Genomic DNA, 54,513 nt, shown 5'->3' with positions numbered 1-54,513 from the left:
GGTGCGTCAGGCCGCCTGGAGGTTACCAGCCGAATCCTTGCCGCTGCGCTTGTCGGTCTGGATCTCGTAGGAGACCTTCTGACCTTCAATGAGGTTGCGCATTCCCGCGCGCTCGACGGCGGAGATGTGAACGAACACGTCCTTGCCGCCATCATCGGGCTGAATGAAGCCGTAGCCTTTGGTTTCGTTGAACCACTTAACAGTGCCGGTATTCACGAATAGAACCTCGTATCGTTCGTTGACCAAATACGTGCGTCTGCTGGAGACACCCGTCTCAGGTCCTCTTTCACATCTGACGGAATCAGCAGGTCGTGAGACGCTCGATTGAACTTGCGTCCGGCTTACCGATGCCCGCTGATGCACATGTAGGCGCAATCTGCGGCGGCAACAAGGCGCCCACCCCGAACTTGCCCGCGGCACCGGCGCACGACAAGCTCGGATCGCAGGGCGCGGACCCCGTGTTTTTCATGGCGCGACGTGCATATATGAGTTCGGTTCCAGGCAGTTAGGCGACGCGGTCAGGCGGTTCATGGCGGGCATCTCGGTTTCTCTCGAAGGCGCGAACATCCAGCTCTCATTCCAGAAGGACGACCAGGCGACGGCCGTCGTCATGGACGCGCGGGCCGCTCGCGCGCTCGTGCGTGCGGTGGGACAATTGCTGACCGCCATCGACGAACCCGACGAGGTCGACCTGCCCGACGACCTGAGCGACGAGGACATCGCCATGCTCGAAGTGACCTCTTCGGCCATCGAGGTCGGCACCGACGAGCAGGGTCAGGCCGTGGTGGCCCTGCAGGCGGGCGCGCTTCCGCCCTTCCAGTTGCGCCTGACAGACGAAGAGGCCCGCCACGTGGTGACGAGCCTCTCCGAAATTCTCAGCGCGCCCCGCGACGTTCGCGCGTCGCACGGCGATCACTGATCGAGCCTTCACATCCTGACGCCGGGATCGGTCGGGCCGCCGGGAAGGTAATCGGGCTCCGAGCCCGGACCGGCCGGTTCGCCGATGCCCGGATCGTTCACCGGATAAGGGGTTCGCGGACCCGTCGGCCCGATATCCGGGCCTTCGTCGGGCGGCAGCGGCGGGGGCGGCAGGTCGCCGGGAACTCCGCCCGGAAGCGGCTCGGGGATCGGTAGGCCTGGATTGGCCATGCGGCGTCTCCTTCGCTTGGAGGATGAGGGAATCGGTCTGCCTGACCAACCCGGCCCGTCTGCGGACAGTTCCCATTTTGCACGGTGTCTCGAGCCTTGCGCTGCCACCGGGGCAGCATTGCAGCCTTCCCGATTCCGGAACCGGCGCAGATAGCGAATGGTTCATCCGCCATCTTTTCAAGCAGATGCGGAGATCACTCATGCCCGACGTCAAGCAGTCGAAGGTTCTCATCGTCGCGACCGACGGTTTCGAGGAATCCGAACTCACGGTTCCGCTATACACGCTCAGGAATGCCGGCGCGACCATCGTCGTCGCTGCGCCGCAATCCCGCGAATCGCCGGAATCGATCCGTGGCTGGGACAAGACCGATTGGGGAAAGAACGTCGCCGTCGACAAGGATCTCGAAGACATCGACCCGGCGGATTTCGACGCCCTCGTGCTCCCCGGCGGTCAGATCAACCCGGACAAGCTCCGTCTCGAGCCGAAGGCGCTCGCGCTGATCCGGGCCTTCCTCACCTCCGGCAAGGTGGTCGCCGCCATCTGCCACGCGCCCTGGCTGCTGATCGAGGCCGGCGCGGTGAAGGGGCTGAACTTGACCTCGTTCACCTCGATCAAGACGGACGTCGTCAATGCCGGGGGCCTCTGGCACGACGAGGCGGTGGTGACCGACCAGGGCATCGTCACCAGCCGCAATCCAGGTGATCTCGATGCCTTCTGCGCCAAGATCATCGAGGAGATCGAAGAGGGCAACCACGGCGGCCGGCGTCTCGCCGCCTGATCCCGCCGCTTCGCATCCGTTTCATTGTCCGGCCGTTCGTCCTTCCGGGACGGGCGGCCTTTCCGTGTCGGCGCGTCTCTCGTCATACCCAGCCTTGTCGAGGTCCCGTCTCAGTCTCAGCCTTTCGCTGAACCGTCCTCGCTGGTGACCTCGAGGACGAGGCCGGACGAGAGCGGCCGCCCGTACTCGTCGCGGACATCGACGGTGATGCGGTGGATGCCGGCGGGAATGTCCCCGCCGAGGCGCGCGACCCAGACGTGGCTCGACGGCTCGGCCTTGACCCAGGGCTTCTTCGTCTCGGCATAGCGCAGGAAGAGTTCGGCCACGAACGGGTCGGGGCGCCGGGTGCGCACCATCGCGACGGGCGCGCCGTCGTCGATCCGGTACTGGACGCGGGTGCGCGGGCCGCCGTCGAACACGTTCACGACGAGGTTGGTGGCCGCGAGGCTCTCGCGCGGCACGGGCGAGCGCAGGGTCTGCATCGGCCGGTAATCGCGCAGCACCTCGCCGGCGCCGCCGCGATACTGGCTCTCCAGGACGATCCGCATCGCCTCGTCGGGCTGGCCCTGCGAAGGCCGGTAGCGCGTGGTGTAGCTATGGCCGTCGATGGACAGGACATGGAAGCCGTTCGGCGTCCCGTCGCGGCTGTCGGCGGAGGGAATGCCGGTGCGGGCGGACGGCCCGCTCCACCACGAGCCCGAGACGGCGGTGAGGACATGGTGATGGTGGCGCCCCTCCCGGTCCGCGCGGGGATAATGGTGCTCCGTCGTATGGGTATGTCCGGCGAGGCTGAGCACCGGGCGGTCCTCGAGCAGGTCGAGCAGGCGCTCGCGGTCCATCACGTTCTGGCGCGGATCGTCCGGGGCGAGGTCGGTATAGAGCGGGATATGCATCGCGATGACGACGAGGCGGTCCTTCGGCGTCTGCGCCAGCATGGTGGCGATGAAGCCGAGCTGCCGCTCGCCGATCCGGCCCTCGTAGCGACCGACCCCGTCGCCTGCCCCCGATGCGGCGCCGAGGTAATTCACCGTGTCGAGCATGAGGAACAGCGCCTTGCCGTGGTGGAAGGCGTAGTAGGGCGCGCCGTAGACCCGCTTGAAGGTCTCGCGGCTGTAGCGGGCGTCGGGCGCCTCGAAATTGAGGTCGTGGTTGCCGCCGATATGGAACCACGGGATGCCGATGCGACCCATGATGCGGTTCGAGCGGCCGTAGAACGAGAGATCGTCGAACAGGATGTCGCCCGTGGTCATGCCGAAGGCGGCTTTGGTGCCGAGAACCCGCGTCACCGCTGTGTCGCGGACATGGCCGAGTTCCACCGGGCTTTCCGGCTGCGGATCGGTGAACAGGATCACGTCGAACGCGTCCGGCTCCGGCTCGCGCGTCAGGGCGAAATCGATGGAGGCGGGAAGCGGACCGGTCGGGTCGATGCCGCGATAGCGCAGGCGCAGGTCCGGGGGTGAGCCCTTCGGCTGATGGATGTAGCTGAAACGCGGGATATTGTTCTCGTCCCGAGGCAGGGCATAGCCGGCCGGCTTGACCACGAAGACGATGTCTTCTTCCGCCACATCGAGGCTGTAGCGGCCCTGATCGTCGGTCCGGACCACGTCGCGGCCGTTGGAAACGGCGACCTCCGGCACGCCCTTCCGCGCCCCGGCGACGAGTTCATAGACCATGCCCGTCGCGCGCTCGGCGGCGCCGGTCGTCGTCGTCACCAGGACGAGGGCGGCGGCACCTGCCATGGTCTCACGGCGGGTGAAGGCGGGTCGGTCGGTCATGCGGCAGCCTGTTGCGACGGGTCCGCCCTACCGAACCACGCGGCTTTGACCATCGCGTGACGATCGGACCGTCACATCAAGATGGCACACAAAGCGCCTCAGCGCTTGGCGACAGCCTTCTGGAGCTTCGGCTTCTCCGGGGACGCGCCCGCCATCAATTCGGACAGGCGCTTCTGGTCGAGCCCGCGGGTCACGTCGGCGAGACGATCCTCGGCGGGGGAGTCCAGCTTGCGCGGTGTGATCGAGCCGGTGGATACCGGATCCTTCACCGCCGCCATGGCGGAGGTGGTGAGCGCGGGCTCGCGCTGGACGCGCATGGCCCAATGTGCGGCGGTGGAGAGCGCGGCGATGGCGATGATCGCCTTGATGCCACCGGTGAGAAGGCGTCGCATGCTGGATGAGCCCGAGACTACGCGGAGGGACGCGGCCGGTTCCCCGGCCCTCGTCACTTGTCCGTGAAGTCGGTTAATCCTTCTGCTTCGGCCATCTAAGGGACGATGTCCTGAAATGGCGCGGCCGGGCCGGCCGGCGCCGGGATGAGAGTGGGCCATCAGCCATGGCGACGGTTCCTGTTCCCCGCACGCATGACACCCTTGTCGCGACCCGGCCCACGAAGCCTCACAGGATCGGCGCAGAGAACTGGTCCGCACCGCCCCGTCACGACAAACCCCGCTTCCGCGCCGGCCCGAGCGGGTTCGCGAAACCATCGAACGCATCGGAAGCAGGGATCGCCGATGTAGCCATCGCGGCGTAAGCCGGCAACCGACGTGGCCGGGTCAGGGCGTTTTCGCGGCTGCGGCGAAGGTTCTCAGAGTCCCGATCTCCTCGCCCTCGGCGGCGAGCCGCGCGAAGACGCGCCCGGCGCCCTCGAACATCAGGCGTCCGCCTTCGTCATCCGCGAGGAAACCGGCGATCTCCTCCATCTCGGTGACCCAGCGATAGGCTTTCGGCACCATGTCGGGCATTACGCGGGCGAAGCGCGCCAGCAATTCCGGCTCGTTCTCGGCCAGTTCCGCATGGAGTGCGTCTGCGGCGCCGGCGCGTCCGGCCGTGAGAATCATCACGGCGGCGAGGGCCGTCAGCCCCTTGTTGATGCCGGCATAGGACATCTTGAGCGCCGAGGCGGCGCCGACGCCGCCGTCCAGGGGGCGGATATCGAGCCCCAATTCGCGCAGTGCCACGGCAGGGGTGAGATCGTCGCCGGAAACGTAGAAGCGTGGGCCCTTGCCACCGGGCTTGGGCGGCGGCCCGATGATGGCCGCGTCGATGAAGGGCGTGCCGGTCTGCGCGATCACGGCGGCCACGCCGCGCTTCGTCGCGACGTTGAGGGCGTTGGCATCGACATAGACCGGTTTGCGGGCCGCCGCGGCGAGGATGGGAGCGAGGCGGGTCGCGAGGCCCGTCGCTTCGGCCGGCGGGACGATGGACAGGATGAAGTCGGCCTCGGCGAGGCCCGTCTCGTCCACGCCTTCCATGCTGGCCTGACGGGCGCGAGCCAGGGTGGCGGGGCTGCGCCCGGCGAGATCCGTGACGATTCGGACCCCACGACCGTGAAGCAGGGCGGCGACCGCGCTGCCCATGGCGCCGGGGGCAATGACGGTGACCGTCGCCATGAGCGTCTCCTCCGGACAGATTGGCCCTGCCCGCATCAGACGTGAGCGTTCCGCATCCGGTCAAGGCGCGATGGTTTCAGTGGATGCCCGATGACAATGGAGAGCGAGGCCGACCGATTGACGGGGCGAGGGTGGCCCCCGTCGATGGCCCGGTGCCCGTGCGAGGCACGAGTCAGCGTCGACGGATGGTGGAATGGCTGATCTGATCCCGCGCCGGCGCCTGTTCTACAATCCCGTCCGGATGGGCGACACAATCAGCCCGGACGGCCGGTTCCTGGCATGGCTCGCGCCCGTGGAGGGCGTGCTGAACCTATGGGTGGGGGCCGCCGGGATCCCGGGCACCGAAGCGCCCGTCACGGCGGACCGGGGGCGGGGCATACCGAAGCAGGGCTCGCCCTGCTGCGCGAGCGGTCACCGGTCCATCAGGCCGACCGCATCCGCGCTCCGCTCCTGATCGCCCAGGCCGCCAACGACCCGCGGGTACGGCAGGACGAATCCGACCAGATGGTCGCCGCCCTGGAGGCGAAGGCCGTTCCCGTCACCTACCTGCTGTTCCCCGATGAAGGCCACGGCTTCGTCCGGCCGGACCACCGCCTGGCCTTCTACGCCGCGGCCGAAGCCTTCCTCGCCCGACATCTCGGCGGTCGTGAGGAGGCGCTCGGACCCGACGAAGCGCCGGGGACGAGCATGCGGGTGATGCGCGAGGGATGATGCGCGAGGGGTGATCCCCCACGCATCATCATCGGGAAGGCCGTCGCGGGGGCGACGGCCGATGCATCAGCTCAGCGAGCCGCAGAAGCGCTGGATGCGGGTGCAGGCTTCCTCGAGCGCGGTGTTCGAGGTGGCGTAGGAGATGCGCAGGTTGGGGCCGAGGCCGAAGGCCGAGCCGTGGACGGCGGCGACGCCCTCCGCCTGGAGCAACTCGACCACGAAATCCTCGTCGGTCTCGATGACCTTGCCGGAGGGCGTCTTGCGCCCGATCGTCTCGGCGCAGGACGGATAGACGTAGAACGCGCCTTCCGGGGTCGGGCATTTCAGGCCCTTGGTCTGGTTCAGCATCGAGACCACGAGGTCGCGGCGCTCGTGGAAGGCGGCGCGGAAGCGGGCGAGATGCTCCTGCGTGCCGTCGAGGGCGGCCACCGCCGCCCATTGCGAGATCGAGGAGGCGCCGGAGGTCTGCTGGCCCTGGACGAAATCCATCGCCTTGATCAGGTGCTCGGGGCCGGCGGCGTAGCCGATGCGCCAGCCGGTCATGGCATAGGCCTTGGAGACGCCGTTCATGGTCAGCGTCCGGTCGTAGAGGCCGGGCTCGACCTGGGCCGGCGTCACGAACTCGAAATCGCCGTAGCAAAGGTGCTCGTACATGTCGTCGGTGAGCACCCAGACATGGGGGTGCCGCATCAGCACGTCGGTGATCGCCTTCAGCTCGTGGCGGGCATAGGCCGCGCCGGAGGGGTTCGACGGCGAGTTGAGGATGATCCACTTGGTCTTCGGCGTGATGACACGCTCCAGCTCCTCGGCCTGAAGCTTGAAATCGTGCTCCATGTCGGTCTCGGCGAAGACCGGCGTGCCACCGCACAGCACCACCATCTCCGGGTAGGAGACCCAGTAGGGACGCGGGATCACCACCTCGTCGCCAGGGTTCAGCGTCGCGAGCAGGGCGTTGTAGATGACGTGCTTGCCGCCGGTGCCGACGATGGTCTGCGAGGCCTTGTAGTCGAGGCCGTTCTCGCGCTTGAACTTCTTCACGATCGCCTCGCGCAGGGGCACGATGCCGGAGACCGGGGTGTACTTGGTCTCGCCGCGACGGATCGCGTCGATCGCCGCCTCCTTGATGTGGTCGGGCGTGTCGAAATCGGGCTCGCCCACCGACAGGCTGATCACGTCCATCCCGCCGGCTTTCAGCTCGCGGGCCTTCTGCGTCATCGCGATGGTGGCGGACGGCTTCACCTTGGACAGGGCGTCGGCGAGAAAGCCCATGATGGCATGCTCCGATGGTTCAGACGGGCGCCATGCGCGCCTCTCGAAAAAGCGCGCGGACCCTAGTCCCCGTGGTCCGGGCGATCAAGGCACCCCGGACATGGCGAAGCGGTCATTCCGGGGCGCTGACGCGCAGCTGGAATGACCGCCTGGTGGGGATGAGAACCGGAATACGCGCCGGTCAGATGCCGCCGAAGACCCAGCGGAGCTTCGACAGGAAGCCGCCGCCCGAGCGTGCCGCCCGCGCCGCCTCCGGCTCGTCCTTCACGATGGCGGAGGCCTTCTCCGCATGGATCAGCCCGAGGGCCGCCGTGTCGGTGGTCTCGCGGTCGATGAGGATGAACCCGCCGGTATCGCGGTTGGCGCCATAGGCATCGACGGCCACGGCACGGTCGATGCTCAGGGTGACGTCGGCGATGTCGTTGGCCACGAGCCGGGCGGCCGGCACGGGGTTGCCGGTCTCGGGGTCGATCCGTGTGCCGATATTGGTCACGGTGGCATTCACCGTCACGGTGCCGATCTTGGCGAGCAGGGTCGCGCCGGGCAGCAGCTCGGTCTCGGCCGCCCAGAACAGGCGGGCCTCGAACGTGTCGGTCACGCGCATCGGCGCATCGGCCGTGACGATCACCGAACCGCGCGAGGCGTCGATCTCGTCGCTGAGGACGAGGGTGACGGACTGGCCTTCCACCGCATGCGGCAGGTCGCCATCGGCGGTGTAGATGCGCGCGATGGTGGAGGTCCGGCCCGAGGGCTCGACGATGACCGCGTCGCCCGGAGCGATCCGGCCGCTGGCGATCAGGCCGGAAAAGCCGCGGAAATCCGAATTCGGACGGTTCACCCACTGGACCGGCAGGCGGAAGGGAGCGGCCTGCTCCTCGACCCGCACCGGCACCTCTTCGAGATATTGCAGCAGCGGCGTTCCCGTGTACCAGGGCACCGCCGCGCCGGGCAGTACGACGTTGTCGCCGTTCTTGGCCGAGAGCGGGATCGGGCGGATCTCGGTGAAGCCGAGGGGGGCCGCGAAGGCGTCGAACGCCGCCGTGATCTCCTCGAACTTGTCCTGAGACCAGCCGACGAGGTCCATCTTGTTCACGGCGAGCGCGACGCGCTTGATGCCGAGAAGCGAGACCAGCAGCGCGTGGCGCCGGGTCTGGCGGGTCAGGCCCTGGCGCGCATCGACTAGGATCACGGCGACGTCGGCGGTGGAGGCGCCGGTCGCCATGTTGCGGGTGTATTGCTCGTGGCCGGGCGTGTCGGCGACGATGAACGAGCGCCGGTCGGTGGAGAAGAACCGATAGGCGACGTCGATGGTGATGCCCTGCTCGCGCTCGGCCTGGAGGCCGTCGACGAGGAGCGCGAGATCGATCTCGGCGCCCTGCGTGCCGTGCTTGCGCGAATCGCGCTGAAGCGCGGTCACCTGATCGTCGAAGATCTGCTTGGTGTCGTGCAGCAGCCGGCCGATCAGCGTCGACTTGCCGTCATCGACGGAGCCGCAGGTGATGAAGCGTAGGACTTCCTTGCTCTGATGGGCGGCGAGGAAGCTGTCGTAGCCGAAGGCTTCGGGAGATTGATGGATCGTCATCTTAGAAATACCCCTCCTGCTTCTTCCGCTCCATGGCGCCAGACCCGTCCTTGTCGATCACGCGGCCCTGACGCTCGGAGGTCCGGGCGGCCAGGGTCTCGCCGATGATCTCGGGCAGGGTCGCGGCATCGCTCTCGACGGCCCCCGTCAGCGGATAATCGCCCAGCGTCCTGAAGCGAACGGACAGGGTCTGCGGGGTTTCGCCGGGGTTCAGCGGCAGGCGGTCGTCATCGACCAGGATGTACTGGCCGTCGCGCTCCACCACCGGACGCGGCTTGGCGAAGTAGAGCGGCACGATCGGGATCCGCTCCTGTTCGATGTAGAGCCAGACGTCGAGCTCGGTCCAATTCGAGATCGGGAAGACGCGCAGGGATTCGCCGCGCTTCTTCTTGAGATTGTACAGGTGCCAGGGCTCGGCGCGCTGGCGCTTCGGGTCCCAGCGATGCTGGGCCGTGCGCAGCGAGAAGATGCGCTCCTTGGCGCGCGAGGCCTCCTCGTCGCGGCGGGCGCCGCCGAAGGCCGCGTCGAACTTGTGCTTGTCCAGCGCCTGACGGAGCCCTTGCGTCTTCATCACGTCGGTATGGACTTCCGAACCGTGGCTGATCGGACCGATGCCGCGGGCGAGACCGTCCTGGTTGGTGTGGACGATGAGATCGAGGCCGAGTTCACGGGCGCGCTGATCGCGAAAGGCGATCATTTCCTTGAACTTCCAGGTCGTGTCGATGTGCATCAGGGGGAACGGCAGGCGTCCTGGCGCGAACGCCTTCAGCGCCAGATGCAGCAGCACCGACGAATCCTTGCCGATCGAGTAGAGCATCACCGGGTTCTCGGTCTCGGCGACCGTCTCCCGCATGATGTGGATGGCCTCGGCTTCGAGGCGCTGCAGGTGGGTGAGACGCTCGGGCAGCGTCGCGGCCAAGGCGTGGGCGGCGCTCATCGGGCCATCTCCGGGGTGATGTTGCGGGGGGTCGATTCGAAGGCGGCGGCTTCCTGCCCGGGCTGAACGTTCGCCTCGGGCTGGTGCACGTGAAGGCCGCATTCCTTCTTGGATTCCTGCTCCCACCACCAGCGCCCGGCGCGTTCGGATTCGCCGACTTTGATGGCGCGGGTGCAGGGCGCGCAGCCGATCGACGGAAAGCCGCGGTCGTGCAGGACGTTGTAGGGGATGTAATTGTCGATCACGAACCGGTCGATATCGGCGCGGGTCCAGTCGGCCAGCGGGTTGATCTTGATCAATCCGCGCGTCTCGTCGGCCTCCGCCAGCGGCGTGTCGGCGCGGTTCGCCGATTGCCCGGCCCTCAGGCCGGTGAGCCAGCCGGCGGCATCGTCGAGGGCGCGGCCCAGGGGCTCGACCTTGCGGAAGCCGCAGCAGGCCTGACGCGCGGCGACCGAATGGCGAAAGCCGTTGATGCCCTCGTCGCGTACGAAGGCCTCTTCGGCCAACCGCTCCGGCGCATAGGCCCGGATGCGGATGCCGTAGGAGGCTTCCGTCTCGGCCCAGACGTCGTAGGTCTCGGGAAACAGCCGGCCGGTATCGAGGGTCACGATCTCGGTCCGGCCCTTGGCCATGGTGAGAGCGTGGGTCAGCGCCTGATCCTCGATGCCGAGGCTGGTGGTGAAGACCAGCCGGCCGGGGATGGCGGCTTCGATTGCGCCGATCCGACCCTTTAGATCGAGACCGGCCATCGTGGACGCGAGGTCCCGCGCCGTTCTGTCCAGTGACGTGCTCATGACCGTTTTCGGTGTGCCTGCTTGAAAGATGCCCGCTTGTCTGACACTTGAAATGTTCGCTATAACGAACGCTGTCAAGGCATAGCGGCTATCGCAGCGCGGCATTCCCACGCGGCTTATCCGATGCTTTGAAACGGCGCGGCGACCGGATCGGTTGCCTGTCGAAGGAATATCCTTCTCCATTCGCCGGTCGACGTCGTGCCTTCGCGCACCTCGGCGCCGCCGACCGTAACCGCAAAGCGAGGTCAATGTGGACGCGATCGATCTCAAGATCCTGGCGCTGCTTCAGAACGATGCCACCCTCTCCATCGCCACGATCGGCGAGAAGGTCGGCCTTTCGCAGACGCCCTGCTGGAAGCGCATCCAGCGTCTCGAATCGGATGGCGTGATCGACCGGCGGGTCGCGGTGCTCGATCCGGTGAAGCTGGGGCTCGGCCTCACCGTCTTCGTCTCCATCGAGACCTCGGATCACTCGCGCGATTGGCTCGAACGCTTCGCCTCCACCGTCGCCGCCATGCCGGAAGTGCTGGAATTCTACCGCATGGCCGGGGATGTGGATTACATGTTGCGGGTCGTTGTCGCGGATATGCAGGCCTACGACACGTTCTATAAGCAGCTGATCGCGACCTTGCCCCTGAAGAACGTCACGTCACGCTTCGCCATGGAAAAAGTGAAGTCGACGACGGCACTTCCGCTGCCGTCGGCCCCGACGAACGGTCGTTTCACGCCGACCCTCTCCGTGGTGGCGGGAGAATAAATTTCTGTTTTGCGCTGCAAGGACAGGCAGCTCCTTCTACCGCGACGCCGTTCTGTAAAACGGACATCCCGTTGACAGCCGGCCTCTCAGGACGACATGGCTTACCGATGGCACGACACGCGATCCTTCCCCGTACCGCCCCGTTCGACGACAGCGAACGCGCGAGCCTCGACGCCGTCCTCGGCGCGGCGACGCCGATCCAGCGCGCCTGGCTCGCGGGCTTCCTCGCCGGGCTCGACGCGGCCGGCGGTCAGCCGGCGGCTCAACCCGCCGCTCCGCCGAAGGCATCCGAGCCGCTGACGATCATCTACGCCAGCGAATCCGGCAATTGCGAAGCCCTGGCCGGCAGCGTCGCCAAGCTGGCGAAGAAGAGCGGCTTCAAGCCGAAGGTCGTGGATTTCGCCGATCTCGACATCGCCACCCTGTCCGGTGCCAAGAACGTGATCGCCATCGCCGCCACCTGGGGCGAGGGTGAGCCTCCGGCCCGCGCCACGCGCGCCTATAACGAGCTGATGGGCGACGGGGCTCCCCGGCTCGACGGCGTGACCTTCGGCGTGCTGGCGCTCGGCGACACCTCCTATGTCGAGTTCTGCGCCATCGGGAAGGCGCTCGACGCGCGGTTCGAGGCTCTGGGCGGCAAGCGCGGAGCGGAGCGGGCCGATCTCGACCTCGATTTCGACAAGCCGGCCGCCGACTGGATCAAGAACACCCTCAAGGCGCTCGCACCCGCGCCGAGCGCCGACAACGTCGTCGCCGTCGATTTCGCCGGTCGCGCCACCGCCGAGGACGACGAGGCCGAGCCGAGCCGCGAGCCGGCCGTGGTTGAAGTCGTCGACCACGTGAACCTCAATTCGTCGCTCTCCGACAAGGAAACGATCCACCTCGCGCTCGAATTCGCGGACGGTGCGCCGGCCTACGAGCCAGGCGACTCGCTCGAGATCTATCCCGAGAACGACCCGGCCCTGGTGGAAGAGATCCTCAAGGCCGCGAACCTCACCGGGGACGAGGGCCTGCGCAAGGCACTGCTCTCCGAGCGCGACATCACCACGCTCTCTGCCACCACGGTGGAGCGTTTCGCCAAGGCGACGAGCCATGCCGAGGCCAAGGCGCTCATCGAGAGCGGCGAGGTGAAGGCCTGGATCGAGGGGCGCCACCTCATCGACCTGATCGAGACCTATCCGGCCGCGCTCTCGGCCGAGCATCTTACCACCATCACCCGGCCGCTGCCGCCGCGCGCCTATTCGATCGCTTCCTCGCGCAAGGAGGTGGGCGACGAGGTCCATCTCGTGATCGCCGCTGTCCGCTACGACACCCATGGCCGCTCGCGGTCGGGCGTCGCCTCCGTCCACGTGGCCGACCGGATCAGGAACGGCGCCAAGCTGCGGGTGAAGCTGAAGCCGAACCGGCATTTCCGCCTGCCGCAGGACCCCGCGACCGACATCATCATGGTCGGCCCCGGCACCGGCGTCGCCCCGTTCCGCGCCTTCGTGCAGGAACGCCGCGCCGTCGAGGCCACCGGCCGCTCCTGGCTGTTCTTCGGTGACCGCCACTTCACCCACGACTTCCTCTACCAGCTCGAATGGCAGGAAGCCCTGGAAGACCGGTCGCTGACGAAGATCGACGTCGCCTTCTCCCGCGACCAGCCCGAGAAGATCTACGTCCAGGATCGCATCCGCCACCATGCCGCGGAACTGGTGGAATGGCTCGACGGCGGCGCCAGCTTCTATGTCTGCGGCGACGCGAACAAGATGGCCAAGGACGTCCGCAACGCCGTGGTCCAGGCCTATGCCGAGGTCAAATCGCTGAACGAGGCCGATGCCGAGGCCGCGGTCTCGGCCCTGGAGCGCACCCACCGCTATCAGCAGGACGTCTACTAGCGCGATCGCGGCCCCACCCTCCCCCGCCGAGGCGGGAGGGACGCGCGCCCGGCGCCCCGAACATGAACTGAGAACACCGGAACACCGCCATGGACGACCACACCCCTCCCCGCACCTACGAGACCCCGCCGACGACCCGTCCGATCGACGAGGCCGATGCGGCGCGCGAGGCCGGCCTCGCGCATAACGAGCACATCAAGATCGCGAGCGGGTTCCTGCGCGGCACCCTCGCCGACGGCCTCCTCAAACACGCCACCGGTGCGATCTCCGAGGATGACGGCCAGCTCGTGAAATTCCACGGGATGTACCTGCAGGACGACCGCGACCTGCGCCCCGAGCGGACCAAGAAGAAGCTCGACAAGGCCTACAGCTTCATGATCCGCCTGCGCATCGCCGGCGGCGTGGTGACGCCGAAGCAGTGGCTCGTCCTCGACAACATCGCCACCACCTATGCCAACGGCACCTTGCGGGCGACGACGCGCCAGACCTTCCAGTATCACGGCGTCATCAAGTCGAACCTCAAGCGCACCATGGCCGCCATCGACGGCGCGCTGCTCGACACCATCGCCGCCTGCGGCGACGTCAACCGCAACGTCATGGCCTCGACCAATCCGGCCCAGTCCGGCGCCCACAAGGCCGCCTACGACCTCGGCAAGGAGATCTCGGACAGCCTGCTGCCGAAAACCAATGCCTGGCGCGAGATCTGGCTCGACGGCGAGAAGGTGGTCGGCGGCGAGCCCGAATTCGAACCCGTCTACGGCAAGACCTACCTGCCGCGTAAGTTCAAGATCGTCATCGCGGTGCCGCCCTCGAACGAGGTCGACGTCTTCGCCCACGATCTCGGCTTCATCGCCATCCTCGACAAGAAGGGCAAGGTGACGGGCTGGAACGTCACCGTGGGCGGCGGCATGGGCATGACCCATGGCGAGCCGGACACCTTCCCGCGCACCGCCGACGTGATGCTGTTCTGCAAGCCCGACGAGGCGGTGCAGGTCGCCGAGGCGGTGATGACGGTTCAGCGCGACTGGGGCAACCGCAAGAACCGCAAGAACGCCCGCCTGAAATACACGATCGAGCGCTACGGCCTCGCGGCCTTCCGCGCCGAGGTGGAGAAGCGCGTCGGCAAGCCACTTGCCGATCCGAAGCCCTTCACCTTCACCGGCAACGGCGACCGTTTCGGCTGGACCGAGGGCGATGACGGCCGCCACCACCTGACCCTCTACGTCCCGTCGGGCCGCATCAAGGACGATGTCGGAGACGGACCGAAGCTGCTTGCGGGCCTGCGCCGGATCGCCGAGATCCACGAGGGCGATTTCCGCCTCACCGGCAACCAGAACGTCATCATCGCCAACGTTCCCTCGGAGAAGCGTGCCGAGATCGAGGCCCTGGTCGACGAGTACGGCATGCAGAAGGGCGCCGGTGCGCTGCGCCGCAACTCCATCGCCTGCGTGGCGTTGCCGACCTGCGGATTGGCGCTCGCCGAGAGCGAACGCTACCTGCCGGACCTGATGACGGAGCTCGAGGAGAGCCTCGCCTCGCACGGCCTTTCCGAGGACGAGATCACGATCCGCATGACCGGCTGCCCCAATGGCTGCGCCCGGCCCTTCATCGCGGAGATCGGTTTCGTCGGTCGCGGGCCCGAGCGCTACCACCTTTATCTCGGCGCCGCCTTCGACGGCTCGCGCCTCGGCAAGCTCTACGCCGAAGACGTGAATGCCTCCGAAATCAGGACCATCCTCGATCCGCTGTTCGGTGCCTACGCGCAGGGCAAGACGGCCGGCGAGCGCTTCGGCGACTTCCTGATCCGGGCCGGCTACGTGACGAAGACTATCAACGGCCCGGACTTCCACACCAATATCGGCGCCTTGAAGGGCGCGGCCTGATGTAGTGTCGACACGTGCATTGTGCCCTTCATGGTGCAGTGCACGTGCGATGGCCTGAAGGCCAAGCTTGAGCGTGCCGCGAATATAAGAACGGCACCCCTGAACTCTGGCGTGACTTGGCGGTTGATCCGGACATTCGACCGGAGGCGGCGATGGCCAAGCACGAAATCCTGAATTTCTTCGAACATCGCCGCGACGGCGCGTGGATCTGCGTGAAGCCGTTCACGCTCACGACGAAGCGCTCCAGCGTCGATATCCGCCAAGGCATGCGGTTCGATTACGGCACCCGCATCGGTGGCGTCGATCTCGCCGAATATCTCGAACAGCTCGGGTCGCAGTTCGGCTCCTGAGACAACCGGGACGTTTCCCTAACGGCGCTCAGAGGCGGTAGGCCGTGCGGCAAGCGCCCCAATGCCGGTCGCGCACGCGGATCGGTGCGTCGATTTCCCGAACGATGTATCGCTCCGACCCGACTTCCCTGAGATAGGATTGCACCGTCGAAGGCCGCGTCGAGCGGGCGGCGGTGATTCCGGTGCGATCGACGAAGATGCGCCGGTTGCGCGCGTGGGCGTTGTCCCAGACCGGATCGTCCGGCCGCTGCGCGTGAGCGTATCTGGCGTTGTGCACCATCAGGTACCCGTTCCGATCGGTGGCGAAGCAGACTAGCATCCGGCTGTCCGCCGCCAGTTCCGGCTCCATGATCGGCTGGATCAGCGCTTCGAGCCGCGTCAGCGAACGGGTGAGGAACTGGCGCGGATTGGTGCCGGGGATCGCCGTGTAATCCGTATCGAACAGGGTCGCTTCGTCGCGGCGTTCGGCATCGAGTTCGGCGATGAGCGGCGCGTGTTCGAGGTGGATCGCGGCGAGCTTTCCCTTCAGGCGGGCGTGAACCTCGGCATCGAGATTCCCGAACGACCCGTGCAGGTCCATCGTGCTCGTCCCGACGATCCTCAGCGGCAGCGGACCGACCGTGTCGAGATCGGCGAGCATGGTCGCGCGCGGACGTCTTCGGCAGCCTGGGCGGTCTGGACCGAGAGCGACTTCACCTCGTTCGCAACCACGGCAAAGCCGCGCCCGCCCGCACGGCCTCCATCGTGGCATTGAGCGCCAGAAGGTTGGTCTGCCGCGCCACCACCGAGATCGTATCCACGATGCTGGCGATCTCGTTGCCGGCCTCGGCCAAGGCCGCGATCAGCGCGCGCGCCTCCGTGCCGCGGTCGCCTGCCTGATCGAGATGGCCTCCGGCCTGCCCCATCGCTTCGCCGATCCGCGCGGAGGAGGAGGACAGACCGCCGGTCCGCTCGGCGAGATCAACCGCCGCGGCGAGGTCGGTCACGCGCGTGCGGATTCCGGCGAGACCCGCCTGCATCTGGACGACATCCGACCGCGCCGTCGCGATGGAGGCGCTGAAGCCGTCGATCAAGGACCGGATATCGGCCTCGATCGTATCGAGCACATCGGTTCGACCCGGAGCCGGCGTCATCGACGCTTCGCGTTGACGAATATTCTCGCCGACAGCGGGAATGCTTGCTTCGGGGACATGCTGTGCGCGGCGCCGGAACAACATGAACCTGTTGCCGCCGGGTTCATCTAAAATTGGGTAAAGGCGAAACCAAATCGGGATGCGCCACGTCTCCGTAGGTCTACGTCGGCCGTTCGCGGAAACCATTCCCGTGACATTCATCCCTCGAATGCGACGATCACTTCGCGGAAGGCGGTGAAGTCGCGCCGCCGCGGTTTTGCACCGCCGTCTCTTTTGACGGCCGAGGTTGGGAGACTTAGGGTTCTTTCATGACAATCGACGTCGAGCAGTTGCCATCTCGCCTGGAGGAGCCGGCCCCCACCACGCGGTGCCGGATCCTGGCGACGGCGGAGCAGTTCTTTCGCGATATCGGCTACCAGAAGACCACCGTGGCCGACATCGCCAAGACGCTCAGGATGAGCCCGGCCAATGTCTACCGATTCTTCGAATCGAAGAAGGCGATCAACGAGGCCGTGGTCGAGCGCGTCACCCGCGAGGTCGAAGCCCTCATCGCGGGCATCGCCGTGGCGCCCGGCCTCAGCGCCGACCAGCGCATCGCCGAGATCATCCAAGAGCTTCACCGCGACTGCATCGAGCGCTGCAGTGACAATCCTCGCATCCACGAGATGGTGGAAGCCGCCATGTCGGAGAGCTGGGGCGTCTGCCGGCACCATATCGACCGCATCGGCGCTGCGTTGGAGCGGGTGGTGACGGACGGCGTGCGCAGCGGCGAGTTCCAGGTCGAGGATCCCACCGTGACGGCCGCCTGCCTGCATGTCGCCATCACGCGCTACTGCCACCCCGTCCTGGTGAGCCAGTATCCCAACGCGCCGGCTCCCCCCATCGATGCGATGATCGCCTTCCTGCTCCGCGCCCTCCACGATCCGGCGAAATCGGCCTGAGGCGCCCTCGCCGGGCGGGCCGGCGCAAATGCCGATTCAGCCCATCTCGGCCAGGATGGCCTGCGCCGCGGCGCGGGGATCGGCGCTCTGGGTGATCGGGCGTCCGACGACGATGTGGTCGATCCCCGCCTCCATCGCGGCCGAGGGCGTCAACACCCGCTTCTGGTCCCCGACCGCGTCGCCGGCCGGGCGGATGCCGGGCGTCACGATGAGCCGCGACGGGCCGATCACGCTGCGGACGGAGATCGCCTCGGCGGCGCTGCAGACGATGCCGCCGATCCCGGCCTCCGCCGCTTGCCGCGCGCGCAGGGCCACCAGATCCGGGATCGGCATGGCATAGCCGGCCTCGTCGGCATCGGCCTGATCGTAGGAGGTCAGCACGGTGACGGCGAGGATCGTCGGGCCGTCCGTGCCCCTACCCCGCATGGCGGCGCGCATGGTCTGCGGATAGGCATGGACGGTGAGGAAGGTCACGCCGAGATCGGACAGGGCGCGGACGCCATCCTCGACGGTGTTGCCGATATCGTGCAGCTTCAGGTCGATGAAGACCTTGAGGCCGGCGCCCGCCAGCCGCTGCACAAGCGACAGCCCCCCGGAATAGGCCAGCCGATACCCGATCTTGTAGAACGTCGCCGCGTCGCCGATCCGGTCCACCAACGCCTCGGCCTCCGAGACGCTCGGCAGGTCCAGGGCGACGATGAGGCGGTCTCGCGGATCGATGGCGGCTTGGGACATGACGTGCTCCGGGCAATCCGACAGACGGATCGCCGCCGTGAGGCCCGGTGTCAACGTAAGCCCGGTATCGGGAACGTGAACGTGTGGAGAACCGCAGGAGCTGGAAAAGGGCGGTCGGCGGCGGTACACGCTGTCGCAGTTCCTACACGTTAAACGGGAATGTGCGGCATGACTCCGGTGGACCGCTGCGCTCGCCACATCAGCGAGGCCCTGATTTCCACGACGTCGAGCGTCGTGGATGGCATCGTCGGTGCGCTCGATGCTCTCGAAGCGTCGTATGACACTCTCTCCGAGCGGGTCACGGCGCTCGAAGCGGTCCTTCATATCGTCAAACGCCGCTGCAGGGCGCGGCCCGATATGCCGGACCCACGTTCTGTCATCGCGTCGATCGACCAACGTCAGAACAAGATGCTCCTCGAACAAGCGTGACGTTCCGATGACGTGCCGAGCCGGCGCGGTGTTGTTGGCACGAGAGGGGCACGCGCAGTCCCGGTGATGATGAAGGGTCGGTTCGTTCTCGGACCCACGAACAACCACCTTGCGCGCCGCCTATGGCAGCGCATTTTTCATGATGGCGATGACAGAAGTGTCATTTTGGATCTTTAGGGCTCTCACGCTCTCTCTTGTTTGATTCGGAGCTTGAGATGGCGAACCATTATTGCCTCGATCCATTCGATCCCTACACGCAATCGGAAGTTCTGGTCGTTTTCGACGGCTCGTATCCCGCGCTTCGACTTCTGTCCGTGATCGACAAGGACGAGGCCGACATCCTCGCCGAGTTGGTCGATGAGCAGCGCCGGGATCTGATTCGTGAGATTGGAGCGTTCCACCGTCCGGACCTCGCTGCAGCGTGAGGGCGCCCACCGTAGTCTGCGCCGGCGCCGTGTCGGTTCCGTCGTCCGACCGACGGCCTATGCTCCGTTGACACCTCGCAGCGGGACATCGCAGCCGCGAATGGTCATCCGCGCGTCGCTCGCGTCATCACCCGCGACACCTCGTGCTTGAGCACCGGCAGCAGCTCGGCCTCGAACCACGGGTTGGTTTTGAGCCAGCCGTTGTTGCGCCATGAGGGGTGAGGCAGCGGCAGCACGCGGGGCCGCCGCGGCTCGTCGAGGATGGCGCGCCAGTTCCGCACCATGGCGGTGAGCCCGCCCTCGACCCGGCTGAGATGCCAAGCCTGCGAATACTGGCCGATCACGAGGATCAGCTCCATCTCGGGCAGGCCCGCGAACAACGCCTCGCGCCAGTGCTCCGCGCATTCGCGCCGGGGCGGTTTGTCTCCGCCTTTCGCATCGAGACCCGGAAAACACGCGCCCATGGGGACGATGGCGAGCCGCGTGGCGTCGTAGAAATCCGGCTCGGACAGGCCGAGCCACGATCGCAGCCGCACGCCCGACGGGTCCATGAACGGGATGCCGCTGCGATGGGCCCGGTTGCCCGGCGCCTGGCTGGCGATGCAGAGCCGCGCCGAGGACGAGCCCTGCACGATGGGCTTGGGCTCCTGCGGCAGGGGCGCTCCGTAGAGCGGCGCATCGCGGCAGATGCGGCAGGAGCGCAGGGAGGCGGCGGTGGTCTCGAACGGGATCATGTGGGGGGTGAGCTTGGGATGAAAATCTGACGCTTGGTACACGCCCGGGGCGTCTGCGATGAGTGGAGAACCGGCACCCGAGCGGTGATCGCACGGCGTCAGATCGTCAACTCGCGTTCCAGCAGGTCCGTCGCTCGGTCGAGGACAAGCGGCCAAAGTCCGTCTGCGAGCGTGCAGAACTCGGCGAGGAACAGGAGCGCGCGGACCTCGGCCAGCTTCACGTAGTACGGCAGAACTTGCAGCTCAGCCCGAGACAATGGACGGACACGCCCGTAGCCTGCCAAAAGCGCAGCGACGAGCACCGCCATTTTTGCCGGATCACCACGGAGGAAATGCCAAGCCGCGGTTCCGAGATCGAGCACGTACGCGCCACAGCCGCAATCGTCGAAGTCGAAGAAACCGACCGACCCGTCCTTGACGACGGCATTGGCCAGCCGGGCGTCTCCGTGACAGTTTCCCGACGGCAGATCTTGAGCCGCAGGATCGCCGAGTATCTCCACCCGACATCGATCGACCGCGCACTGCGCAGCCTCGCTGCCGGGGATGCTCATCAACGATGCCGCGGCGCGCGCGCACAGCGCCGCCGGGTCGAGCGGACGCACACCGCCGCCATCGATCCCCGCGAGGGCTGAGTGCAGCTTCGCCAGCGCCGAGCCGAAAAGCGCCACGTCCTCCGTGTCGTCGATGAGTGGCCGACCGTCGAGGGCCTGGAAAAGGCCCGCGATGCGGCCCACACCGTTGAGCTGGACATGTGCGCAATCCTCCCCGTCAACGGTGCGGATCGGTCGCGCTACGGCTATGCCCGGAATCGGCCGGACCTCGCGTAGCAGACGCATCTCGAACGCGATCTCGACAGGGGAACGGCCGATGGGTCGATAGAGGCGCAGGTAGTAGACGTCATCGCCCGCGGCCGTACGGTAGGTCCGGTTCACGCCAGGAACGACCAATTCACAGCCAGCGAATGCGCGCCCATAACATTGGGAGAGGCGGTGTAGGTCGATGTCGCTCACCGGTCCGGTTTACCACGCTCGACTTGGTTCGGGCACCATCGTCTGCTTCCGCTAAGGAGCGATTTCGTTGACGAACTCCGAAATGAGCTGAAGCAGCCCTACGAACGGCGTGGCCCGCAGAAGGTCCTGCTGACGGACATTGCCGGGACGCCGCCTTGGATAACGCTTGGAAGGCTGCCTCCGAGTTTTTCAACGACATCGGTCGAAGGCGGACATCCCGGACGAAAACGGGATCATTAGCCAAGTCCGCCGGAGGGCATGACTCCCTCTCCATCCTATTCCGAGCGCAGCGTCAGCCCGCTTTTCTTCTTGGGTCGGCGCGGCGCGAGTGCCCAAAGTAGTACACCGGAAATAATGCAAATTTCCAACATAAACCCATTGTTATCGCGAGCCATTCCAGAATTGTTGGCTCTTCACGTGTATCGTAATAATCTACATTATGAAGTATCACATCCGATGCGACCGAAATCATGCATCACGTTTATGGAATATCAATTAATATTTATCTGATCTATCCAGATTTAAAGTCTCCTTTTATTCCATAATTGTTTGGACTTTCGGACCGCTATCACAGCTGCATTCAGCCGCCTCGCACCGATCGAATGCCGTAACGAACCGATGGCTGCAGGCTCAAGACCCTGCGCGGCCTGACGCCATACGAGGCGACCTGCCGAGCTTGGGCAGACGATCCAAGCCGCTTCAGATACGATCCGACCCATCTCACTTCGGGACTGAACACCTAACAGCTATAGGCCGAATTTCTACTGGAGGCGCACGTGAGCGAAGGTCGGTTGGTCCTAACGAAATACAGAAGCCGGGCTTCCGGCACTGTTGTTCTCACATCAGTCGACGAAAGTCTTGCGGCAAGGCTTCCCGACCTCCGCCTTCCTACAATGCCAGACGAAGCGCGCGCAGCATTTCGGGCGATTCTCGCATATGAAACGCCTCCCGCAAACGGATCGCTGATCGATTTTTTGCAGCTTGCCGAGAATAGAGGGTATAGTGCGCATCCCTGCGACTGGATTCCCGATTACGACCAGAAACTTGCCGGCCTCCACCCTGAACTCTATCAGCCGTGGGTTGATTGGTTATCTGAAGCGGGATTTACTAAGTTCCATTGCGGAAATCGCATCACGCCGGAGAACTTCACCCGCTTCAGTCCGGGTCAGCGTGGCGCCCCCATCACGGCGCTCATAAAAAGCGGTCGAGCCGACGACTTCTACGACGTCAAGTCGATTGCTGAAGCCCATCCGGCCTCCGTCCGTGCAGTCCTCGCCAGTCGCATCTACGCATGGGGATCATTTGACGGCTGCTATCCCTGGCAGGTTCCACTGCTTGAGTATTTCCTGGCGGACAAGTCGGATAAAGTAAGCGCGATTGCTCGCACTAAGCTAGACAAGATGGGCGCTTTCACTACCGAACTCGCCTACGCGCGTACGCTTGCCGGCCACATCACAGTCGACCCCGAGGTCGTAAGGTGGACCGTGCCGCCAGAGCCGCATACGGTTCCTTTTTACAAGGAGTTTGCCTGCACCAGCTTTGGCGCGGTGGCGGAGGCGCTCGATCTTGCCCCGACCAAGCTGGCGAGCCGCGTTGACCTCGACGGCTTGGGCAAGGATCTCATGGTAGTCGCCGCAACGAGTGGGGATGTCGACGTTCGCACGATCTTGGCTACGCGATGGCTGGATCACGGAACGGGAGGCGAGAGCCTTTCATTGAGTTTGTTCGATAACGTTCCCATGCCGCTATGGGAGCGAGGCTTGCAAGCAATGCTTCGGTCACACTACTGGAACAGCGTTGAAGAATACCTCGGACCTAAGAGCGGCACGCTCGATCATCCGGAGCTGGGCAACTGGCTGGCGTATGAGGACATGACTGCCTCGATAACCAAAGAACTGAAGAATCGTAAGCTTCCGATCAACACCGCCTGTGACCCACTTCGCGTTCTGGGAAAGATCGCGAGCAAGGCCGCGGCGCGCCAGCTGCTTGAGGATGCCGTCGCGTTAGGCATGAAGCCGGATCATCCGCGCCTGACCATGTTGATGTTTAATCTCGCGCTATAGCCAGCGGTTCAGATCAGACATCTACGTTGCAATCGTAGCCGACATTTGGTCCTAGATCCGTCCAATGAGGACCGGGGCGCTTGGCGTATATCCGTGCCCGTTCCACGTCGTGCCCCCGAACCGCCATCACAGCCGCCTTCCCGCGCCTCACGCCGGCCGCCCGCTGCACCGGCCTGCCGGCCGCAGGCGACGATACCTGTGCCCCGATATGATCGGATGACGTTCCGCGCCGCGGTCAGGCTCGAGAGAGCGTGGTGCGGGAACGCGAAGCCGCACCTCGCGCTTGAATCGCAAGAGGGCTCGGCGAGGCCGGGCCGTGACGCGAGCAGAACTCAGCCGGGATTCAGGGAGCAGACCGATATGGCCTTCATCACCGCGCCGGACGGGACCAACCTCTACTGCAAGGATTGGGGCAGCGGCCGGCCAGTCGTATTCCTCCACGGCTGGCCGCTCGACGCCGCTATGTGGGAGTACCAGATGGTGCCCCTGGCCGAGGCGGGCTTCCGCACCGTCGCCTATGATCGCCGTGGTTTCGGACGCTCCGACCAGCCCTGGACGGGCTACGATTACGACACCTTCGCCGACGACCTGAAAGCCGTCCTCGACGGGCTCGACCTCACCGACGTCACCCTGGTCGGGTTCTCCATGGGCGGCGGCGAAGTGGTCCGTTACCTGTCACGGCACGGCGGCGCCCGGATCTCCCAGGCGGTGCTGATCTCGTCGGTGACGCCGATGCTGCTGAAGACCCGGGACCATCCCGACGGCGTCGATGCGGGCGTGTTCGAGGACATGATCGACGGCCTGCGGATGGACCGGCCGGCCTTCCTCGCCGATTTCAACAAGGGCTTCTTCGGCGCCGGAATGTTCACCTCGCCGGCATCGACCGAGATGATCACCTGGGCCGGTCAGGTCGCCATGCTGGCCTCGCCGAAAGCCACGACGGCCTGTATCCGCGCCTTCTCCGAGACCGATTTCCGGCCCGACATGGCCAAGGTTACGGTCCCCTGCCTGATCATCCACGGCGACGCCGACCAGACCGTGCCGATCGACGTCACGGCGAGGATGGCGGCCGCCGCCATCCCGAGCGCGGAGTTCGAAATCTACCAGGGCGCGCCGCACGCGATCCCGCTGACCCATCACGAGCGCCTGACGACCGACCTCATCGACTTCTTGAGGCGTTAGCGCCCCTCGATCGGGAGATATGCCCCTCGATCGGGCCTCAGACGCCCTTCAAACCGCTCAGATCGAGGGGCAGCGAGCGCAGGCGTTGACCGGTCGCGGCGAAGATCGCGTTCGAGATCGCCGGCGCGATGACGGGCACGCCCGGCTCGCCGATGCCGGTCGGCGCCGCGTCGGAGGCCACGATATGGACCTCCACCACCGGCATCTCGCTCATGCGCGTCGGCTCGTAGGCATCGAAATTCTTCTCCTGCACCACGCCGTCCGTCAGCGTGATCCGGTTGCGCAGCACCGAGGAGAGCGCGAAGCCGACGGCCCCTTCGACCTGGGCCCGGATCACGTCCGGGTTGACGGCGATGCCGACATCCACCGCCGCGACGATGCGATTGACCTTCACATGCGCCGCCTCCGCGGTGATGTCGGCCACCATCGCCACGTAGGAACCGAAGGATTCGTGCGCCGAAATCCCGAGTCCCTGGCCCTTGCCGCCGCTGCGCTGATCCCAATTCGCCTTTTCCGCCGCGAGCTTAAGCACACCCGACAGGCGCGGAGCGCCCTTCAGCATGCCGAGCCGATAGGCCAGCGGATCGGCACCCGCGGCATGGGCCAACTCGTCGATGAACACCTCCATCGCCTGCGCCGTATGGGTGTGACCGACAGAGCGCCACCACAGGACCGGCACGCCCTCGCGGGCGTTATGGACCTCGAACCGGTAGGCCGGGATGGCGTAGGGCGTGTCCGACGCCCCCTCGACGGTGGTGGAATCGACACCGTTCTTCACCAGCATCGCCTCGAAAGGTGAGCCGATCATGATCGATTTGCCGACCATCCGGTGCTGCCAACCGGTGATCGCGCCCTTGGCATCGATGCCGGCCCGCAGGGTATGCAGAACCATGGGGCGGTAGAACCCGCCCGCCATGTCGTCCTCGCGGGTCCAGACCAGATGGACCGGCGCCTTGCCGCCGGTCGCCTTCATGATGGAGGCCGCCTCGGCGATGTAGTCGGCGCTCGGGGTGGCGCGACGTCCGAACGACCCGCCCGCCCATTGCGTATGCAGCCTGACCTTGTCGGCCGTCACGCCGAGGGTGGCGGCGGCGACCGCCTGCTCGATCGTCTGGAACTGGAGGCCGGCATAGATATCGTAGGAGCCGTCGGCGGCCCGCTCGATCGTCGCGTTGAGGGGCTCCATGGCGGCATGGGCCAGGTACGGGAAGGTGAATTCGGCCTCGATCACCTTGGCCGCTCCGGCGATCGCGGCAGCGGGATCGCCCTGCTCGGAGGCGACGATTCCCGGTCGCTTCGCCGTCTCGCGATACTCGGCGAGGATCGCGTCCGACGACCGTTTCTCGGCGGCGCTCTCGTCCCAGGTAACGGCCAGGGCATCTCTGCCCTTCATCGCCGACCAGGTATCCTTCGCAATCACGGCGACACCGGTCGGGATCGTCACGACGTCGATTACGCCGGGTACGGCACGAGCGGCCTTATCGTCCACATGCGATACGGTTCCGCCGAAGCGCGGAGCATGCGCGACCACGGCCGTCACCTGCCCCGGCCGACGGATATCCATCGCGTAGATCGCGGTTCCGTTGGTCTTGGCCGCGGAATCGAGGCGCGACACCTTCTTGCCGATGAGGACCCACTGGCTCGGATCCTTCAGCTTCGGCTGCTGCGGCACGGGTATCGCCGCGGCGGCCTCGGCCAGGGCGCCGAACCGCTCCTCGCGCTTCGAGGCCGCGTGACGAACCGTACCGGCGGAGACCGTGATCTCGGAGGCCGGAACCGACCACTTTTCGGCCGCTGCCGACACGAGCATGGCCCGCGCGGCCGCCCCCGCCTTGCGCAGCTGGAACCAGGAATTGGCGACCGCCGTCGAGCCGCCGGTCCCCTGGATCGGCCCCATCAGAAGGTTGTTATAGAGCTTCGCATCGGCGGGCGCGAAGGCCACACGCACCCGAGACCAGTCGGCATCGAGTTCGTCCGCCAGGATGGTGGCGAGACCGGTGGTGTTGCCCTGTCCCATGTCGAGATGCTTGATCATCACCGTGACGGTATCGTCGGCGGCGATGCGGACGAAGGCGTTGGGCTGTGCCGGAGCCGAGGACAGGTCGGGTCCGGCCGCCGCGCGCACTTGCTTGGCGGGATCGAGCGTGAACCCGATCACCAGGGCACCGGCGGCCACGCCGGCTCCCCCGAGAAACGCCCGACGCGAGGGACGGGGAGCGGCAGCCTCGGGATGGGTCTGACGGACCTTCAGCATGGCTTACTCCTCGGGAACGATGGCGCGCAGGGGATCGGACAGGACGGCGCAGGCCTCGGGGGCCGACGGCGAGAGCGCAGGTCAGGCGAGCGAGCGGGCCGCTTCGTGGATCGCTGCGCGAATGCGCTGGTAGGTGCCGCAGCGACAGATGTTGCCGTCCATGGCGCTGTCGATCTCGGCATCGCTGGGCTTCGGAATCGTCGAGAGCAGGCCGATCGCCGACATCATCTGACCTGACTGGCAATAGCCGCACTGAACCACGTCGAGCCCGCGCCACGCGGTCTGAACCGCGTCCGCCACGCGCCCGGAGACGCCCTGGATCGTCGTGATCTTCGCCTCGCCGACATCGCCGATACGCGTCTGGCAGGAGCGGACGGGCTGGCCATCGAGATGGACGGTGCAGGCACCGCACTGCGCGATGCCACAACCGTATTTCGTGCCGGTCTTGTCGAGATGATCGCGCAGAGCCCACAGCAGTGGCGTATCGGGATCGGCATCGACCTCATGGGACATGCCGTCGACGGTCAGTTTCAGCATCACGTCTCTCCGCCTGCAGGATCGACTTGTTCTAAATAATACACACGCCCTGCCAATGTGCGCCGCCACACATCGAACAGGCGACGGTGCGGTGCCGTCCGTCGACGGTCGGACCATGAAAGGCCTGGGATTTAGCGACAAGTCTTACGATCCCGGCAGGCCGTTCTTAACGTATCGGGCGCACTTTCGGCGTCGTCGCAGCTCCGACAGGCCCCGGTCCTTTCGACCCACGGCCTTTCCTCGCATGATCCTCAAGACGGTGATGTCCGACCTGACAGCGGAGATGGTTCAGCGTGGACGTGGTTCCTCGGCCCCGGAATCCGTACGCCGCCGCAAGGTGGCCCGGGATATCCGCTCCGCGCGCGAGCGGCTGACCTCTACCAGCGGTCTGGAACGCGCATTCGATTACGAGTTGATTCGTATCTACGCCGAGTACCGCTCAGGCGCAGGCCTGACCCATGCCGTGCTCGGCTTGCTCATCGCAGGCGCCTCCTCGCTCTGGGTACCGATTCCCGTCGCGATTTCCTGGGCAATCTGCCTCTTGTCCGGCGTCGGCCTATCCATGGGGCTGACCCGGCGCTTTCTCCGGCAATCGCCGGACACCGTCTCGGTCAAGCGTTGGCGCAGCACCTTCATGCTGAGCGAGATCGTCCAGAGCACGTCCTGGGCGCTGATGATCCTCGTGGCCGCTCCCAGTGCCCGAATCTTCGTGCTGTTCGGCCTGGTGATCGTCGCCGCCGTGGCGGCGATGCTGGCGGCAACCCTGCCGGCGGCGGCGGGGGCCGCGCTTCTGCCGCTGATCCTGGCCGCGCTCTCGCTCCTGGCGCTCTCGCAGGACATGGACACGATCATGCTCGTGACCATGGTGGTCGGCTCGCAGATCTTCTTCATGGGTCTCGCCCGCCGCGTCTACGCGTCGACGGTGGGCGCTCTGAAGTCGCAGGCGGAGAAGGACGCCATCTTCATCGAACTCGAGCAGGCGAAGGCCAATTCCGATGAGGCGAGACGACGCGCGGAGGAGGCCAATCTCGCCAAGTCACGCTTCCTCGCGACCATGAGCCACGAACTGCGCACGCCGCTGAACGCCATCCTCGGCTTCTCGGAAGTGATGAAGAACGAGGTCTTCGGCGCCCATATAGCCCCGTCCTACAAGGAATATGCGGGCGACATCCACGATAGCGGGATGCACCTGCTCAACCTGATCAACGAGATCCTCGATCTCTCTCGCATCGAGGCCGGGCGCTACGAGCTGAACGAGGAAGCGATTCAGCTCGCCCATGCGGTCGACGAGTGCAGGCACATGGTCTCGTTGCGCGCGCGCAGCAAAGGCCAAGCCTTCTACGAGTTCATCGACCCCGATCTGCCGCGTCTCTGGGCGGATGAGCGGGCGCTGCGACAGATCGTGCTGAACCTCCTGTCGAACGCGGTGAAATTCACGCCTCCGGGCGGTGACATCACGATCAAGGTCGGTTGGACGGCATCTGGCGGGCAGTATGTGAGCGTCAAGGATAGCGGTCCCGGCATTCCCGAGGACGAACTCGGCACTGTCATGTCCTCGTTCGGTCGCGGCTCCCTGGCGATCAAGACGGCCGAACAGGGTTCGGGCCTCGGTCTTCCCATCGTGAAGGGCCTCGTCGACCTCCACGGCGGCAACTTCCACCTCAAGTCGAAACCGCGCGAGGGCACCGAAGTCGTGGTGATCTTCCCGGCGAGCCGCGTCATGGACACGCTGCCCGCCCTCAACCTTCCCACCGACGCGACCTCGGTCACGTCCGAGCGCGGCGCCCGCAATGCGGCGCGCGCCGCTTGAGCGGCAAACCAGCCGAAATTCTCATCTCGTCCGGCACCCCAGCGGCCCTGCCGAATGGCCGGCGCTCGAAAGCCGCCTAACCGTCGCTGCGTCCCGATACCCCCGCCTGTGCGAATGTCGCCATGTCGCGGTGGCAGGCGAGCGCGCCCTTGAGAAGTCCGATGGCGAGGGCAGCGCCGGACGCTTCGCCGAGCCGCATGCCCAGCGCCAGCAACGGCACCAGACCCAGCCGCTCCAGCACTTCCGCATGGGCACCTTCCGCCGAGACATGGCCCGCGAGGCAATGGTCGAGCATCGACGGGTCGATGGCATGAAGGATCGCAGCGGCCGAAGTGGCGACGTAGCCGTCGATGACGACCGGGATGCGCTGCATCCGGGCCGCCAGGATCGCGCCGGCCATGGCGGCGATCTCCCGGCCCCCGAGGCGCGACAACACATCGAGCGGATCGCCGAGATGACCGGAATGACGGGCCAGTGCCGCCTCGACCGCCTCGACCTTGCGGTTCACACCGGCGGCATCGACGCCTGTGCCCCGGCCGACCCAATGCGCCGCTTCACCGCCATAGAGCGCCGCATAGATCGCCGCCGCGATGGTGGTGTTGCCGATGCCCATTTCGCCGAGGCCGAGACAGTCGGTGCCCGCGGCAATGGCTTCCATGCCGAAGGCCATGGTCGCCACGCATTCCTTCTCCGTGAAGGCCGGCCCTTCGCAGATGTCACCGGTCGGGAGATCGATGGCGAGATCGAAGACCTTGAAGCCGAGGCCGTAGGCGGCGCAGAGCTGATTGATCGCAGCGCCTCCGGCCGCGAAATTGTCGAGCATCTGGCGGTTCACCTCGGCCGGGAAGGCGGATACGCCACGTTTGGTGACGCCGTGACTACCCGCGAAGACGCAGACCAGGGGGCGATCGAGACTGGGTTGGCCCTTGCCCTGCCACGCAGCGAGCCATTCGACGAGGTTTTCCAGGCGGCCCAGCGCTCCGGCGGGCTTCGTCAGCATCGCGTCCCGCTCGCGGACCATGGCGACGGCGTCGCGGTCGGGACCGGGCACGTCGGCGATGAGGCGGCGGATATCGGAGAACGGCGTCTGTTCGGGACCGTCCTGGTTCGGGGATTGTTGAGTCATCGCGCGAAACTTGCCTTGGGTCTCGGCGCATCCGGTATGGCGGCCTGCCTGTGGGGGGAGCTATAACCAACAGCGCGCGGGCGGTGAAGGCGGGTCCTCGATGACGCAAGGGTGGGACTTTGAGCCGGATGATGCGTTTCCCGGCGCGCCATTGGCCTACGATCTCGCGGCATGCCTGAGGTTCTATTCCAGGCTGCCGGTGCCACGCCTTCCCGGCGAGGGCGACCCGCATCGCCTGCCGGATTTCCGCACCCTGCCGCGCATGCTGCCTGTGGCCGGTCTGATCCTCGCCGGTCCCGGCGCGCTCGTCCTGCTGATGGCTTGGGCGCTCGGTCTCGGGCCGTTCCTGGCCGCTACCCTTGCCGTGGCGACCGGAGCACTCGTCACGGGAGCCCTGCACGAGGACGGCCTCGCCGACGTGGCGGATGGGTTCGGCGGAGGCGCGACGGCGGAGCGCCGCATCGAGATCATGCGTGACAGCCGGATCGGCGCCTATGGCGGCGTCGCGCTGGTTCTGTCGCTCGCCCTACGGATCGGCGCGCTCGCGACGCTCCTCGACCGCACGGGTGCGTTGGCCGCAATGGCACTCCTGCTGGCCGCCTCCCTATCGCGCAGCGCCGCGCTGGCGCCGATGGTGTTGCTCGGGCCTGCAAGACCCGGTGGGGCGGGCGCATCCGTCGGGACACCCAATCGACGGACCATCGGGATCGTTGGCCTTCTCGCCCTTTCCCTCATCGTCATCGGCGGGATCAGCGGTTTGCCTGTCCTCGGCATGGTGCTCATGCCGTTCCTCGCGCTGGCGGCATCCCTGGGCCTCACCGCCCTGGCACGCGCCAAGATCGGCGGGCAGACGGGCGATGTCATCGGCGCGTGCCAGCAGGTCGCCGAGATTGCGGGTCTCCTCGGCGTCATCATGGCGATCCCGCGCTGAACCTTGTGCATCGGACCTTGATCGCGACCCGTGCCTGAGGGCATGGAACACGCGATGACCCAGTCTTCCACCACCAAAGCCTCCAGCCCATGCACGAAGGTCTGCATCCTCGATGCGGTGACAGGCTTGTGTGAAGGCTGTGGGCGTACGCGTGATGAAATCGGTCTCTGGGGTTCGTTGCCCGAGCCGAGGCGGCAGGCCATCATGGCGACGCTCGAAGGTCGTCTCGCCGCCGCCTACCCGCTGCGCGGAAGGGTGATCGCGAAGCAATGATGTATGCCGCCCTTGCCATACTCCTTGGCATCGTTGCCTTCCTCGTTCTCTCGGATGGATCGAGTACGGTCGCCGGGCTGGAGAAGGATCAACTGGCACGGCTCGCCTTCAGCGGAACGTTGCTGACGGTCTTCATCGCCGGGTTCTGGCACCGTTTCCGCGAGCAGATGGGTACGAACCTGAAGGCGCTGCTGATCTGGGCCGCCCTGGCTGTCGCCCTCGTGGCAGGCTACGCCTATAAGGACGAGGCTGGAGAGGTCGGCAATCGCCTCGTCGGAACGCTCCGGCCCGGCAGCGCGGTCACGGCAGGCGATGGGACCGTAACCGTCACCCGGCGAGCAGACGGGGACTTCTCCGTTCGGGCAGAAGTGAATGGCCGCACGCAGGTCTTCCAATTCGATACGGGTGCGAGTTCCGTCGTCCTGACTGCGGAGAATGCGGCTGCCATCGGCATCTCGCCAGCGGAAAACGAATTCGCCATCAGGGTCTCGACCGCCAACGGCATCGCGATGGCTGCCCCGATTTATCTCGACAGCATGACCATAGGCACGATCACCGAACGCCGTGTGTCGGCACTGGTGAGCCGGCGCGGAGCGCTGTCTGGCAACCTCCTCGGCATGACGTTCCTCGACCGGCTTGCTTCCTACGAAGTGCGCGGCGACCGACTGGTGCTGCGCCCGGCACGGTAAGAACAGCATTTAATTCCAGCCCGATACCTGCGCAGGGCATGGGCGGAGCGGAAGGAAGATGCCCGTGAAATGGGCGCCCACGGGCTCATCGGCGGCGCCAACGTCCTGATTCCAGGCGATTTCTCTTGCCGCCCTGCGATCGGCTGCCGCCTAATCGGACCTGCTCCAGGACGGGAGCGTAGCCGAACGCATCAAGGCGTGACGCAGATAGGCCCGCACGAAAGCCGGCATCCGCCGTGTATCGACGTCGCCCGGGGCGCGCACCACGACGAAGCCATCCAGCTCCGGCTCGGCCTCCGCGAAACGATGCTTTTCCATCCGGTTCTGCAACACGGCCCCCGGCTCGGGGAAGGTCACTGCATTCAGGAACGCCAGCTGCCCCTCTCCGCGGGCGAGTAGCCAGCGTTCGGATGCATCCGGCGGAAGGGTCAGTCCCGTCTCTTCGGTGAATTCGCGCGCGGCGCTGCCGGCGAGGTCGATCTCTCCGCCTTCTCTCACATCGCCGAGGTCGGGCGTGCCGCAGGGAAAGTAGATTTGGCCGGCATTGGCGGTGTGGCCGCCCATCACGCCCAGAAGCACGGCGCCATCCACACCTCGAGGAACGATGGCGGCGAAGGCGTTGGCGACGGCGGCATCTGGTGAGCCCAGATCCTTGTGAGTGATGAAACTGGCATAGGACGTCTCGAACATTTCCACCGAGCAGGTGGTCGCCTCGATCCGGTAGCCGCTGGCGAGGAGCACTCGCCCATCGAACAATCCCGAACGGGCGGCGCAGCGGCGCCTCCAGTTCTCGGCGATGGTCTCTGCATTGTCTCGCGCCCAGGCCCATTCATAGGTCACCAGGCGCGCCGTCACCGTCTCGATCGGCGTGAGGATGAAACCCTCAGACAAGCAGCGTTCCCTCGCTCATCACCACGGCGGAGCCGCCGATCTCCACGGATTGCAGCGCCCCGGATTCAATCACCATCTGCAGCGCGATCGCACTCGGTCGGCCCATGACCAGTCCCTGACGAATGAAGACATCGTGCTCCCCGTCGCCGAGAGGTTCGAATTCCATCATCACACCCGCGAAGGCCGCAGCGGCGGACCCCGTTGCCGGGTCCTCCGTGATGCCGAGATGAGGCGCGAACATCCGGGCATGAAAACGATGACCAAGCCCTTCGGGGTCTACGGCATAGAGGTAGAGCGCCGCGGGTTCGTCCATGGCGGAGAACGCGGCCATGTCGAGGCGCGCCGCGTCGAGCTTCGCTCGCGCATTCACCGGAATGAAGATGAAGCTCGGTCCGGCCGTATGCCGGCTCGGCACATGACGGCCGAAGCCGATATCCTGAGGCTCGAGCCCGATCACCTTGGCCAGGAGGGTCTTGGCCGGGCCCTCGCCATCGTATCCGGGCAGCACGGGCAGCTTGAAGCGCCCGCGTCCCCGCCCCTCCCCCGCCTCGACGACGCAGGCCACCGTGCCGATGGCTTCTTCGAGACCGAAGGCGATGGCATCGGTGAGACCGGATCTCGCATCGCGCAAGGCCAGGAGGATCGCCACCCCGAGGGTGGGATGACCAGCGAAGGCAAGCTCGCGAGCGGGGGTGAAGATGCGCAGGCGCGCCTTGTGGCGTGCGTCCGTCGGTGGCAGCACGAATACCGTCTCCGACAGGTTGAACTCGCCCGCGATCCTCTGCATCGCCTCGTCGTCGAGCCCTTCGGAATCGAGCACGACGGCCAGCGGGTTGCCCGAGAACGGCGTCTCGGTGAACACGTCGAGGGTGACGAAGCGTCGGCTCATCGGCTGTTCCTTCTCGATGAAAGCTAGACCGGCTGCACCGGAAAGGTCTCGGTCGGCGCCACGAACTCGTCCTGCGCGTCGACGGTGAGTATCTCGCGCGAGCCGGCCTCCGCTGTACGGCGGAGAAGCCCATAAATCGATGCACCGGCCATCCCGAGGGCGAGAGCCGCCGAGCCGGTACGGGCATAGTGGACGAGGAACAGGGCAGCGATGGCATCGCCGGCGCCGTTCACGTTCAGGCTGAGGCGCGGCGTACGAAGGCGCCAGAACTGGCCACCTTCCCCCGCCATCAGATCGATGGAATCGGACGGTGTGTCCTCGGTGACGAGGGAAGTCACCAACACGACGCGTGGGCCCATGGCCTGGATCACGGCCAACGCCGCCTTGGCTTCGCCCAGGGTGCCGGTGGGCAGGCCGGAAAGGAAATTCAGCTCGAACTGGTTCGGGGTCACGATGTCGGCGGCGGGCAACGCCTGGTCACGCATGAATTCGGGGATGCCGGGCCGGACATAGATGCCCCGGTCGGTGTCGCCCATCACAGGGTCGCAGCAATACAGCGCTTTCGGATTAGCAGTGCGCACCGCCGTCACGGCACGCACAATGGCGGTACCGATATCGGCCGAGCCCATATAGCCGGAGAGCACGCCGTCGCATTGTCCGAGCACGCCGCGCTCGGAAATGCCGAGCACGAGATCCTCGATCATCGGACCGTCGAAAACCCGGCCGCGCCAAGCTCCGTAGCCGGTATGGTTGGAGAACTGTACCGTATGGATCGGCCAGACCTCGACGCCGAGCCGCTGCATCGGGAAAACGGCCGAGGCATTGCCCACATGTCCGAAGGCGACGTGCGACTGGATCGAGAGGACTTTCATCGGCAGGTCCAGCCTTGCTTCGACGGGTGCGGGCGCGATGGGCGGCGTGGTAGCCGGTTTTATCCGACAGTGCATCCGCGGCCGGTGCAGGCCCTCCCTGTGACGCGGTTCACGCTTGCCGCAGCAACTCCCTTCCCGCACATCGGGCGCGACAGGTGAGGATTTCCATGGATTTCGAGGCGCTGAAGACCACGACGCTCGCCTTCGTAGAGGCGCACAAGGAATGGGCGCCGTTCATCGTCGGGCTGCTCGCCTTCTGCGAATCGCTCGCTTTCCTGTCGATCCTGGTGCCGGCGACGGTGCTGTTGGTCGCGATCGGTGCGCTGATCGGCGCGAGCGGTATCCCGTTCTGGCCGATCGTCATCGGTGGCGGCATCGGCGCCGGGCTTGGCGACTGGGTAAGCTACGAGATCGGCCGGTACTTCCAGCACGGCGCCAAGACCATCTGGCCGATGAGCCGGTATCCGCAGATGGTGGAGAAAGGCGAGGATTTCTGCCGTCGCTATGGCGCATGGGGCATCGTCATCGGCCGGTTCATCGGCCCTGCCCGCGCGGTGGTACCGCTGATCGCCGGCATCTTCGAGGTGGCCCGCCTGCCATTCCAGTTGGCGAACTGGAGCTCGGCCTTTGTCTGGGCCTTCGTTTGGCTGGCGCCGGGAGCGGGCGTCATCAGCTTCTTCAAGTCTTGACGCGGCATGCGCCGGTTTCCGCCTGAACGCATCGTCTGCCTCACCGAGGAGACCGTCGAAACCCTCTACCTGCTGGGCGAGGAGGACAGGATCGTCGGTGTGTCCGGATACGCCGTGCGCCCTGCCCGCGTGCGCAAGGAAAAGCCCCGGGTGTCGGCCTTCACCAGTGCCGACATGCCGAAAATTCCCGATCTGGAGCCGGATCTCGTCCTCGCCTTCTCCGATATGCAGGCGGAGATCGTCGCCGATCTCGCTCGCGCCGGCATCTCCGTCCACCTGTTCAACCAGCGCGATGTCGCCGGTTGCCTTGCCATGATCCGCACCGTGGGCGCACTCGTCGGCGCGAGCGAGAGGGCCGATTCTCTCGCGCAGGGCTATGCCCATCACCTCGGCGCGGTGGCCCTCAACACGGCAGGACCGCCCCGGCTGAAGGTCTATTTCGAGGAATGGGACGACGCGATGATCTCCGGGATCGGCTGGGTCTCGGAACTCATCGGTTACGCCGGCGGCGACGACGTATTCCCACACCTTGCCCGGCAAGCCGCAGCGAAGGACAGGATCGTCACCTCCGAACAGGTGATCGCGGCACGGCCCGACGTCATCCTGGCCTCATGGTGCGGCAAGCGGGTGAATGTAGCGCGCATCCGTGAGCGACCCGGCTGGGATGCGATCCCTGCTGTGGCTGCGGGGCGCATCCACGAAATCAAATCTCCGCTGATCCTGCAGCCCGGACCGGCAGCACTGACCGACGGTTTCGAGGCGATCTGCAAGGTCCTGGCGGAAGCGCATGCTGCCGCAGGTGACAAGAGCGAGCCGACCTGATTCCCTAAGCCTCTATTCGATTCGACACCGCACCGCCGCGAAGCGAAGCCATGTCCGCAGCCCTCGCCCATATCGTCCTGCCGCCCGACCGCCGGCAATCGGCGACCGCGCTCCACGTCCAACGCGGTGTGCGCCGGCTCTTTGCCGCTCTCGACCATGTGACGATCCCGGAATTCTCGCTCGCCAACGGCAGGCGGGCGGATGTCATCGCCCTCTGCCCGGCAGGTCGCCTCACCATCGTCGAGATCAAGTCCAGCGTCGCGGACTTCCGGGCCGATAAGAAATGGCCGGATTACCGTGATTATTGCGACCGCTTCTACTTCGCCGTACCGGACACCCTACCCGAGGGGCTGATCCCGGAGGAGGCCGGGCTGATCGTCGCCGACGCGTTCAGCGCCGCGATCTTGCGTGAGCCGGCCGACCACCTTCTGAGTGGCGCCCGTCGCAAGGCGGTGACGCTGAAATTCGCTCACAACGCAGCACGACGTCTGCATGCGCTCGCCGATCCGGGAATGGTACGTGAGGGGACGATCTAGGCGCCCAAGGCCCCGGCCGCCAGCGACGTTCATTGCGGGCGCTCGATCCTCCCCTCAAGCTGTAGGAATCGCGCGCTTCAACGGGACGTGACCGGAGAATTTCCGGTCAATTCGCGACGATCAGGAGCTTCGGTTTTCTGACAGGATCCGACTTCCTCATCTCGTCGTCGCATCCGCGAGCAGTTAGGCTTCAGTGCCCGCTGCGCCGTGCCGACACCAAGGCCAAAGCCGCCAGATCCTTATCGCCGTCCCCGTGACTGACGGCGTCGAGGAGATTGTCGCGGAGCACGCTCGCGAAGGGCATCGGCACGCCGACCTGACCAGATGCTGCGAGTGCAAGGCCGATATCCTTCAGACCGAGCCTCAGCCCGAAACCCGGTGGCTCGTAGAGGCCGGCTGCGATGGAGGCGCCATAGCCCTTGTAGACCGGCGAGGCGAAAAGGGTGCTGGTGAGAAGATCGAGGAGGTCGGCGCCGGCCACGCCGTGTCCTTCGGCAAAGGCGGCCGCCTCGCCCATCGCCTCGATCGCCGCCACAAGCATGAAGTTGCCGGCAAGCTTCACGGCGTTGGCCCTATGCGGCTCCGTTCCGAACGACCATGTCTTCGAGCCCATGGCATCGAGGAGCGGCTGCGCCTTCTCGATGATTATCGGATTTCCGGCGACGACGATGTTGAGCGCGCCGTTCTGCGCTACGTCCGGCCGGCCGAAGACGGGAGCGGCGATGTAGGGCACGCCCGCCCGTTCGTGGATCGCGGCGAGTTCCTGCGCGAGCGCGACCGAGATCGTGCTCATGCTGAGATGCAAGCCGGGCCGCGTGGCGGATTCGAGGAGGCCGCCCTCGACGATGACCGAACGCAGTGCCGCATCGTCGGCGAGCATGGTGATCACGGCATCCCCGGAGAAGGCTTCGACTGCGCTCGATACGAGCGTGACGCCGTCGAGTCCGTCTGCCGCCGATGCAGTTCGGTTCCACACCCTCACCTGGTGGCCGGCCCTGACGAGGCTCTGCACCATTCCCCGCCCCATCCGTCCCAACCCGATCACGCCGACATCCATCGTGTCACTCCCTGTTTTCACGGTTCAGTGGCCGTTGAGGAAATCGAGCATCGCTGCGTTGAAACGGTCGGTCGCCTCCATGTGGACGAGGTGGCCGATCCCATCGAACACCACGGCGCGTCCATCCGGCATTCGCGCGGATAAAGCCTTGGCGTGATTGGCATTGTCGCCCATGCTGGCACGAAGGTTTTCGGGTGCGAACGGTTTGCCGGGCGCGTTGTGGTCGTTGCCGCCCATCACGAAAAGGGCTGGCACACGGATCAGCGGAATCTCGTGCACCACCGGTTGCCCCCAAATGACCTGATAGGAATTGACGAAGGCCTGGAGCCAGCGTGGGTACTCGCCCGAGCCTTTCACCCGCTCGCGGATCGAGACGAAGGGCTCGATCGACGAGGACGGAATCGACAGGGCGTAGTTTGTCATCAATTGGCGCCGATACACGTCCGCCGTGACGTCCCCCTCGATCCGGAGCAGCGTCGCGTTCGATACCGGCGGGACGGTGGAGCGATAATCCTCGAGCCCGATCGGCGCCTCAAGAACGAGGCTGTTCACGCGGTCCGGCGCATTACGGGCGAGCCGGACGGCCAACATCCCACCCATGGAATGAGCCACCACATCGACACGCGGCAGGTTGAGCGAGTCGAGCAAAGCCACCGTCTCGGCTGCCATGACATCGAAGCTGAATGGCCCTACCGGTTTCGATGATTTTCCGAAGCCGAGCTGGTCGGGGACGATCACCCGGTATCCCGCATCCGCCAAAGCAGCGATGACCGGCTCCCAATAGCTCGACGGAAAGTTACGGCCATGGAGCAGGAGAACGGTTCGGCCGTTGGCAGAGCCCGTCGGCACCACGTCCATATAGGCGAGGCGCTGGCGTTCGTTGTCCCGAGTGAGGTCGAGGAACCAGACAGGATGAGGGTAGGCGAAGCCTTCGAGCCCTATCCCGATTGGGCTGGTATCATCGGCGCGCGTGACGGCGGGGGAGAACGCGAGCAGGCCTCCGAGCAAGAGTGTCGCCAAGCGCATGAGAAACCCTTCGACTAGGACGCATGGATGGATCAGGTCATCGACGGGTGACATAGGGCACTTGCCGAAGCGAGCAGCGATCGTCCACGGCTCTGTGCGATGACGCACGAGGCAATTCCTCCTGACGGCGGTCAGATCGAGCCGGCCGCCGCGGCGAAACCGATGGACGGCCTGCCGGTCCGCGAACGGATGCTGGCGCTCCTTGCCATCGGGCTCGCCATGACGATGGCGGTGCTCGATGGGGCGATCGTCAATGTCGCCCTGCCGGCTATGGCCAGGGATCTGGGGGTGACCCCGGCCTCGGCGATTTTCGTGGTCAACGGCTTCCAGATCGCGGTGACTGCGTCCCTGCTGCCCCTCGCTTCCCTCGGCGACATCATCGGCTACCGGAAAATCTACCTGGGCGGCCTCGTGCTGTTCACCGCGGCCTCCCTCGCCTGCGCATTGTCGACATCGCTGAACGGGCTCATTGCCGCGCGGATCGCTCAAGGACTCGGAGCCGCGGGCATCATGAGCGTGAACATCGCCCTCGTGCGATTCATCTATCCGCACCGCATGATCGGCCGGGGGGTGGGCAACGTCGCCCTCATCGTTGCGATGGCCTCGGCGACCGGCCCTACCGTGGCCGCCGCGATCCTCTCGGTCGCGACATGGCCATGGCTGTTCCTGGTGAACCTGCCCGTGGGCCTCGTCGCCCTGGCGGTCGCCGCACGGACCCTGCCGGTGACACCGGTGAGCGGAGCGCGCTTCGACGTGCCGAGCGCGATCCTCAACGCGCTTACCTTCGGCCTTCTCATCATCGGGCTCGACGGCATCGGGGAGGCGAGCGGACGTTGGCTGGCCGTGGCCGAAATCGCTGCCGGCCTCACCGTCGGCACGGTTTTCGTCATCTATCAGTCGCGCCTGGCCTCGCCGCTCCTGCCGGTGGACCTCCTGCGCATTCCCGCCTTCGCCCTGTCGATGGCGACATCCATCGCCTCGTTCGGCGCGCAGATGATGGCCTATGTCGCCCTGCCGTTCTATTTTCAGGACGCGCTTCACCTATCCGCTACCGAGACCGGCTTCCTGATGACGCCATGGCCGATCGCCATCGCGATCATGGCGCCGATCTCGGGGCGGCTCGCCGATCGCTATGCGCCCGGAATCCTAGGTGGCATCGGCCTTGCCCTCATGTCCGCCGGTCTCGCTAGCCTGGCATTGCTGCCAGCCGTGCCGACGCTCGTCGATATTGCCTGGAGGCTGACCCTGTGCGGCCTCGGCTTCGGATTATTCCAGTCGCCGAACAACAAGGTCATCGTCACCAGCGCGCCGAGGTCGCGAAGTGGAGGCGCCAGCGGCATGCAATCGACCGCACGGCTGACAGGACAATCTCTCGGAGCAGCCCTCGTCGCCGTGATCTTCGGGCTGACCCATGCCAACGGCACAGCTTTCTCCATCGGCGTCGCTTTGTGGTGCGCCTGCGCCATGGCAGCGACCGGAGCCGTCTCCAGCGTCATGCGGCGCCAGACGGGCGGGTAGACCGCCTCGAAAGGTGCGGCAGGCGGACGTTAGCCCTGCCCCATCCCGGCCGTCGTCTCGTAGGAGCGGCGACCGAGGACGACACTCATGGACATGTATGGGCAGGGCCGAATTGCGCTTGGGGCGGCGCCATCCGCGGCCTCGCCGAAATGGGCCCTGCCCCGCCGTCAACGGCCGCGCATCTGACGGATTCGGAATGCGATCACGCGCGTAAAGCAGCAGACCGGCACGACCGGATTCATCGCTGCGGCGAGCGTGGCAGAGAAAGGAATGTACGGCCTGTGCACCGTTGACAGCTTGATCAACAATACAGGCGTTTTCGACCCGGCATGGTCGAGGCTGGTCGGAAACGTATCGCCTCTATGTCGAGTCAGGCGGCGCTGAACATCCTCATGGAATCGATCCATCGCGGGATGACGGGTCCGCCCAACTCGCCGCCTTGCATGGTTTGGCCGAGCCTGTTTGCGGTAGTGCATTCATTGCGAACAGGGTGTTGTCCGGGCCCACCCTGTGGAACGCGGTTTTGGATTTCCTGGCGCAGAGAGCGAAGGATGCCGGCGAGGTCGATCCCGATGCTCTCGGGCAAGATCTCGTCGCCGAACACCGGCCAACGTCACTCATCCTCGCCTATCGACGATGGCTTGTGCCCACGATCTCGCGGCAAGCGCATCCGGCGGAGGGGCTCTTTGCGTCGGTGGGCGGAGTGATGCGCGACGACGCGCAAGATTCGCTCAAGCCGGACGGCATTATCTCATTGCGCTGTCCGAAAAACTGGCCCGGCGCCATCCGAGCACCGGGCCGGATGGCATTCAGGCCGACTTCAGATGCGCAGCGAGATGCTTGTTCATTTCGAACATCGTGCACTTGTCCTTGCCGAAGACCTTCTTCAGCTTGTCGTCGGCCAGAATCTCGCGTTTGTTTTCGGGATTCTGGAGATTGTGCTTCTTGATGTACTCCCAGACCTTGCTGACCACTTCTCCGCGCGGAAGCGCTGCGGCGCCGACGACGGCTGCGAGCTCCTCGGAGGGCTTCAGCGGCTGCTGGAGAGCGTTGGGCTTGGCGGCGCCTTCGGTCTTCGGGGCAGCGGTCTTCTTGGCGGCTGCCGGTTTGTCGGCGGCCTTCGTGGTGGTCTTGGTTGCCATCAGTTCCTCCGGATTTTGGCTTTGTGGGCCATCACGTCCACGGCCCATGGCCTCGGAGCGCATAGCTGCAACAACTAAGCGGTGCTGAGAGCGTTCCAAGAGGGAAACACGTAGTCCGACCACCCATCCACAGAAGCAAGGAGGATAGCGGGGATGAAGCCACCCCCCGTCACTCGATCATCCGAACTCGCAACAGGGTAGATTCGACCTCCGCCAGCACGCGAGTCTGCCGTCATCGGTGATGCAAACCACTGCGCGATACGATTGCCACGTTTTGGAGGGAATGCGGAAAAGCCTTTTTGTATCAGTATCTTAAAATGACGCCGCCGGCTGCCACGGCACAAATGCGCCGTCGGCAGGTAGATGAAGGCCATGCGATCCAAGTCGTGGGAAACAAACGGGCATTCGTCGATCGAGCACCAAATCAAAAAGGCAGAACCTGCCGCACGGCCGGACCATCAGATTTTTTTCGGCCGTCCTGCCCCTCGGCCGCTGACCGTGGGCGATGGTGAGTGATTCACTCGAACAGCGGCAACGTTCCCTTAAGCGCGATGAGCAACTGTATGGGTATGATCATCGCAGTCGCTGTCCTCTCCATCATCGCTTCAGGCGTGCTCCTTGCTGGTCTTGCTGGCCTCTTGGTGGCCGAAGGCCGGGTCGTGTCCGACATACGCGGCGGCGATCTGATCTGAGCCGAGGCAATTCCGGCTCTCTCCACCGAGAAAGAGAGTCCGTCGCGCATGAGTCATCGACGGGTTGGAATGCCCGTGGCTTGGCGCGACTGACGGCTGACGTTGCCGATTGTCTCTAGAATTTCCCGCCGAGACCGACGCTCCCGCCCGACCCCATCTGCGGTGCAAGACCACCTGAACTCGACCGGCTGGTCGTATCGCCTTCGATATCCTCGCGTCGGATGCGCCGCTCAGCTTCCGCCTGAGCACGCGTCTGGCCGCCGGCCGATTTCGGAAGATCGAGCCGCCGCGTCGGCGACGTCTGCAGGGGAACGCCATCGGGATCCACTTCAGCGGCGCGCGCGCGTGCAGCACCGGGGATCGCGCTGCGCATGGACGGCGGAGGTCCCACCTCGCTCTCGGGCATGACGCCAGCGCTGCCGCCCAAGGCCTGACAGCCGCCCAAGGCCGCAGCAACGAGCGCGACAGCGCTGGCGTTCGACAGAATACGCATCGACTGAATCCTCAAAAGTATCCCACCACGGTTCATGGGGTGGTCCGGCATGATTGGGCGCATCTCTACGATGCACAAAAGGCGAAAACCAGACGATCGCAGTGCTTTCGCCACACCTCTCGCCCCCGCGCGTCGGAAAAATTCAGCGCCGTCGTCCGACCGATCGCCTAGACACCCTCTTCGGTCCACGTCACCATGTCGTCGACGGTCCGGTTCTTGCCAATTCGACTTTTCGCTGGCCGCTCCACCGCCGATCGGCCCTCCTTCATCCACAACTTCGCCTTGGTCCACCCTCATACGCCGTCCATCCCATGGCAGATGGGAACCCGCCGGAACGGCCAAGATTGAGCAAGGGCCGGCGAGATGCTTCTTCGGGGAACGCACGTGTTCAGAACTGTCCGGATGATCGCCGCAGCGTCGATCACCCTTTGGGCCGCAGCTGCTGCAGCCGAGGGTAACACCCCGGTCGATGCACCAGCGAGTGAAGCGACGCCGGTTGCTCCTGCGCCGCCGCCCCAGTCCAGTCCTGTGCCGCAGCCAGCAGCGCCTGTACCGCCTGTCGCGTCTCCCCAGACCGTAGCTCCGGTCCCACCCTCGGCGATCGCTCCCGTGCCAGCGACAGGCACGCCGGCGACTGTCCTCGATACGCAGGATTATGAGGGAGTGCTCGGCAAGGCCGTACGCAGCTCGACCGGCGAAGATATGGGCCGAATCATCGACATAATCCTCGACAAGGATGGACGCCCACGTGCGGCGATCATCGACTTCGGAGGCTTCCTCGGCGTCGGCTCCCGCAAGATCGCCGTCGATTGGCGCTCCATGCGCTTCGCTCCCGATGGAAAGCCGAGCCGGCTCGTCCTTCAATTGAGCCGGAACCAGGTGCGAGTCTCACCGGAATACAAGCCGGGGGACCCCATCGTGGTGCTGGGCCCGGCGAGCCCAAGCGTACCCCCCGACGGCGATCAGGCTGCGGCTCCCGCGCCGGCCCAAATTCCCGCGCCTGCTCAAGTTCCCACAGTGCCACAGCCCGGCTCGAGCTCCGCTGCTTCGCCCGACAAACCGGCTGAAAAAACGCCGGACAAATGACGGCACCCCGCCCGCAGCACCGACGCGTCATCAGGCCCCGTGAATTACCGCGGTCGGAATTCCGGCCGCGTGGGGCTCCGAGGCGCGAGGCATACACCGAGATGCCTGGAGAGGTTCCGACCGACATGCCGGCCGTTTCGGTCAGGAGCCGGCGGGGGCTCGATGCTTTCGCGTTCTTCGTGGCGAACCTTCAGACCGGCTTCGGCCCGTTCCTCGCCGTGTATTTCACGCAGGCGCAATGGACGCAGTCCGATATCGGTTTCGCGCTCACGATCGGTAGCCTCGTCAGCCTGCTCGGTCAGGTACCGGGCGGTGCTTTCGTCGATGCCGTCCGATCTCGGCGTTTCGCGGCCGGACTCTCGGTCGTAGCGATTTCGCTCAGTGCCTTCGCCCTCGCCATGTGGCCGAGCTTCCTCATCGTCCTACTCGCCATGGCGGCGCATTCCGCCGCGAGTTGCATCCTGACGCCGGCCATCGCCGCAATCAGCATAGGCCTCGTCGGCCACAATCGAGCTGGCGAACGGCTCGGGCGCAACGCCAGCTTTTCCGCCCTTGGTAATGCCGTGGCGGCCGCGCTGATGGGTGCCTGCGGCTATTACCTGTCGAACGACGCAGTGTTCTATCTCACCGCGTTCCTGATGGTGCCGACCCTGATCGCGCTCTCGTTCATCCGCCCCGGCGCGACGCCATCACAGGCACGCCGATCCGAGGAAGGGGCTCCCCGTCCGAAGGAGAACGCTCTCAAGGCCATCCTCACCAACCGCGCCCTGCTGTGCTTTGCCGCCTGCATGACCCTGTTCTTCCTCGCCAACGCGGCCATGCTGCCGCTGGTGGGCAGCATGCTCACCCTTCGCGCCAGCGAAACCGCCACGGCTCTCATCGCTGCCTGTATCGTGGTGCCTCAAGTCGTCCTGGCCATTTCCGGTCCCGCTGTCGGACGGGCGGCCGAAAGATGGGGCCGTCGCCCACTTCTGCTCATCGGGTTTGCGGCCTTGCCGATCCGCGGTCTGCTCTTCGCCTATACCGACAGTCCCGAACTCCTCGTCGCGATTCAGGTCTTCGACGGCATCTCGGCGGCCGTGTTCGGCGTCATGGTTCCCCTCGTTGTCTCGGACGTCACCCGGGGTACCGGCCGTTTCAATCTCGCACTCGGTGCCGTCGGGACCGCCATGGGCATCGGTGCCGCTTTGTCGACCTCACTGGCCGGTGTGATGGCCGATCATCTTGGCAGTCACAGCGCTTTCCTCGGGCTCGCGATCGTCGGGCTTGCGGGCTTCGCCTTGCTCGCCCTGATCATGCCCGAGACACGTCCCGTCGAGCCGGTCTGAAGGGGAAAGCGGCACCGAATTCGCTTGCCGATCAACGCCCGTTCAGGTTTTCTCGCTATAATGGCCGAAGCTTGACGGCAGCCTGCAACGCATGGACGAGATTTGCGTTGCGACCTATGTGATCACGGTTTCGTGCAGCCTGCTTGCAGGATTCGTCAGCATCCGACAGATAAGAATGAGCACCGGGATGGTCACCCAGATGGAAGACCTCTGCGTCTACGCCGACAGGCCCTTCGCCTTCGTGAGCCGTTATCTCAAGCGGCGGGCGCTGCCCCATCTGGTGATCCTCTGCGCCGTGCTTGGGGCCGTCGGTTTTTCGGTGAGCACGGATTACGCGCTGAAGGGCGTGGTCGACGCATTGAGCAAGGGCCCGAGCGCAGGCCTGATCTGGGGCGCATTGGCGATCCTCATTGCCTTCATCGCCGCCGACAACATGCTCTGGCGCGTGGCAAGCCTCGTCGGCTCCTTCACTTTCGTCGGTGTGACCGGCGACATCCGTCGCGACCTGTTCCGGCATATGACCGGCCATTCGCCGTCCTTCTTCGCGGATCGGCAGCCAGGCACGCTGGCCTCGCGCATCACGGCGACCTCGAACGCGATCTTCACGGTCGAGAACATGTTCGTCTTCAACGTGATGCCGCCTTGCGTCGCGGCTTTCGGCTCGATCCTGTATATCGGCACCGTCAGCCTCACGATGGCACTCGTCCTGTCCACCATCTTCGGCGCGGTGGTGCTGCTGATGTTCAAGATGGCGGCTGCGGGTAAGCCGCTCCACCACGATTTCGCCGCCAAGGCTGCGAGCGTCGACGGCGAAATGGTGGACCTCGTCGGCAACATGCCTCTCGTCCGTGCTTTCTCGGCGTTCAAGCGTGAGTACAAAAGATTCGACGGCACGATCGGCGTCGAGATGCGCTCTCGCCGATCCTCGCTCCTCTACCTGGAGAAGCTGCGGATCGTTCACGCGATCCTGACGGTCTTCGCCGTGCTTGGGCTGCTCTACTGGGCAATTACCATGTGGGAGGCCGGACAGGCGACGAACGGCCAGGTGGTCCTCGTCTGTACCCTGGGCATCCGCATCCTCGCAGCGACCCGCGACCTCGCTGTCGCTCTGGTGGACGCCACACAACATACGGCCCGCTTGTCCGAGGCCTTGCACACTCTGCTTCAGCCGCACGACCTGATCGACCATCCTGAGGCCATGCCGCTCTCCGGCACGGGCGCTGAGATCAGCTTCGACCACGTTGCCTTCTCCTATCCCGATGGCCGCGCCGTGTTTACGGATTTCAACGTCACGATCGAGCCCGGCCAGCGTATCGGCCTCGTCGGCAAGTCTGGCGGCGGCAAGTCGACCCTGTTCTCGCTTCTCCAGCGCTTCTACGAGGTCCAGGGCGGCAAGATCCTGCTCAACGGCCAGGACATCAACCGTGTTACGCAGGAATCACTGCGCGAGGCCATTACGGTCGTGCCGCAGGATGTCTCGATGTTCCACCGGACATTGCGTGAGAACATCCGCTACGGCCGGCCGGACGCATCTGACGAGGATGTCTGGAAAGCGGCCGCTGCCGCCCACTGCACCGACTTCATCGAAGCGTTGCCGGAAGGTTTTGACACCATCGTGGGTGACCGGGGCGTGAAGCTGTCAGGCGGCCAGCGTCAGCGCATCGCGATCGCTCGCGCCATCCTGAAGGATTCGCCGATACTCCTCCTCGACGAGGCGACGTCGGCCCTCGACGCGGAATCCGAAGAAGCGATCCGCCACGCCCTCGCCAATCTGATGAAGGGCCGCACGGTCATCGCCATCGCGCATCGTCTCTCGACGTTGAAGGATTTCGACCGGATCGTGGTCTTGCAAGGCGGTCGCGTCATCCAGGACGGCTCGCCGGACAAGCTGACCCATCTCGACGGTTTCTACCGGGAGCTGATGAAGAAGGAATCGATGTCCCTCGCCCTCGCTGCCGCTTAAACGGATCAGGCCGTCGGCGATATCTTGGATCGCTTGACTGCCGGGATGATCGCCGCCGCGCGATAGAGCTTGCGGAACGAGAGAGCCTCTTCTGCGAGTCACAGCGGTGTATGGGGGAAGCATTCGGAATAGCTTCCCGTAGCTTCCCTTGAATCTCTCGCGCCGCCTCGGCAAGCTGCCACCCATCCATGGCGCAGGACATTGACCCGTGCGCCGCTCCGAGAATGGTGAGTGCAACTTCAGCGCTGACTTGCCTCGCTACAATCTTGAGAACGACGCAGCAGCTTCGGAGGGCAACGGCGAACGACCAATCGGGTTGGGAATGGCTCCCACGACGTCCGGCAGCTGAAGGCTGATACGCCTCGCTGATCAAGGCGTCCTATGGATCTACTCGACGACCAGCTTGTAGCTTTGCCCCGGACGTATGACGGCGCCCCGTTCCAGTTCGTTGAGCACGAGGAACCTGTCCAGCGGACGATCCGACACGACCATTCGCCGTGCCAACTCGTCTGCCGTATCGGTCGGCCCGGCGGTCACGACCTGGATGTGGAGCGGGCGAAGCGCTCTGACTTCGTCGGGACCGACACCGGACAGGCTCTCAGTCCATCTCCGGAACGCACCATCGGGATCGGTGCTGCCCTTTGCCGCCATGATCATGCGGAAAGTGGTCTCACCGACACGGATGGCCGCAAGGCGGAAGGTCCAGTCCTTGCCCCGCGACTGCGCGGTCACCGCGGAATTGCCGGCGATCATGCGGTTCTCGATCGAACCCGCCTCGATCACGTCGCTCCAAGTGGCGCGCAGCACATCCTCCAGGCTTTGGCCGACATGGCTTTCGACCTGATCGAACAACAGCCTTCGGCTGCCTTCGCCGGTCGCTCCGAGCACCGCATTGCGGGTGTTCTCGATCGTGAACCCCTCCGGCACCTCGAAGGCGATGCCGAGGCCCGGATGAAGGAAACGGCGGCCCTTGACGATCCCGTCTCCGGGATTGTCGCCATAGGCGATCCCATCGATCGCGGCGAGATAGCGGGCACGTTCGTCGACCCCGAGGCCGGGCGCCCCGATGAGCCGCGCGGCACGCGTGACGAGGGTAATGCGTTCGGTGGTGCCGGGATGGGTGGCGAGCATGTCCGGCTCGCCGGCCATGCCGGTCCCGGTCTTCATGTTGGTGGTGCGGTTCAGCGAGTTGAGGAAACGCCCTGCCCCGAACGGATCGTAACCTGCCCGTGCCAGGGTCCGTACACCGATCCCATCGGCTTCGAGTTCCTGATCGCGGGAGAAGCGGGCGAGCGCGAATTTCGATTGGTTCTGCAGCTGTGCGCCGGTGGTCGGATCGTTGAGCACGTCGGCCACCACCTTGCTCACCAACTGCGAGCGCAGGGCGAGTTCGGTCCGCGCCGTGGCATGGCGCAAGGTGACGTGGGCAATCTCGTGAGCCAGCACGGCCGCGATCTCGGACGTGTCGCTGGCGAGCGCCAGGAGGCCCCTCGTCACGTAGAGGCGGCCATTGGGAAGGGCGAATGCATTGATGACGGGGGAATCGAGAAGCGTGACCGCATAAGTCTCCTCGGGCCGGTCGGTCGCCTTGACCAGACGGTCAGTCACCTCGGTCAGCAGGCGAAGCGCCGTGGGCGAGCGATATTCACCGCCGAAAGAGGCAACGAGCTTCGCATGATCGGCATCCGACGCCGTCCGCTCCCGACCGGTGGTTCGTGGAGCCTCGGCAGGAACCTTGATCGCCGCAGGTTGCAGCACTGCGCCGGTCTGGTCGGCACCGCAGCCCGCGAGCAGCAGAAGCATGAGCGATGACGAGAGCAGCCCGCTACGGCCAACCCAGGATCCGCGATGTTGTGTCTGCCCCCCGCTCATGCCGTTCAACGCCGAAGCGCCCGCTCCTCATCCAGAAGTTCGATCATGTCCGCGCTCGCGATGTCGAGGGTGGGACCGCGCCACAACTCGACGACACCACGGACCCGAACGAGCCGCCCCCGCAGCGTTGCCGCACTCAGACCACGTTCGCGCAACTGGCGCCAAGTGCGTTTCGACACGGTTACCGTCAAGCCGTCTTCGCCTCGTTTCGTGAAATTGAGGTAGGTCCGAGCAGAGCGCTCGCCGACGTTCAGAACCCGGCCCTGTGCCACGACGAAACGCCCGGTCGCCTCGCGCAGAGCGGCGGCGTCACGGCTCTCTCGAACACCTGAGCGCCACAGCCCCCGATCCGCCATGCGCGCCGCCGATTCCAAGCTCATCAAAGCCGGTCGGCAGAGTGCATCGCGTTCCCCTGCATCGGCATAAACGAGCCCCTCGCCTATGAGTCCACCGGCGAGATCGATCGCCTCATCCACCACCGCCGCATCCACATGCGCACGCCCCCAGCGATCCAGCTCGCCGCGCGGAAGGATGGTGAGGGTGCGGTCCCGATGCTTGAGGATCCAGGCACGCACTGCGGCGTCATCCTCCACCGGCCACCGTATCCCGTCGAGGACGGCCCGGACGCCCGATGCCAGTAGCATCTCACCGCGCTCTCCCACCGCAGCGAGCGAGTCCTGGCGCATCGAGCCGGTCCGGCATTCGGGCACAGCGGAACTCGTCGCCTCGGCAAATCCCGTCGCAGAGAGTCCCGACGCGGCGAAGAGGAGCGCCGAGCTCACCACCTTCATCACCCGTCCGGCACGCCGACCCATCATCACGCGCTGTCTTCTCCGCTTGACCGATTCCGAACCGGAGCGACCGAGCGGCATTGTGGAGCGTCGCATTGCAGCAAAACAAGGAAGCAGGGAGGAGCGACGGGACGTTTACCCCCGGCTGCGGCCGGTGAGCCACACCGCTGGAACTCTTCAGACCCATCGTTCTCGGGGCACGTTCGCTCGATAGCGGCCGTCCCTTGATCACCGCCATGGCTGTACCCAGCTATCGGAAATCGGTTGCGGGCCCCTCTGGCGGATGAGCGTCTACGCTTTCCGTGATGTCGGAGCCGATGCTTTCCTGCGTCACGCAAAGCATCGACGGTCCCACATGGTCGACTTTCTGTTCATCGAATGGCTCGGTAAGCCGCTATGGATGTGGCTGGGGTTTCATGCCCTGGTCGCAGGCCTTCTCGCATTCGATTTGGGGCTGCTGCATCGGGACAAGGACCACGAGATCGGCGTCAAGGAGAGCCTGCTCCTCACGGCCTTCTATTTCAGCCTGGGCCTCGCCTTCGGCGCCTGGATCTGGTGGTATCTCGGGGCTCAGCCGGCGCAGGAATACGTGGCTGGCCTCGTCGTCGAGAAGTCGTTGTCGATGGACAACGTCTTCGTCATCGCCGTCATCCTCACCTCGCTCGGCATTCCACGCGCTGCCCAACACAGGGTGCTCGTCTGGGGTATCCTCGCGGCGGTACTGTTGCGCGGGCTGATGATCGGGCTCGGCGCTGCTCTGGTGCACCAGGCCGCCTGGGTCCTGTCGATCTTCGCCGCCTTCCTGATCTTCGCCGGCCTGAAGATGCTGTTCGGCAAAGAGGCGGAAACCGGCGACATCCAAGACAATGCGATGGTGCGGCTATTGCGCAAGGTCATGCGCATCACGCCCGAGATGCATGGCCAGCGCTTCGTGGTGCGCAAACCCGACCCTGAAACCGGCAGGAAGGTCCTCTGGTTCACCCCGTTGGCCCTCGGCCTGATCCTGGTGAACGGCGCGGACGTGATCTTCGCCGTCGATAGCGTGCCGGCCATCTTCGCGATCACCACCGATACGTTCGTGGTCTACACCTCGAACATCTTCGCGATCCTCGGCTTGCGCGCGCTCTATTTCGCACTGGCCGCCATGGTCGACCGCTTCGCCTACCTGAAGACGGCTCTGGCCTTCATTCTGATCTTCATCGGCACCAAGATCGTGGTGGCCGACACGTTTGATCTCATCCACGTGCCGCCTTGGATCTCGCTCGCAGTGACCCTGGTTCTACTGGCCGGAGGTGTCGCCTACAGCCTGTGGCGCACGCGGGACTCGGCCAGGGACGAGCGCGCGGAGGGGATTTCGCAGAGCGCATGACGACGAGGCCGAGCATCATCGAAATCGCTCACCGAGACGGGAGACCCGCCAGTAGATCCCTCAATGTCGTGATGGTGGAAGCGTCGGCGACACCGTCCACGCGCTCCTGGCGGAATCGCCGTTGAAAGGCCGTCACGACGGCCTTTGTCCGTCGATCGAAGGTTCCCGTCACCGGAACGTCGTAGCCGTAGAGCGCGAACATGGCCTGCAGCGCCTCGATCGGCTGGCCGGCATCGCCCTCTGCGAAGAAACGCCCGTCGCGGATAGGGGCTGCCGCCACGTATTGCCCGACCCCTGCCTGTGCGAGACGGGCCCAGGGAAAATGCTCACCGGGATCTTCCTTGCGCTCCGGCGCCACGTCGGAATGCGCCAGGACATGCCAGGGCGCAATGCCCCATCGGGCGACGAGATCGAGGGAGAGCGCGATCACCGCCTCGATCTGTGCGGACGGGTAAGGCGGCAAGCCGCCGACATGCCCGCCATTGACGATTTCGATGCCCAGCGAGCGGGAGTTGATGTCTCGTTCGACACCAGTCGCGGCACGGCCCCAAACGCCGGCGCCGGCATGCCAGGCGCGTCGGCCTTCGGGCACCATCTGGATCACCCGTCCGTCCTCGAGCACGACGTAATGCGCCGAGACCTCTGAGATGGGATTGGCGAGGCGCTGCAACGCGACGGTCGCATTTTCCATCCCGGTGTAATGCAGGACGAGCATGGTCGGCGGGCCTCCCCTGCGCTCGCCATGGTTGGGCGAAGGCATCACGCTGGTCGCCACCGGGCTCTCGGGCGTCGGCTTCATGCGGCTGTTCTCCCGTCGCGCCTCAGCGCGGCCTCCGCTCGGCAACGATCCGGTCATAAGCGGCATTGATGGCGGCGAGCCGTCCGGTCGCGATCGCCACCGCCTCGGGCGGCACTCCACGTGCGATTGCCCGGTCGGGGTGGTTCTCCATCACCAGCGCGCGGTGCCGGGCTTTCACCTCTGCATCGCTCGCGTCGTGGTCGAGATCGAGAACGAGGTAGGGATCGTCGGCAAGGCGGACATGTCGGGCGGCGATGCGTCGGAACGCGACGTCATCGAAACCGAAGGTCTCGGCAACCGCACGCAGATAACGCTCTTCCGCCTCGTGGATCGCACCATCGGCCTTGGCGATGTGAAACAGGCCGTCGAGAACGTCCTCCAGCAAAGCGGGTTCATCTCGAAAGGCGGTCGCCATCTGCCTGGCATAGGCTTCGAAACCAGCCGAGGTGCCTTTGGCGAGGTCGAACAGGCGCTGAACGCCGGCCCGGTCCCGTTCCTCCACCTGGATGACCTTGGCGAAGGCCTCGACCTCGGATGGCGTCACCACGCCGTCGGATTTCGCCATCTTGGCCGCGAGTGCCACGAGGCCGGTCGTGAAGACCACGTCCTTGGGCGTCGCGCCGAACAGCGCGCCCTCTCGATCCACCAGGAAGTGGCCGGCGACGCCACCGACCAATCCACCGATCGGTCCGCCGATGGCAAGTCCGATCCCCGCGCCGCCGAGCTTTCCCCAGATGCCGGTGCTCATGGTGCGCAGCCATCGTCGGGGCGGCGAGCGGTTGTAGAGTGAGAATTGGAATCGTGTCGAGGCAGCATCGTCATCGCAATTGATCGTCGTCCGGCCGCGCGCCGGAGCGCGTGGTCAAACCCGCATAGGGCAATTGCCCCCTGCCCGTCATGTCCTCTCGGCATGAATCGTCGCGACACGAAAAAAGGCCGAGGCATATGCCCCGGCCCTGATCCCGCCTTGAGACGAAACGGTGTTTCAGCGGCAGTACACGTCGCCGTAGGCGTCGCGGTAGGTGCCGTAGGGGCAGCGCGGGGCCGTGCCGGCGCCAATGATCGCACCGCTGGCGCCGCCGATGGCTGCACCGGCCAGAGCGCCGCCTGCACGACCCGTTGCAGCGCCGCCGATGGCCGCACCGGCCAGGGCACCGAGACCGGCGCCGCCAAGCGCGCGATCCTGTGGGGTGTTGCAGGCACCGAGGGAGAGGGCGAGAGCCCCGGCGAGGGTGGCGGCGATGAGCTTCTTCATGGTCCCGAGACTCCCTTGTGCGTCTTGTTTCGAGGCTTTTGGCCGTAGCGACCTTGCGCCCCTTAGCTTAGCCATTCCTTTCGTGGAATGCACTGGATAGCGAAACGGTTCCGGCCACGCTTTCCGTTCGGGTAAAAAACCCTCTAAAGATGCACGCCAGGGACCTTGGGAGGCCATCGCTGGACGCCCAAATGAATGCACGACCGTTCGAGGAAGCCATGCTGCGCGCCACCGCCATCGTCCGCAAAGCGGCCATCCGTGCCGATTCCGTCACGGACACCGTGTCTCTCGACCATGCCGGCCGCCAGGGCGCGCCCGCCATCCTGACGGGCGCTAAGGGGCTGAGCTTTACCCTTGCGCTGCAGAAACCATCTCCGGTCGACGACGGAGACGCATTTCGTCTCGAGGACGGTCGTCTGGTGACGGTTCACGCTGTGGCCGAGTCGCTGCTCGAAGTGCGTGCGGAGAACCCCGCGCGACTGATGCGGCTGTCATGGCAGCTCGGCGGCAACCATGTTTCCGCGGAGATCGGTGCCGACGTCCTCTATGTGCCGAACACCGCCGCCAATGCCGAACTCATCCGCGGCCAAGGCTGTGCCGCGACCTCGGTCACGCGCGCCTTCAAGCCCGAGCGGGAGTCCCACGACCACAGCCAGTGCGGTCACGATCATGAGCATGGCCACTCTCACGATCACGGGCATTCCCACGATCACGTCAGTTCGCATGCGCGCGATCACGCGGACCATGGCCATGCAGGCCATGACCACGGGCATGTTCATGGACCAGACTGCAAGCACGATCATTGAGCAGGTCGGCGGAAGAGGCGAGCGCGCCCGATTGAAGCCAGGCGGCGGCTACCCCATACAAGCACCATGATACCAAGCGATCTCCGTTTCTCGGTTGCGCCGATGATGGATTGGACTGACCGCTATTGCCGGTCGTTCCATCGGGTCCTCTCGCGCCGCGCCCGGCTCTATACCGAGATGGTCACCAGCAATGCCGTGATCCATGGCGACAGGGAGCGGCTTCTCGGCTTTTCCGGCGTGGAGCACCCGGTCGCCGTGCAACTTGGCGGATCGGTGCCGGCGGACCTCGCCGAGGCGGCGCGGATCGCGGAAGGCTTCGGCTACGACGAGGTCAACCTCAATGTCGGATGCCCCTCCGACCGCGTTCAGGATGGCCGCTTCGGTGCCTGCCTCATGCGCGATCCGGTCTTGGTCGGCGAGTGCATAGCCGCGATGAAGGCCGCGATCTCCGTGCCGGTCACCGTGAAATGCCGCATCGGCGTCGATGACCAGGATACCGAGGTCGCTCTGGATGCGCTGGTGGATGCGGTGGAGCAGGCAGGCGTCGACGGGCTGATCGTGCATGCCCGCAAGGCCTGGCTTCAAGGATTGTCGCCCAAGGAGAACCGGGACGTGCCGCCCCTCGATTACGGGCGCGTGGCGCGTTTGAAACAGAGGCGCCCTTCCCTGCCCATCGCCATCAACGGCGGCATCGCGACGATCGCGGAAACGCTGACACAACTCGACCATGTGGACGGGGTGATGATGGGACGAGCGGCCTATAACGATCCGTCCGTTCTCATTGAGGTGGACAGACAGGTCTTCGACGATCCTTCCCCGGTGGCGGATGCTTTCGAGGCGGTTGAAGCCTTCGCACCGACAATCGCGAA

Annotated in this window: 56 protein-coding genes and 1 pseudogene (1 of these 57 only partly in view); 28 read left to right on the top strand and 29 right to left on the bottom strand. The window is 65.5% G+C overall.

The annotated features are described in order from the left end of the window. Positions 1-6: 6 nt before the first annotated feature. Positions 7-216 carry a cold-shock protein gene (locus tag A3OK_RS0101190; protein ID WP_026175704.1) on the bottom strand — a complete coding sequence of 70 codons (210 nt, stop codon included), beginning with the start codon at positions 214-216 and terminating at the stop codon, positions 7-9. Between the two features lie 313 nt (positions 217-529). Between A3OK_RS0101190 and A3OK_RS0101185 the strand changes: the two genes are divergently transcribed. Further along, positions 530-919, top strand: a complete 390-nt coding sequence (locus A3OK_RS0101185) for a hypothetical protein (protein ID WP_019903103.1) — start codon at positions 530-532, stop codon at positions 917-919. 8 nt (positions 920-927) lie between these two features. On the opposite strand, the gene A3OK_RS0101180 is transcribed toward A3OK_RS0101185, so the two are convergent. After that, positions 928-1,149: a hypothetical protein gene (locus A3OK_RS0101180; protein WP_019903102.1), complete on the bottom strand. Its 222-nt coding sequence runs from the start codon at positions 1,147-1,149 to the stop codon at positions 928-930. Between the two features lie 200 nt (positions 1,150-1,349). On the opposite strand from A3OK_RS0101180, the gene A3OK_RS0101175 reads away from it, so the two are divergent. Beyond that, positions 1,350-1,928 (top strand): type 1 glutamine amidotransferase domain-containing protein, encoded by a 579-nt coding sequence (locus tag A3OK_RS0101175; RefSeq protein WP_019903101.1) that lies wholly within the window; start codon positions 1,350-1,352, stop codon positions 1,926-1,928. Positions 1,929-2,044: 116 nt separating this feature from the next. Here the strand turns inward: A3OK_RS0101175 and A3OK_RS0101170 are convergent, their stop codons facing one another. The 3 genes from A3OK_RS0101170 to A3OK_RS0101160 all read right to left on the bottom strand — a co-directional run bounded on the left by A3OK_RS0101170 (position 2,045) and on the right by A3OK_RS0101160 (position 5,316). Then, the gene (locus A3OK_RS0101170; RefSeq protein WP_019903100.1) at positions 2,045-3,703 is read right to left on the bottom strand and encodes a calcineurin-like phosphoesterase family protein; all 1,659 of its coding nucleotides are present in this window, start codon (positions 3,701-3,703) and stop codon (positions 2,045-2,047) included. Between the two features lie 98 nt (positions 3,704-3,801). Continuing rightward, complete coding sequence (locus A3OK_RS0101165; RefSeq protein WP_019903099.1) at positions 3,802-4,095, bottom strand: hypothetical protein; 294 nt, start codon at positions 4,093-4,095, stop codon at positions 3,802-3,804. Positions 4,096-4,479: 384 nt separating this feature from the next. Then, positions 4,480-5,316: an NAD(P)-dependent oxidoreductase gene (locus A3OK_RS0101160; RefSeq protein WP_019903098.1), complete on the bottom strand. Its 837-nt coding sequence runs from the start codon at positions 5,314-5,316 to the stop codon at positions 4,480-4,482. Positions 5,317-5,628: 312 nt separating this feature from the next. Between A3OK_RS0101160 and A3OK_RS0101155 the strand changes: the two genes are divergently transcribed. Next, positions 5,629-6,027, top strand: a complete 399-nt coding sequence (locus A3OK_RS0101155; RefSeq protein ID WP_019903097.1) for a prolyl oligopeptidase family serine peptidase — start codon at positions 5,629-5,631, stop codon at positions 6,025-6,027. A gap of 66 nt (positions 6,028-6,093) precedes the next feature. Here the strand turns inward: A3OK_RS0101155 and A3OK_RS0101150 are convergent, their stop codons facing one another. The 4 genes from A3OK_RS0101150 to A3OK_RS0101135 all read right to left on the bottom strand — a co-directional run bounded on the left by A3OK_RS0101150 (position 6,094) and on the right by A3OK_RS0101135 (position 10,609). Continuing rightward, positions 6,094-7,296, bottom strand: coding sequence for a pyridoxal phosphate-dependent aminotransferase (locus tag A3OK_RS0101150; RefSeq protein WP_019903096.1), 1,203 nt, complete (start codon positions 7,294-7,296; stop codon positions 6,094-6,096). 181 nt (positions 7,297-7,477) lie between these two features. After that, a complete protein-coding gene (cysN, locus tag A3OK_RS0101145; protein ID WP_019903095.1) occupies positions 7,478-8,878 on the bottom strand; it encodes a sulfate adenylyltransferase subunit CysN in 1,401 nt (466 codons plus the stop codon). Position 8,879: 1 nt separating this feature from the next. Next, on the bottom strand, positions 8,880-9,815 hold the full coding sequence (cysD, locus tag A3OK_RS0101140) for a sulfate adenylyltransferase subunit CysD (protein WP_019903094.1): 936 nt from the start codon (positions 9,813-9,815) through the stop codon (positions 8,880-8,882). Further along, positions 9,812-10,609, bottom strand: a complete 798-nt coding sequence (locus A3OK_RS0101135; RefSeq protein WP_019903093.1) for a phosphoadenylyl-sulfate reductase — start codon at positions 10,607-10,609, stop codon at positions 9,812-9,814. Before A3OK_RS0101135 ends, cysD begins: the two co-directional genes overlap by 4 nt. Before the next feature lie 250 nt (positions 10,610-10,859). Between A3OK_RS0101135 and A3OK_RS0101130 the strand changes: the two genes are divergently transcribed. The 4 genes from A3OK_RS0101130 (at position 10,860) to A3OK_RS0101115 (ending at position 15,476) form a co-directional block, all read left to right on the top strand. Beyond that, positions 10,860-11,366 carry an Lrp/AsnC family transcriptional regulator gene (locus tag A3OK_RS0101130; protein WP_019903092.1) on the top strand — a complete coding sequence of 169 codons (507 nt, stop codon included), beginning with the start codon at positions 10,860-10,862 and terminating at the stop codon, positions 11,364-11,366. A 107-nt stretch (positions 11,367-11,473) separates the two neighbouring features. Further along, positions 11,474-13,243 (top strand): flavodoxin domain-containing protein, encoded by a 1,770-nt coding sequence (locus tag A3OK_RS0101125; RefSeq protein WP_019903091.1) that lies wholly within the window; start codon positions 11,474-11,476, stop codon positions 13,241-13,243. 89 nt (positions 13,244-13,332) lie between these two features. Further along, complete coding sequence (locus A3OK_RS0101120) at positions 13,333-15,126, top strand: NADPH-dependent assimilatory sulfite reductase hemoprotein subunit (protein WP_019903090.1); 1,794 nt, start codon at positions 13,333-13,335, stop codon at positions 15,124-15,126. 152 nt (positions 15,127-15,278) lie between these two features. After that, entirely contained in the window at positions 15,279-15,476 is a 198-nt protein-coding gene (locus A3OK_RS0101115; RefSeq protein ID WP_019903089.1) for a hypothetical protein, read from the top strand. A gap of 28 nt (positions 15,477-15,504) precedes the next feature. Here the strand turns inward: A3OK_RS0101115 and A3OK_RS0101110 are convergent, their stop codons facing one another. Both A3OK_RS0101110 and A3OK_RS24680 read right to left on the bottom strand, forming a co-directional pair. After that, positions 15,505-16,116, bottom strand: coding sequence for a hypothetical protein (locus A3OK_RS0101110; protein WP_019903088.1), 612 nt, complete (start codon positions 16,114-16,116; stop codon positions 15,505-15,507). 52 nt (positions 16,117-16,168) lie between these two features. Further along, entirely contained in the window at positions 16,169-16,795 is a 627-nt protein-coding gene (locus A3OK_RS24680) for a methyl-accepting chemotaxis protein (RefSeq protein ID WP_280791117.1), read from the bottom strand. A 122-nt stretch (positions 16,796-16,917) separates the two neighbouring features. On the opposite strand from A3OK_RS24680, the gene A3OK_RS0101100 reads away from it, so the two are divergent. Further along, the gene (locus A3OK_RS0101100; protein WP_019903087.1) at positions 16,918-17,550 is read left to right on the top strand and encodes a TetR/AcrR family transcriptional regulator; all 633 of its coding nucleotides are present in this window, start codon (positions 16,918-16,920) and stop codon (positions 17,548-17,550) included. Between the two features lie 36 nt (positions 17,551-17,586). Here the strand turns inward: A3OK_RS0101100 and pyrF are convergent, their stop codons facing one another. Then, the gene (gene pyrF / locus A3OK_RS0101095) at positions 17,587-18,285 is read right to left on the bottom strand and encodes an orotidine-5'-phosphate decarboxylase (protein WP_026596813.1); all 699 of its coding nucleotides are present in this window, start codon (positions 18,283-18,285) and stop codon (positions 17,587-17,589) included. A gap of 168 nt (positions 18,286-18,453) precedes the next feature. On the opposite strand from pyrF, the gene A3OK_RS0101090 reads away from it, so the two are divergent. Further along, positions 18,454-18,714 carry a hypothetical protein gene (locus A3OK_RS0101090; RefSeq protein ID WP_019903085.1) on the top strand — a complete coding sequence of 87 codons (261 nt, stop codon included), beginning with the start codon at positions 18,454-18,456 and terminating at the stop codon, positions 18,712-18,714. A 215-nt stretch (positions 18,715-18,929) separates the two neighbouring features. After that, positions 18,930-19,139 (top strand): hypothetical protein, encoded by a 210-nt coding sequence (locus tag A3OK_RS0101085; RefSeq protein WP_019903084.1) that lies wholly within the window; start codon positions 18,930-18,932, stop codon positions 19,137-19,139. A 104-nt stretch (positions 19,140-19,243) separates the two neighbouring features. On the opposite strand, the gene A3OK_RS0101080 is transcribed toward A3OK_RS0101085, so the two are convergent. Next, the gene (locus A3OK_RS0101080; protein ID WP_019903083.1) at positions 19,244-19,873 is read right to left on the bottom strand and encodes a uracil-DNA glycosylase family protein; all 630 of its coding nucleotides are present in this window, start codon (positions 19,871-19,873) and stop codon (positions 19,244-19,246) included. A gap of 98 nt (positions 19,874-19,971) precedes the next feature. Next, entirely contained in the window at positions 19,972-20,883 is a 912-nt protein-coding gene (locus A3OK_RS0101075; protein ID WP_019903082.1) for a phosphotransferase, read from the bottom strand. Positions 20,884-21,509: 626 nt separating this feature from the next. Between A3OK_RS0101075 and A3OK_RS24455 the strand changes: the two are divergent. From A3OK_RS24455 to A3OK_RS0101065, 3 genes and pseudogenes are all read left to right on the top strand, one after another. Further along, positions 21,510-21,626 (top strand): annotated as a pseudogene (locus tag A3OK_RS24455) (IS481 family transposase); the annotation flags it as partial. A 33-nt stretch (positions 21,627-21,659) separates the two neighbouring features. After that, positions 21,660-22,946, top strand: coding sequence for a hypothetical protein (locus A3OK_RS0101070; protein WP_155911916.1), 1,287 nt, complete (start codon positions 21,660-21,662; stop codon positions 22,944-22,946). A 360-nt stretch (positions 22,947-23,306) separates the two neighbouring features. Beyond that, a complete protein-coding gene (locus A3OK_RS0101065; RefSeq protein ID WP_019903080.1) occupies positions 23,307-24,128 on the top strand; it encodes an alpha/beta hydrolase in 822 nt (273 codons plus the stop codon). A gap of 37 nt (positions 24,129-24,165) precedes the next feature. Here A3OK_RS0101065 and A3OK_RS0101060 read toward each other — a convergent pair whose 3' ends face one another. Both A3OK_RS0101060 and A3OK_RS0101055 read right to left on the bottom strand, forming a co-directional pair. After that, entirely contained in the window at positions 24,166-26,382 is a 2,217-nt protein-coding gene (locus tag A3OK_RS0101060; RefSeq protein WP_019903079.1) for a xanthine dehydrogenase family protein molybdopterin-binding subunit, read from the bottom strand. 81 nt (positions 26,383-26,463) lie between these two features. After that, positions 26,464-26,919: a (2Fe-2S)-binding protein gene (locus A3OK_RS0101055; RefSeq protein WP_019903078.1), complete on the bottom strand. Its 456-nt coding sequence runs from the start codon at positions 26,917-26,919 to the stop codon at positions 26,464-26,466. 262 nt (positions 26,920-27,181) lie between these two features. Between A3OK_RS0101055 and A3OK_RS0101050 the strand changes: the two genes are divergently transcribed. Continuing rightward, the gene (locus A3OK_RS0101050; protein WP_026596811.1) at positions 27,182-28,729 is read left to right on the top strand and encodes a HAMP domain-containing sensor histidine kinase; all 1,548 of its coding nucleotides are present in this window, start codon (positions 27,182-27,184) and stop codon (positions 28,727-28,729) included. Between the two features lie 76 nt (positions 28,730-28,805). Here the strand turns inward: A3OK_RS0101050 and cobT are convergent, their stop codons facing one another. Continuing rightward, positions 28,806-29,855, bottom strand: coding sequence for a nicotinate-nucleotide--dimethylbenzimidazole phosphoribosyltransferase (gene cobT, locus A3OK_RS0101045; RefSeq protein WP_019903076.1), 1,050 nt, complete (start codon positions 29,853-29,855; stop codon positions 28,806-28,808). A 100-nt stretch (positions 29,856-29,955) separates the two neighbouring features. Here cobT and A3OK_RS0101040 point away from each other — a divergent pair, with 100 nt between their 5' ends. From A3OK_RS0101040 to A3OK_RS0101030, 3 genes are read left to right on the top strand one after another with little or no spacing between them, the layout of a single operon-like run. Further along, positions 29,956-30,786 carry an adenosylcobinamide-GDP ribazoletransferase gene (locus tag A3OK_RS0101040; RefSeq protein ID WP_026596810.1) on the top strand — a complete coding sequence of 277 codons (831 nt, stop codon included), beginning with the start codon at positions 29,956-29,958 and terminating at the stop codon, positions 30,784-30,786. 54 nt (positions 30,787-30,840) lie between these two features. Next, a complete protein-coding gene (locus A3OK_RS23425; protein ID WP_081631227.1) occupies positions 30,841-31,059 on the top strand; it encodes a DUF1289 domain-containing protein in 219 nt (72 codons plus the stop codon). Further along, entirely contained in the window at positions 31,056-31,748 is a 693-nt protein-coding gene (locus A3OK_RS0101030; protein WP_026596809.1) for a TIGR02281 family clan AA aspartic protease, read from the top strand. The genes A3OK_RS23425 and A3OK_RS0101030 overlap by 4 nt, the downstream gene beginning before the upstream one ends. A 150-nt stretch (positions 31,749-31,898) precedes the next feature. On the opposite strand, the gene A3OK_RS0101025 is transcribed toward A3OK_RS0101030, so the two are convergent. Genes A3OK_RS0101025 through pdxY form a run of 3 tightly spaced genes read right to left on the bottom strand, consistent with a single transcriptional unit; the run spans position 31,899 to position 34,400 of the window. Next, positions 31,899-32,639, bottom strand: coding sequence for a hypothetical protein (locus A3OK_RS0101025; RefSeq protein ID WP_019903072.1), 741 nt, complete (start codon positions 32,637-32,639; stop codon positions 31,899-31,901). Beyond that, positions 32,632-33,528 carry a PhzF family phenazine biosynthesis protein gene (locus A3OK_RS0101020; protein ID WP_019903071.1) on the bottom strand — a complete coding sequence of 299 codons (897 nt, stop codon included), beginning with the start codon at positions 33,526-33,528 and terminating at the stop codon, positions 32,632-32,634. Before A3OK_RS0101020 ends, A3OK_RS0101025 begins: the two co-directional genes overlap by 8 nt. Before the next feature lie 23 nt (positions 33,529-33,551). Continuing rightward, positions 33,552-34,400, bottom strand: a complete 849-nt coding sequence (gene pdxY / locus A3OK_RS0101015; protein ID WP_019903070.1) for a pyridoxal kinase PdxY — start codon at positions 34,398-34,400, stop codon at positions 33,552-33,554. Between the two features lie 167 nt (positions 34,401-34,567). Here pdxY and A3OK_RS0101010 point away from each other — a divergent pair, with 167 nt between their 5' ends. Genes A3OK_RS0101010 through A3OK_RS0101000 form a run of 3 tightly spaced genes read left to right on the top strand, consistent with a single transcriptional unit; the run spans position 34,568 to position 36,447 of the window. Next, entirely contained in the window at positions 34,568-35,089 is a 522-nt protein-coding gene (locus A3OK_RS0101010; RefSeq protein ID WP_019903069.1) for a DedA family protein, read from the top strand. A gap of 6 nt (positions 35,090-35,095) precedes the next feature. Continuing rightward, complete coding sequence (locus A3OK_RS0101005; protein WP_019903068.1) at positions 35,096-35,911, top strand: cobalamin-binding protein; 816 nt, start codon at positions 35,096-35,098, stop codon at positions 35,909-35,911. A gap of 50 nt (positions 35,912-35,961) precedes the next feature. Beyond that, positions 35,962-36,447: an MmcB family DNA repair protein gene (locus A3OK_RS0101000; RefSeq protein WP_019903067.1), complete on the top strand. Its 486-nt coding sequence runs from the start codon at positions 35,962-35,964 to the stop codon at positions 36,445-36,447. 190 nt (positions 36,448-36,637) lie between these two features. Here A3OK_RS0101000 and A3OK_RS0100995 read toward each other — a convergent pair whose 3' ends face one another. Beyond that, positions 36,638-37,504, bottom strand: coding sequence for an NAD(P)-dependent oxidoreductase (locus tag A3OK_RS0100995; protein WP_026596808.1), 867 nt, complete (start codon positions 37,502-37,504; stop codon positions 36,638-36,640). Between the two features lie 24 nt (positions 37,505-37,528). Continuing rightward, positions 37,529-38,530 (bottom strand): alpha/beta fold hydrolase, encoded by a 1,002-nt coding sequence (locus A3OK_RS0100990; RefSeq protein ID WP_026596807.1) that lies wholly within the window; start codon positions 38,528-38,530, stop codon positions 37,529-37,531. 162 nt (positions 38,531-38,692) lie between these two features. Between A3OK_RS0100990 and A3OK_RS0100985 the strand changes: the two genes are divergently transcribed. After that, entirely contained in the window at positions 38,693-40,048 is a 1,356-nt protein-coding gene (locus tag A3OK_RS0100985; protein WP_036302461.1) for an MFS transporter, read from the top strand. An 809-nt stretch (positions 40,049-40,857) separates the two neighbouring features. Here the strand turns inward: A3OK_RS0100985 and A3OK_RS0100975 are convergent. After that, positions 40,858-41,190 carry an SWIB/MDM2 domain-containing protein gene (locus tag A3OK_RS0100975; RefSeq protein WP_019903062.1) on the bottom strand — a complete coding sequence of 111 codons (333 nt, stop codon included), beginning with the start codon at positions 41,188-41,190 and terminating at the stop codon, positions 40,858-40,860. A 563-nt stretch (positions 41,191-41,753) separates the two neighbouring features. On the opposite strand from A3OK_RS0100975, the gene A3OK_RS24675 reads away from it, so the two are divergent. Further along, on the top strand, positions 41,754-41,882 hold the full coding sequence (locus A3OK_RS24675) for a hypothetical protein (RefSeq protein WP_019903061.1): 129 nt from the start codon (positions 41,754-41,756) through the stop codon (positions 41,880-41,882). Between the two features lie 115 nt (positions 41,883-41,997). Here A3OK_RS24675 and A3OK_RS0100965 read toward each other — a convergent pair whose 3' ends face one another. Continuing rightward, positions 41,998-42,375 carry a hypothetical protein gene (locus A3OK_RS0100965; protein WP_019903060.1) on the bottom strand — a complete coding sequence of 126 codons (378 nt, stop codon included), beginning with the start codon at positions 42,373-42,375 and terminating at the stop codon, positions 41,998-42,000. A 663-nt stretch (positions 42,376-43,038) separates the two neighbouring features. Here A3OK_RS0100965 and A3OK_RS24780 point away from each other — a divergent pair. The 3 genes from A3OK_RS24780 (at position 43,039) to A3OK_RS0100950 (ending at position 46,752) form a co-directional block, all read left to right on the top strand. Continuing rightward, complete coding sequence (locus A3OK_RS24780) at positions 43,039-43,461, top strand: PRC-barrel domain-containing protein (protein ID WP_019903059.1); 423 nt, start codon at positions 43,039-43,041, stop codon at positions 43,459-43,461. Beyond that, positions 43,458-44,789, top strand: coding sequence for an MFS transporter (locus tag A3OK_RS0100955; protein ID WP_026596804.1), 1,332 nt, complete (start codon positions 43,458-43,460; stop codon positions 44,787-44,789). Before A3OK_RS24780 ends, A3OK_RS0100955 begins: the two co-directional genes overlap by 4 nt. Before the next feature lie 199 nt (positions 44,790-44,988). After that, entirely contained in the window at positions 44,989-46,752 is a 1,764-nt protein-coding gene (locus A3OK_RS0100950; RefSeq protein WP_026596803.1) for an ABC transporter ATP-binding protein, read from the top strand. A 387-nt stretch (positions 46,753-47,139) separates the two neighbouring features. Here A3OK_RS0100950 and A3OK_RS0100945 read toward each other — a convergent pair whose 3' ends face one another. Beyond that, positions 47,140-48,555 carry a M48 family metalloprotease gene (locus A3OK_RS0100945; protein WP_019903056.1) on the bottom strand — a complete coding sequence of 472 codons (1,416 nt, stop codon included), beginning with the start codon at positions 48,553-48,555 and terminating at the stop codon, positions 47,140-47,142. Between the two features lie 74 nt (positions 48,556-48,629). Continuing rightward, entirely contained in the window at positions 48,630-49,496 is an 867-nt protein-coding gene (locus A3OK_RS0100940; RefSeq protein WP_036302069.1) for a hypothetical protein, read from the bottom strand. A 274-nt stretch (positions 49,497-49,770) separates the two neighbouring features. Here A3OK_RS0100940 and A3OK_RS0100935 point away from each other — a divergent pair, with 274 nt between their 5' ends. Beyond that, positions 49,771-50,784 carry a TerC family protein gene (locus A3OK_RS0100935; protein ID WP_026596801.1) on the top strand — a complete coding sequence of 338 codons (1,014 nt, stop codon included), beginning with the start codon at positions 49,771-49,773 and terminating at the stop codon, positions 50,782-50,784. Positions 50,785-50,812: 28 nt separating this feature from the next. Here the strand turns inward: A3OK_RS0100935 and A3OK_RS0100930 are convergent, their stop codons facing one another. The 3 genes from A3OK_RS0100930 to A3OK_RS0100920 form a co-directional block, all read right to left on the bottom strand. Beyond that, entirely contained in the window at positions 50,813-51,583 is a 771-nt protein-coding gene (locus A3OK_RS0100930) for an N-acetylmuramoyl-L-alanine amidase (RefSeq protein ID WP_019903053.1), read from the bottom strand. Positions 51,584-51,605: 22 nt separating this feature from the next. Beyond that, complete coding sequence (locus tag A3OK_RS0100925) at positions 51,606-52,331, bottom strand: TerB family tellurite resistance protein (protein WP_019903052.1); 726 nt, start codon at positions 52,329-52,331, stop codon at positions 51,606-51,608. A 237-nt stretch (positions 52,332-52,568) separates the two neighbouring features. Then, complete coding sequence (locus A3OK_RS0100920) at positions 52,569-52,838, bottom strand: hypothetical protein (protein ID WP_018042474.1); 270 nt, start codon at positions 52,836-52,838, stop codon at positions 52,569-52,571. A gap of 218 nt (positions 52,839-53,056) precedes the next feature. Between A3OK_RS0100920 and A3OK_RS0100915 the strand changes: the two genes are divergently transcribed. After that, on the top strand, positions 53,057-53,644 hold the full coding sequence (locus A3OK_RS0100915) for an urease accessory protein UreE (RefSeq protein ID WP_036302459.1): 588 nt from the start codon (positions 53,057-53,059) through the stop codon (positions 53,642-53,644). Positions 53,645-53,710: 66 nt separating this feature from the next. Next, positions 53,711-54,513, top strand: the 5' portion of a protein-coding gene (dusA, locus tag A3OK_RS0100910; protein WP_081631140.1) for a tRNA dihydrouridine(20/20a) synthase DusA. It continues 202 nt past the right edge of the window; the window shows 803 of its 1,005 coding nt (coding positions 1-803); its start codon is at positions 53,711-53,713; its stop codon lies off the right edge, out of view.

The sequence above is a fragment of the Methylobacterium sp. 77 genome, from assembly GCF_000372825.1.
In the GTDB taxonomy this organism is placed as follows: domain Bacteria; phylum Pseudomonadota; class Alphaproteobacteria; order Rhizobiales; family Beijerinckiaceae; genus Methylobacterium.
Note: the sequence above shows the minus strand (reverse complement) of the source record. Positions and strands in the feature narration are given on the sequence as shown.

Coding starts and splice junctions, on each gene's coding strand:
- A3OK_RS0101185 (WP_019903103.1), top strand. CDS start 530: ATGGCGGGCATCTCGGTTTCTCTCGAAGGCGCGAACATCCAGCTCTCA.
- A3OK_RS0101180 (WP_019903102.1), bottom strand. CDS start 1,149: ATGGCCAATCCAGGCCTACCGATCCCCGAGCCGCTTCCGGGCGGAGTT.
- A3OK_RS0101175 (WP_019903101.1), top strand. CDS start 1,350: ATGCCCGACGTCAAGCAGTCGAAGGTTCTCATCGTCGCGACCGACGGT.
- A3OK_RS0101170 (WP_019903100.1), bottom strand. CDS start 3,703: ATGACCGACCGACCCGCCTTCACCCGCCGTGAGACCATGGCAGGTGCC.
- A3OK_RS0101165 (WP_019903099.1), bottom strand. CDS start 4,095: ATGCGACGCCTTCTCACCGGTGGCATCAAGGCGATCATCGCCATCGCC.
- A3OK_RS0101160 (WP_019903098.1), bottom strand. CDS start 5,316: ATGGCGACGGTCACCGTCATTGCCCCCGGCGCCATGGGCAGCGCGGTC.
- A3OK_RS0101155 (WP_019903097.1), top strand. CDS start 5,629: ATGGGTGGGGGCCGCCGGGATCCCGGGCACCGAAGCGCCCGTCACGGC.
- A3OK_RS0101150 (WP_019903096.1), bottom strand. CDS start 7,296: ATGGGCTTTCTCGCCGACGCCCTGTCCAAGGTGAAGCCGTCCGCCACC.
- cysN (WP_019903095.1), bottom strand. CDS start 8,878: ATGACGATCCATCAATCTCCCGAAGCCTTCGGCTACGACAGCTTCCTC.
- cysD (WP_019903094.1), bottom strand. CDS start 9,815: ATGAGCGCCGCCCACGCCTTGGCCGCGACGCTGCCCGAGCGTCTCACC.
- A3OK_RS0101135 (WP_019903093.1), bottom strand. CDS start 10,609: ATGAGCACGTCACTGGACAGAACGGCGCGGGACCTCGCGTCCACGATG.
- A3OK_RS0101125 (WP_019903091.1), top strand. CDS start 11,474: ATGGCACGACACGCGATCCTTCCCCGTACCGCCCCGTTCGACGACAGC.
- A3OK_RS0101120 (WP_019903090.1), top strand. CDS start 13,333: ATGGACGACCACACCCCTCCCCGCACCTACGAGACCCCGCCGACGACC.
- A3OK_RS0101115 (WP_019903089.1), top strand. CDS start 15,279: ATGGCCAAGCACGAAATCCTGAATTTCTTCGAACATCGCCGCGACGGC.
- A3OK_RS0101110 (WP_019903088.1), bottom strand. CDS start 16,116: ATGCTCGCCGATCTCGACACGGTCGGTCCGCTGCCGCTGAGGATCGTC.
- A3OK_RS24680 (WP_280791117.1), bottom strand. CDS start 16,795: ATGGTTTCCGCGAACGGCCGACGTAGACCTACGGAGACGTGGCGCATC.
- A3OK_RS0101100 (WP_019903087.1), top strand. CDS start 16,918: ATGACAATCGACGTCGAGCAGTTGCCATCTCGCCTGGAGGAGCCGGCC.
- pyrF (WP_026596813.1), bottom strand. CDS start 18,285: ATGTCCCAAGCCGCCATCGATCCGCGAGACCGCCTCATCGTCGCCCTG.
- A3OK_RS0101090 (WP_019903085.1), top strand. CDS start 18,454: ATGACTCCGGTGGACCGCTGCGCTCGCCACATCAGCGAGGCCCTGATT.
- A3OK_RS0101085 (WP_019903084.1), top strand. CDS start 18,930: ATGGCGAACCATTATTGCCTCGATCCATTCGATCCCTACACGCAATCG.
- A3OK_RS0101080 (WP_019903083.1), bottom strand. CDS start 19,873: ATGATCCCGTTCGAGACCACCGCCGCCTCCCTGCGCTCCTGCCGCATC.
- A3OK_RS0101065 (WP_019903080.1), top strand. CDS start 23,307: ATGGCCTTCATCACCGCGCCGGACGGGACCAACCTCTACTGCAAGGAT.
- A3OK_RS0101060 (WP_019903079.1), bottom strand. CDS start 26,382: ATGCTGAAGGTCCGTCAGACCCATCCCGAGGCTGCCGCTCCCCGTCCC.
- A3OK_RS0101055 (WP_019903078.1), bottom strand. CDS start 26,919: ATGCTGAAACTGACCGTCGACGGCATGTCCCATGAGGTCGATGCCGAT.
- A3OK_RS0101050 (WP_026596811.1), top strand. CDS start 27,182: ATGTCCGACCTGACAGCGGAGATGGTTCAGCGTGGACGTGGTTCCTCG.
- cobT (WP_019903076.1), bottom strand. CDS start 29,855: ATGACTCAACAATCCCCGAACCAGGACGGTCCCGAACAGACGCCGTTC.
- A3OK_RS0101040 (WP_026596810.1), top strand. CDS start 29,956: ATGACGCAAGGGTGGGACTTTGAGCCGGATGATGCGTTTCCCGGCGCG.
- A3OK_RS23425 (WP_081631227.1), top strand. CDS start 30,841: ATGACCCAGTCTTCCACCACCAAAGCCTCCAGCCCATGCACGAAGGTC.
- A3OK_RS0101030 (WP_026596809.1), top strand. CDS start 31,056: ATGATGTATGCCGCCCTTGCCATACTCCTTGGCATCGTTGCCTTCCTC.
- A3OK_RS0101020 (WP_019903071.1), bottom strand. CDS start 33,528: ATGAGCCGACGCTTCGTCACCCTCGACGTGTTCACCGAGACGCCGTTC.
- pdxY (WP_019903070.1), bottom strand. CDS start 34,400: ATGAAAGTCCTCTCGATCCAGTCGCACGTCGCCTTCGGACATGTGGGC.
- A3OK_RS0101010 (WP_019903069.1), top strand. CDS start 34,568: ATGGATTTCGAGGCGCTGAAGACCACGACGCTCGCCTTCGTAGAGGCG.
- A3OK_RS0101005 (WP_019903068.1), top strand. CDS start 35,096: ATGCGCCGGTTTCCGCCTGAACGCATCGTCTGCCTCACCGAGGAGACC.
- A3OK_RS0101000 (WP_019903067.1), top strand. CDS start 35,962: ATGTCCGCAGCCCTCGCCCATATCGTCCTGCCGCCCGACCGCCGGCAA.
- A3OK_RS0100995 (WP_026596808.1), bottom strand. CDS start 37,504: ATGGATGTCGGCGTGATCGGGTTGGGACGGATGGGGCGGGGAATGGTG.
- A3OK_RS0100990 (WP_026596807.1), bottom strand. CDS start 38,530: ATGCGCTTGGCGACACTCTTGCTCGGAGGCCTGCTCGCGTTCTCCCCC.
- A3OK_RS0100985 (WP_036302461.1), top strand. CDS start 38,693: ATGGACGGCCTGCCGGTCCGCGAACGGATGCTGGCGCTCCTTGCCATC.
- A3OK_RS0100975 (WP_019903062.1), bottom strand. CDS start 41,190: ATGGCAACCAAGACCACCACGAAGGCCGCCGACAAACCGGCAGCCGCC.
- A3OK_RS24675 (WP_019903061.1), top strand. CDS start 41,754: ATGGGTATGATCATCGCAGTCGCTGTCCTCTCCATCATCGCTTCAGGC.
- A3OK_RS0100965 (WP_019903060.1), bottom strand. CDS start 42,375: ATGCGTATTCTGTCGAACGCCAGCGCTGTCGCGCTCGTTGCTGCGGCC.
- A3OK_RS0100955 (WP_026596804.1), top strand. CDS start 43,458: ATGACGGCACCCCGCCCGCAGCACCGACGCGTCATCAGGCCCCGTGAA.
- A3OK_RS0100950 (WP_026596803.1), top strand. CDS start 44,989: ATGGAAGACCTCTGCGTCTACGCCGACAGGCCCTTCGCCTTCGTGAGC.
- A3OK_RS0100945 (WP_019903056.1), bottom strand. CDS start 48,555: ATGCTTCTGCTGCTCGCGGGCTGCGGTGCCGACCAGACCGGCGCAGTG.
- A3OK_RS0100940 (WP_036302069.1), bottom strand. CDS start 49,496: ATGCCGCTCGGTCGCTCCGGTTCGGAATCGGTCAAGCGGAGAAGACAG.
- A3OK_RS0100935 (WP_026596801.1), top strand. CDS start 49,771: ATGGTCGACTTTCTGTTCATCGAATGGCTCGGTAAGCCGCTATGGATG.
- A3OK_RS0100930 (WP_019903053.1), bottom strand. CDS start 51,583: ATGAAGCCGACGCCCGAGAGCCCGGTGGCGACCAGCGTGATGCCTTCG.
- A3OK_RS0100925 (WP_019903052.1), bottom strand. CDS start 52,331: ATGAGCACCGGCATCTGGGGAAAGCTCGGCGGCGCGGGGATCGGACTT.
- A3OK_RS0100920 (WP_018042474.1), bottom strand. CDS start 52,838: ATGAAGAAGCTCATCGCCGCCACCCTCGCCGGGGCTCTCGCCCTCTCC.
- A3OK_RS0100915 (WP_036302459.1), top strand. CDS start 53,057: ATGCTGCGCGCCACCGCCATCGTCCGCAAAGCGGCCATCCGTGCCGAT.